This is a genomic window from Photobacterium sp. 270122K, from assembly GCF_059941365.1.
Genome location: NZ_JBPOEN010000004.1, coordinates 1 through 57,671 on the forward strand (window position 1 = coordinate 1; position 57,671 = coordinate 57,671).

Consider the following 57,671-nt stretch of genomic DNA (forward strand, 5'->3'; position numbering starts at 1 on the left):
GAGCTAACAAGTAAACAGCCTGGCGCATACAAATATAAAACGGCACCTCATGAACGATCGGATATTCCAAACTATCTAAACCGAGAGTTCGATGTAAGTGGCCCCAATCAAGTGTGGTGTGGCGACATCACTTACATTTGGGCAGACTCTAAATGGTGCTATCTCGCTGTTATTATTGATTTGCATACTCGCTGTGTTATGGGATGGGCGATGTCAGTCCATCCGGATGCCGCATTGGTTGTTAAAGCTCTAGATCTGGCTTACGAGCTTAGGGGCAAGCCTAAAAATCTTCTGTTCCACTCAGATCAGGGTTCACAGTATGCGAGTCGATTATTTCGCCAACGGTTGTGGCGGTATCAAATCAAGCAACTATGAGCCGTCGTGGTAATTGCTGGGACAATGCACCAATGGAGGGCTTATTCAGAAGCCTGAGAACGGAAACATGACAATGACAGAAGCATCAAAGGATATCAGCTATTACTTGATGGACTATTACAATTGGCAACGATCACACAGTCACAATGATGGGTTGCCGCCAGCGAAAGCTGAAAAACAATCAAATTTACGGTTCGGAGATGGTTGACCACAACAAAACTGCTCCAATGCCAGAGCAATTCTATAAATTGGTTGAGGTTCAATAGTAACCAGGTATAACTATGTATCATTGAATTAAGTTGACTGATACTTGACTTTCTTGAAGTAACCGCCCGACTTCACCGTGATTGTTGTACTGGTGACATCTTTAACACCTCTACTTTTTACACAATAATGTGCAGCTTCCAGTTTTACATAAATATCGTCAACACCAAGTATCGCTTGCAAGGCTGCAAATATTTGCGCTGTAAGTCTTTCTTGCACTTGAGGTCTTTGCGCAAAAAAGTGTACCAGGCGGTTTATCTTAGATAAACCAAGCACCTTATCACCCGGCACATAACCAACCGTTGCCATACCATCGATGACAACCAAGTGATGCTCACAAGTACTGGTAAATGAAATCCCTTTAACCACAATTTCCTCATCAATGCACATCTTGTTCTCGATGGTTGATATTTTAGGAAAGTTCACATAGTTCAAGCCTGAAAACAATTCATCTATGTACATTTTTGCAATTCGATTTGGCGTATCGGCCAGACTGTCATCATCCAAATCCAATGAGAGAGCATTCAGTATTTCTCTGGTTGCATTTGATATAATCTCTAACTGCTCGCAGCGCGACAGTTTTTCAGCCTTCATTGGCGTCTCAAGGCCCTTGTCTTGTAGAGCCACCATAACAATGTGGGCTTCATCAGTGAGTGTTATCATAAAGTGTAGTGGCCTATTGTGATATCGAGTAATGTTCTATCATATTTAGATATTGTGCCCATTTAAAGTGTATTTCTCTTTTCCATATAGACGCCTCTTTCAATCTTATCATATACACCTATCAAGTACCGTGTAACTAAGTTTATATCTGTAGTTATATTCTGAATTTGATTCCATTTTTTCTCAATTTCCTCTCCATCTTCATCTTTACCTAACTTCCAAACTCCTTTACTCCAACAACAATAAGGCTTTATTTTATGAAGTTGATCTATAGCATATTCACCAAATGACATCTTAATTTTTCTTACACTATGCGAATAATATATTTCATCAAATAACTGGCCTAGAGAGATTATACCTACGCCGTGAAACAAGCGAGAATCTTTGGGTTTCTTACCCCATTCATCATTGAAAACATTTCTTACCGCCTTAAAGTAATCACAAAGCAAAAAAACAGAACTTTGGCAATCCTCTTGCCGACATGTTCGGATAGACTCACCTCTAAAATGGTACAACGCCCCCTCTCTCAAACTATTATCTACCATTTTTATCAATGAATTATCTGCGATAATACCTTCTGGGTTCGTAGTGAGTTTTACTAACCCTCTTAAAGGGGAGGATTCCTCATAATTAAGCAATTGAACAATTAGAGAGGGTAATTTTTTTCGAATCAAGTCTGCATTAAACAATCCATTTGCGTGAGGTAACAATTCATATATCAAACTTCTCGATAATGGTTTAGCAGAGTTAATTAATAGGAACTGTTGTCGTTCAAAGTCAACGTCATCATGAATAAACACACAAACTGAAAAGTAAAAATCTTCTCTACCAGATTGTTTTAACGCTGCAACGCGCTGCTGCCCATCAACTAGGACTGCGGCGTTTATATCGTTTGGAATATCTAACTCATAAATTTCCTCATCGATCTGCTTAACCTGAACGTTGGTACTTAAACACATTATAATTGAATTTGGGATGATTGACTCATCTGACTTAATATAGTTTGCGATATTATCAACATGATTACGTATTTCAGTCCGTTGATAACCTTGAAGCAAACAATTTGCATCCCTAAATATTGTTGAAATAGTGCAGATCGAATCTATTTCAAGAATATTCATTGTGAGCACGAATAAGTTAACATTTTTATCTTGATTAACCTTAATGGCTTTTTTTTTCATACTCTTTATTCCTTAAAAATTCCGCATAAAAATCATGTAAATTATGAAATCCTCGTCGTTTATTACGTTCAGAACCTCTGAATATGATTATTTCCACCCCAACTTTTTTACATATAGCACACCTGCACTTTCTCCATGGCCGGTCAGTTAGCGTTTTACGATAATGTGGCAATAACATCCCCCTTCGCTCTGAGAACAAATCTTCGTACTCAAATATATACTCCAGTGTTTCATCAATGGATAACTGATCATGGTCAAATAGCCGCATAGCTGCCAGAGCGCGAGTTTCTTTTTCCATGACCAATTTTTGAGACAACCTGCCAGAAGATATCATCCTTTTTACACTTGCATTACTTGAGGACTGTGGAATACGAATTGCACAGTATTTCTGATCTTTAAAATGATAATTATTTTTATCATCCATGAATGCTTGTTTCAACGGCGTAGTACTATCAATGCTTAATACATTTAACGAATGCAGTGTCGATAAATTGTCTAATCGCCCAATCCCTAGTAAATGAAAACCCAGTTTTTTATCGGTTTTTTGAACGATCTCTGTGACTACCCGAACGATTTGGCTTGAATCCATCGTCACTATGCCGCCAAGCGTGACACGCTGATAACCCATTTTCTGCAGTGCTATTGCTGATTGAACATAACTGTCAATATCCCATCCCTGTGCAACGCCATACGGCGTAAACGCATAGGCTTTTTTTCTGAGAATGAGTTTTTCTGCGTTATCCAGCGTTATCGCAACCCGTTCTTCTTTATCAATTGGAAGCCCCTTTTTTTTACGGCTATACTCGTCTCTAAATCCAAAGACGATATGATCTAAAGAGACCCCCTGATTAACATTGGCCTTACAATAGAAATCAATAAGGTCATCGGTACTGTATGGCGGCTTTAGCTCATTTACATATGAAAATGCACCACTATCACCCATCACCTCAAAACGCTTACTTAGCCGAAAATATTTATGTGCGCCCTCTCTATACAACCGGTACTTTTGCCCCTCCGCGTATCGTGTCTTCCCAGTTCTACCCGGAACACCGTCTACCATCGCCTTGGAAATCAAAAGGCCATCATATGGGCGAGTATTCAACAATTGATGTGCATAAGCATCATCACGCTGTCGCACACGCAATACATCTCGCTCTTCAGTGATAAAATCAAATTCAGGGTCAACGAAATCCTGACTATCCGGAAAGTAGTATTTCATTATCAATCCTCCGCACGTTAAGCATATACGAAGATTTACAAGCCAGCTAGGCACAGAAGTAGTTTGATTCCGCTAATCACGTTAGAATCGGCCCCTTGAAGGAGTAGCACATGAAAGACTTACATCTATTGGTACCTTGCACAGCCAAAAAATCTAGCGCAGTGCCTAATTCAATGAATCTAAATCCACTGAGAAGCGATACTCTAGAAAAGACGCTGAGCCACTGGGTAACCGCCTTTGCGTCCAGCAATGAAAAGGTAACAGCAAAATCACTTTACACCGGACATGCTTTTAAGAGTCTATCAACCTTAAGTGAACAGTTAGATGCACATTTACACATTCTTTCTGCAGGCTTTGGCCTTGTTTCTGGTGAAACATTACTGCCAGGTTATAACGCCACATTTTCGGTTAATACGCACCGCGTGCCCACGCCATTCACCCAATGGTGGCAAGCCTTAGCAAGGAACTCTCTCCTGCCAGGTGGTTCAATCGCAGAATTGCTTAATCGCACCCCCAATAGCAAGTTTGTCTTTTGCATCAGTAACGAATACCTAAATGCGGTAGAACATGATCTAAAAGTCGCCTTAGATACCATGGGCACACCTAAGGATCGTGTCGTATTGATCACGTCAAAGGTACCAAAGTCATTAAAAAATTATGACTTTCTATTTATTCAATGCTCACCCAAAACCCTCAAACACAAAGAAGTCAAAAAAACCACCAAAAACAATGGATTAGCCATCGCAAATCGAAACATAACAACAATAGCAACACACTTATTTCTGCATCGATTAAGAGATACAAAAGCTTCATTCAGTGATATTATCAGCGCCCTAAATGAAGAGTTTGAGAAGATCCCTGTACCGATAAAGGTTATTCGAGAGAAGCGTGATGATGCATTTATCATCGACTTTATCCAAAAAGATATTGAGAAGCATGGTGTTAGCGCTATTGCAAAATCGCTTGAACGATATAAAGCAGCTGGTTTTGCCTGCCTTGATACCCGGTTCAGTGGTCTTTACAAAGAAACAAAAAACAAAGGTTCAATGTGACTAAGTTTCGCTTTTACTTCCCAGATAACAAAGATTTCGTCGATCCGAACTTCGATGGTCGAAAAACCTATCGTCCCAAACACCATCGTCCCTACGATGATGACTGTTACCCACACGAAATTCTTAAAGAGCAACCATACGATGGCATGCTTGTATCTCTTGCGGGTGTAGGCACCATGCAAAAGCGTGGCAAGTACTATGAGCCTGAACTAACAGAAGATTTCTATTTCCTCGGCGCTCGTGAGTTCCTTCGCTTAGATGAAGCTGAAGGCGAATTCAAACTCATGGGGGACTGTGGTGCATTTGACTATCATGCCGAGTATGAACCCCCATTCACCGTCGATGAACTGATCGAATTTTATGACCGTGGCGGTTTTGATTACGGTATTTCTCTCGACCACATTGTTTTCCCTTATGCCAAAGACGACGTGGCAAAGGCAAAACTGGGCTCAAAAGTTATCGATGAAAGTGAACGCCGTATCGCAATCACATTAAAAAATGCCAAAGAGTTTTTCGAAAAATCAGAGCACTATGATTTCGAGCCTTATGGTGTTGCGCACGGTTATGACAAAGCGTCATTCATCTCTTCAGTAAAAGCATTGCAAGAGATCGGTTACCGCAAAATCACCATCGGGGGTATGATCAAGTCAAAAACTGATGAACTCCTCGAGTTGTTGGACGTTTTGGGTGAAGAGCGTCACCCAGACACCGAATTCCATCTACTGGGTATCTGCCGTTTTGACAACATTCCTGCCTACGTAAAAGCAGGGGTGACCAGTGCCGATAGCACATCACCACTGATGCAGGGTCTGAAAGGCGGTAAGTACTACACCCTGGATGATGATGAAATAAAATTTCAAGAGTCATTGATGATTCGTGTGAGACAATGCGATCACGACAATGTGCAAAAACACATCGAGGTATACCGTGATGAGTTACGCCAGTTGATTGAGAACATGCAAAAGCAGTATGAGTTTGATATTGATCTCTCTAATACAGCGCTTTCTATCAATGAGTGCATCAAACGCCTAGAAGTGGACTGCCTGAAAAAGCTAGAAAATTACGATAAGACAGGGTTGGATTTACCTTCAACACTTAAAGCGCTAATGGCGTATGAGAAAGTCACGAACGATGTTTGTATTCCAACAACCATCAAGAGTGAAATTGATTTACTCGTTAAAACGAATGATGACATCAATGTAGAGTATTACTATCAAGCGAAAAAAATCTTTGCGGGTAAAGATTACACAGGCGATGATTTGGCGTCCTCCACTGTGCAAGAAATCATCACTATCGTTGACAACTGCCTGAAAGAACTTGAACAAGTTGATCCAACGATTTTCGATGCTGAAAATGAGCTAAAAGCGATTGTTGCCTGTAAAGCCTACGATTTACTTGTTGAACACGTTGATGATACTGAAGATCAAAATAAATCCAGTTATGATATCAAAAATGAACTGATTGCTTTCTTCGATCGGAAACTATCAGCCAGCGAAAACCATTCAACCATACTCCTTGAATCAAATTTCATGGAAATCATGAATAACCTTCTAAAGAGAATGGACAAAAAGAATACCGACAAGGCGAATAAGTTAGCCGTTATTCAGAAGAAATATAACGAATTTCTTTCACAACGCGCATGGCGACTGTGTGCCTGTGGTATTTGTAATAATGAGGGAGGGCTCATGAATATCGTCTTCCGCTCTAATCAGTCTAACCGACGCCGTGGTATCCATAATCTTGCGATTGTTACCGAACACAAACAACGCGTAATTGAAACAATCCAGTCGCAGTCTGAGTCGTAATTATGTCAGAAATATTAAAAATCAAAGTAATCCAAGAAGTGGTGAACGGCGTGACCGTTTATACTGGTTGGGTCGAAGGTAAAAAAGTCCGTGATGTGGCTAAGATTGTACATATTACACGTGAAGGTGAGTACATTCATGGTTACCAGCGCAGTGAATTACCCAAACACATCGAATCGATCACAGATTATGTCGAGTCTAAGAACTCAACCATTTTAGCAAACTTAGTGATTGGCTTTGATAACACCGTCATCTTTAAACCCATTACTGAAGGCTCAGAGTTTGGTTACTTACACGTGCCTTACGATCCTGAAAAGCCCTCTAGCGAGTTACCCGGTGCGATTGTCGATGGCCAGCAGCGTTCAGGCGGCGTAAAAAACAGCCACCATGAAAGTTACCCTTTGCCTGTCTCCATTTTCATTTCAGAAAATGAGAATGACTATATTCAGCAATTCCTTATCCTAAACCTAGGTAAGCCACTGACATCAGTGCAACTTAACGCACTGGCGTTATACGACGATATCTATAAACCACCAGCACTTGCTGAAAAGGCATTCCCACTATCCATGTGTGAAGAATTAGGTTTCCGTAATCACGGTTCACCGCTGTTTGGTTTGATCAAGTCTAATGGTAATAGGGATGGTATCATCGCCGAATCTTCAATTACTGAATTTGTCACTAATGTTCAACGTCAAATATTGCAAACCATTGGGGTACGCGTATATCAGGAACTTGATGAACAATCACGCCTGAAATTTATTGAAATCATCATGAATTTTTGGACTGCGGTTGCTAACGTTTTTGAAGATGAGTGGTCATTAAAGTCTCGTGACATGAAACGTACCTATATTACTCACGGTACATCAATCATTGGTTTTTCATACCTTTGTCGCCACATGCTACGCGTTTTCAATGAACCAAGTAAATGTGCCAATATTGCGCTGTCATCCGTGAAGTATGAGACCCCTTCGGTCCGGTTTTTCGAGACAGAGTTACACCTATTCAAAGACAGCTGCCATTTTAGCAGCGGTTATTGGTTACTTGGTTTGGCACCAAACCCAGAAAATCCTGAAGATAAAACATCAACCGTTCCCTATACAAGACGATGGAACGATTTTCAAAACACAAGTTCTGAAAAACAGTTATTTTCAACCAATATATTACGTCTCTACGAGATAAGTAAGGGGTTACGCAAAAACTACCCTATATTTATTAAGTAATATCGCCTTAAACACAAAGAGAAGGCTAAGCCTTCTCTTTTTATAACGAAACAAGTAAATAATCTTTACTTTAACTCATCCATTAATGCGTAAATATCTTCTAGTGGCTCATATTTGCAAATATCAACCAATTGCCTAATATCGGCCTCAGAGGCAGCATTACACTGAACCTTTTTCTTCAGTTCACGCCATTCCACGTCAGGATATATCGGCGTGATCAGTCCACTTGACACACCTATAATAAAAGTATCAATTTCATACTTAAATAATCGAGAAGCAATTTTTTCTACTTTAACTGAATCCATAAGTTATTCTCCCCTATAAAAGCAACCCGCAGTGCATGTCTCTTTAATTTCAACTTTTGATAGCAAAGGTAACAGAGGTTTGGTGTGATCCCAAACCCATTTAGCCAATACTTCACTGGTAGGGTTTTCCAATCCTTCGATATCATTTAAGTAATGATGATCGAGTTGCTCATAAATAGGCTTAAAAATGCTCTTTACATCACCAAAATCGATAAGCCATCCACTCGTTGGATCAACTTCACCTGATAGGTATAGACGAACTAAAAACGAATGTCCATGAAGTCGTCCACATTTATGCCCATCAGGTACATTTGGTAATCGGTGAGCTGCTTCAAAAATAAAATCTTTGTAAATTTCAGTCTTCATAAATATTTGATTCCATTGTGCTGGGCACCCATTATTTTAATATACCACCAAAATTAGTTATATGTATTAATTTATCTGGTAAATTTGAAGTAATCAAAATAAGCCAATGATGTTCTCAGCAGAGCTATCAGGAGAGAAATTTGGAATCCAGAAAATAGCCTAAGAATAGACCATTTCTGTTTTTGGCTTAAACGCTTGAAGAACTTAAAGCCTAACCAACTGAGACCAGGGGTTACTTGGTTTCGGGCTTGGATGCGAACTTATACGGGAGTAAAATAACAAGAAAGGCCCACAAGTTACCTTGTGAGCCTTTAATGAGATGGTGCCCCGGGCCGGACTTGAACCGGCACAACGCGAACGTCGAGGGATTTTAAATCCCTTGTGTCTACCAATTTCACCACCAGGGCACGCAATTCTTATTGCGATGCGCTAACTGAAAAGTTAAACACCATCTTTGATACTGTTGCTAAACAATATCTAAAATTTGGAGCGACACACGAGGTTCGAACTCGTGACCTCAACCTTGGCAAGGTTGCGCTCTACCAACTGAGCTAGTGTCGCAAATGGAGGCGCGTCCCGGAGTCGAACCGAGGTACACGGATTTGCAATCCGCTGCATAGCCACTCTGCCAACGCGCCTTTGTACCAGTCAGCGTTCTTCGCTGCGGTATGCGTTGCATTCTACGGAAAGCGCAGTATGAGTCAACAATAAATTTTAATAAAAATAATCAACTGACTGATATTTGTACACATTGTCGTTAATTGTGTGCCATTTGGTGGTTTTGCGCACATTTATCATTGCAACAATGCTTTCATCGCTTGAAGGGGAATGATCGCCCCGGGGTGTTGCAGCACAATCGCCGCTAACTGATGGCCTAATTCTGCCGCCGCCGTTGCACTCCCCCCACTTAACCGACTCGCTAGGTACCCAGCCGCAAAGGCATCCCCAGCGGCACTGGTATCCACCACATTCTCCACATAGTTAACCGCTACATGATTCACCTGCGGTTGCACCGATTGTAATTGGCTGGTGACAATACACGGTGCCGCCCCACGTTTAATCACCACCTCCTCGCACCCCGCGAATTGGTAACGCGCAACCATCGCGTCTTGAGCGGCTTCTCCCCAAATACGTTGCTCGTCTTTTTCTGAGATCAACGCGATATCGACAAACGGCATCACTTGGCTATACCAATACTGTGCTTGTTTCGTCGTCCATAATTGTGGGCGAAAATTATTATCAAAAATCACCTTACCGCCATGTTGCCGGTGTTTCTCTAACAGGGTGACGAGTATGGCTTTGGCCTCTTCTGCCAAAATCGCCAAACTCACCCCGCTAATATATAAAGCATCCAACGTCTGTTGCTCTATCGCCACCTCAAGAGGCGAAGAAAACTCAGCGAAATAAAACTTCGCCGCACTGTCATTTCGCCAATAATGGAAGTGACGCGCACCACTAGGTTCGGTTTCCACTAAATAGAGTCCGGGCAATTTATGCGGTAATTGGCGCACCATACGGGTATCAATATCTTCTTTCTTCCATGCCGCCAACATATCTTGACTGATCGTATCCAGCCCTAACGCCGTCGCATAACTCACATGTATATTGCGCTGATGACCAAGGCGGGCCAAATACAGCGCGGTATTTAACGTATCACCGCCAAACGTACGTTGCAGCGGCTGGCCACTGAGTTCGACCATGCATTCACCAAAACATGCAATCTTCACGCTGCCCCCTTTTTTATCGATGCGATAATAAAAGCGTAATGGAAGATAGCCGGCTTACCTCACCACAAAGACCTGCATTTTGACGAGTTTTAGACAATTATATTGTCTCTCTTCAATGTCTTATTTTTAGCGTGTTTTTCACCCCATCACAACGGGTCATTTCCGACTCATTCCGTTCAGCTTCACGATGGAAACATAGGCAATAAAGCGGCTATGTGTGCCTATTAATTCATACAGGTCGCATAAGTAGCAAAGAGGGGCTTTTCCCTGATTCTGTTAACAAATTTTCATTGCCAATAACGACCAAAAGTGTATCATCCGTGCCACTCGTTTTCCCGTGCCACAAAGGATATAAGCATGGATGTGACTTATCTTATCGAAGGTATACTATTTGGCTTAATCATCCTGTTGATTGGCTTGGCAGGTGGGGCTTTTTTTACGATGGCCACCCTGAAAAGCACGGATGAAAACAGCGCAACAGAGTCACGTATTGAATTTGGATTCTATGGGGTAGCGAGCTTGATTTTTGCAGGACTGTTGACCGGCATTATCAGCTAATCGCATTAATATACTTGGGGTCACTTGAGTATAAAAAAATGGAGCATCTCGCTCCATTTTTTATGTCTGCCATTCTGTCTTCACCGCCACCGTTACCCTCTCCTTGCTCACGGCACTTACTTCGTTGTCCACACTTAAACAATGCCGTTTCACCACTGGCATCGTTCCCACGTCAGACGTCACGATAGATTCTCTCTGCCTGTCTGATATTTCTTTGCTTATTCCATAAAAGCCTATTTACAGAATGGTTAATTACTTATATGTTGTGATGATTGTCCGCAAACAGACTGAATACGCATGGTTAAGCCAGACTTACTTCATTACCACTCTTTAACTCACTCGCCTCTGGCGTTTGGTGAGAGTGCACTGTTGCGCACAACTTCTCTTACTATTGCTGTCGTCGTCCTAGTCATCGTTATCTAGGCTGGCGGCTATTTCCGTCAGCCATGCTGACGGAAACCGCACCTTTTCCCCCAGCATCCTGACGGTCCAAACGAAAAATACCCCAAAGACATAATGGGTATGTAATAAGGACTGGTCCAATGAAAATAAGCGACATACTGGCTCTCGGGCTAATGACATTTGCCATGTTTCTCGGGGCTGGCAATATCATCTTCCCCCCTTTTCTGGGTTTAGAAGCGGGCCAACACTTGTTGCCTGCAATGGGCGGTTTTTTGATCACAGCCGTGGGCTTGCCTGCGCTTACCTTAGTGGTATTTGGTCGATTAAATGACAGTCAATTACTGACGCACCCTTTGCCAACTTGGCTTGCGACTGTCATGTGGGTTGCCTTACTGACCGCCGTTGGCCCCGCTTTCAGTATGCCTCGCGCCGTGACGGTGGCATATGAAATGGGCATCGCTCCGTTTGTCACTGGTGATTACCTTCCCCTCTTTTCTGTACTGTTCTGTTTGGTGACATTAGTGTTGGCTTTTCATCCGGGCCAACTGATGAATTACATCGGTAAAGTCATGACGCCAATGCTCATTGTACTGCTGGCAATCTTGGCCGTGTACGCCATGGTGTCACCGTTAGCGCTACCGCCACTGCCAAAGCCCCATTTTGAAAACGGTGCCGTTACACAAGGGCTGGTACAGGGTTACATGACAATGGATGCCATTGCCGCCGTGGGATTTGGCTGGGTAGTCATCAAAAATATCCACGATAAAGGCGTGACACAAACCCGTGCCGTGCGTCGTATTACGTTTAAAGTCGCGATGATTTATGCGGTGTTGATGGCGGCATGTTATCTGGCATTGGGATATGTGGGTGCCACCTCATCACCGATTGCAGAAGGCGTGACAAACGGGGGCGAACTGCTGACGCGTTATGTGGCGTATACCTTCGGTGACTACGGTCAGCTGTTACTGGCAGCGATCATTATCATGGCCTGTTTAACCACCACAGTAGGTCTGACCAATGCCTGTACCGAGTACTACGAACAAACCTTTGCTGTGCCATTTCGTCGCAGTGCCACACTGGTGATTCTGGCAACAGGCCTGATTGCCAATATCGGGCTAAACCAAATTCTGGCAATCAGTTTGCCGGTGATCCTGATTTTGTGCCCCGTCGCCATTGCCTTGGTACTTGCCGCCTTGTTTTACCCGGGTGATAAACGCTACAGCGCCATGTATGTCATGACCCTCTTTACGGCGTTCCTGTTTGGTACGTTAGACGCCATCAGTATCTTAGGTTTTATGCCGACACCGCTTCAGTACGCCTTTTCGCTGTGGTTACCGCTATATAGTGCACACGCCAGTTGGTTATTGCCTTGTCTTGCCATCTTGATGGCGAATGCGATTCCGGCGTGGCGTCAACAGCGTAACCGCAACGTTATTGCGTCATAAGTCGCGTATCGTGACCGATGCCAGCAACGATCCCGCTGGCATCTTCTTTTCTTTATCACTCATTTCTCTCTGTGCGACGCCAGCTAATAACCTCCCCTCTCACTGTCAACATTCAGCATTCAGCATTCGTTGCATAGCGGCCTGTGATCTGACTCGGTTAGATCCTTGTGCCTCCCAGAAAAGAAAACACTGCAACAGCACATGCAAATTATCCATGCTAGGGTGGCAAAGCTACCGTCTGAACCGCTATTTTCACGCCAAAAATACGTGATTCTGTCCCCCATCATTGCGCTGGAGCATTCATGAAAATCGCCCTCTCATTCCTTTGCAGTCTTTTTGTTTTAACCGGTTGTAGCAGCGCTCACGTCTCAACAACCTACCTGACCTCTCCCCCTATTGCGATTGAGGCTTCAGATTTAAATAAATATTGGATCAGTCATGAAAACAAAGGCAGCTTCAATATTTATAAGCTAGAAGTGCCGAAACACAACGGCATGGTGAAAATACAATATTTGATCGATTCCAATGGCGGCATTTTCAATCCATCCGTACTTAAAGCCACACCCAATGATGCGTGGAATGAGATTGCCATGCATAGTCTGAATGCGATGGAATACACTCCTGCTGAAGAAAATACAGACAAAACGCCCGTGATTGTCGCCAAAGCATTTATTTTCACACAACCATGATTATCCAGTCTTAACGCATACAGTGAGTTCACGATGAAGATGTGTATGCCTACCTCTCTGCCTCTCTCTATGCCTATCTCTCTGGATTGCGTGCTAGTTTATTTGTACTTTTTTGTCATATATACAAGACTTAGTGTTAATGGAAAAGTCAACATTAACGATACAATGCGCTTGATGGGAAGGTACCTATGGATAGATTGGCCTTACACTCCTTTTACTCGGCACTGATAAAAAAAGGGCTTGGTGTCGCTCTATTACTGTCTGCAACGTTATTCTCTGCCTTTTCACAGGCAAACTTAATCCAGCACGGCAGTTTTGAAGCACCTGATGTCGGGAATAAAAAATGGCGATATTTTGATCCCGCGACCACGCCGGGGTTAAGTGGGTGGCAAGGGGACAATATCGAAATTTGGGATTCGCTGTTCGGCTTTGAGTCCAGCCACGGGGATCAGCATGCTGAATTAAATGCCCATCCCAACCAAGGCAGTTACTTTTCGATCTACCAAACCTTTGCGACCAACCCCAATCAGCACTATACCCTGTCGTTTGACTATGCAGCACGCCGTAACAGCGGTGAGTCATTCTTTGTCAAAGTCATGGGGGACACCCCGCTCTTACTGACGACCCTCGCGGATCACGAACGTTTTACCTGGCGACATTACAGTGAGACCTTCTATGCTGACAGTGACTTCTCGACCCTACGGTTTGTGTCACAAAACAAAGGGACGCGGGGTAACTTCCTCGACAATATTCATGTCACGATTGTACCGGAACCCGACTTGCTCTTCCCTGTGCTTTTGCTGATCGTATTTTTGCTGACCCAACGGCGTTTACGTAAGTTTCACTAAATAAAAAAGGGCGTACCTCTCGGTACGCCCTTCTTGTTTATTTCACTGTCTCGTTCTGAGATGTGTTCTGTATTACGCCGTTTCTACCTTCACGCGGAAGAACATCGCATAGAACAGTGGGATCACCACTAACGTCAAGATGGTGGCAAACAACAGACCAAACATGATGGTCACAGCCATACTCTTGAAGAACGGGTCAATCAACAGCGGGGCCACACCCAAAATCGTCGTGAATGCGCCCAGCAATACCGGACGTGCACGCCCCAATGCGGCCGCAATGATCGCTTGGTACGGTGATAACCCGTCTTTGATCTCAATGTCCGCCTGATCCACCAAGACGATGGCATTTTTCACCATCATGCCGATCAAACTCAAGAAGCCAAGAATCGCCATGAATTCAAACGGTGTTTGGAAGATCACCAAACCGATGGTCACGCCCACCAATGCAAATGGCGTTGTAAGCCAAATAACAAGCGGCTGACGCAAGGCGTTGAACATGAAGATCACCGACAAAATCATCGCAGCAAAACCATACGGTGCTGAAATCACCAAGCCTTCATTCGCATCTTTCGACGCTTTGTATTCGCCGTACCAAATCAGCTCGTAGCCCGGTGGTAAGTCAATCGCTTCAATCTGTGGACGTAAACGGTTAAAGGCATCGGCCGTTAACACACCCGGTGCTGGGTCAGCCTGCACCAAAATCGTTGGCATACGGTCAATACGACGCAGGATCGCGTCTTGCCATACCACATCCACGGAATCCACCAGTTGACTCACAGAGATAAAGCCACCCACGTTCTGGCTGTACACTTCCGTGTTTTCAATCGCACGCTGATGATCACGTTCGTTTTCAGGCGCACGCACCACAATCGGGATCAAATTGTCACCTTCACGGTACACGCCCACTCGACGGCCAGACAGTGTCTGTGCAATCGCTTGGTTGATCTCTTGCGTGGTCAAGCCAAAGCGTTGAGCTTCTTCGGCTGAATACACCGGACGCAAGACAGGCACTTGCTGACGCCAGTCATCTTGCACCGCGATCAAGCTATCATCATTGTTCATGATGGCTTTTGCCTGTTCGGCCAATTGACGCAGCACGCGGCTATCTGGGCCTTTAAAGCCCGCTTCAATCTTCTTACCGCCCCCGCGACCTAGCATGAATTTCCACACTTTGATCGACGCGTCTGGGTATTTCGCATCCAACTCACTTTGTAATTCAACCAGCAGCGGTGCGATCTTGGTGTAGTCATCAATGTCGATCAGCAACTGGCCATAACTTGGGTTACGCGCCTCAGGCGCATAGGTCAGCATAAAGCGCAGACCACCGCCACCAATAAAGCTGGAGATATTGGTGATACCGTCTTTTGCTTTCACATCGTGCTCGATGCTCGCGACCACTTGCTCAGTCCGTTTAATGTCTGAACCCTGTGGCAAATACACATCGACCACAAACTGGGCACGCTGTGATTCCGGCATGAAGCCCGGTGGCACAAAGCGCACCCCGTACACCGCCCCAGCCAGCATCGCCACTAACAGTAATGAACTCACCACACGGTGTGTCAGTACCCACGTCAGCAAGGCTTTGTACATGGTGACCATGCGGCCCGGCTTTTGATCCGCCGAGCGTGCTTTTACTTTCAGGAAGTCAAAGCACAACATTGGGGTCACAGTAACGGCAAACACCCAACTCAACAGCATGGAGTACAGGATCACCCAGAACAACGAACCGGCGTATTCCCCCATGTCTGACGGTGACAGACCAATCGCACTGAACGCACAGATCCCCACCACGGTACCGCCCAATAGCGGCCACTTGGTGGCATTCACCACGTCCGACACAATCACATTGCGGTCTTCATCCGGGTTATTCTGCAAGCGCACCAAAATCCCGTCTGTCACCACAATGGCGTTATCCACCAGCATACCCAAGGCGATAATCAAGGCACCCAAGGAGATCCGCTGCATCGCAATGTCTTCGATCAGCATGATGCACAGCGTACCGGCGACGGTCAGCAGCAACACGAAACCGATGATCACGCCAGAACGCAAGCCCATGAACAGCAACAGCACGATAAACACGATCACAACTGCGGCGATCAGGTTGTCGATAAAGTTTGTGACCGAGTCACGCACGGAATCCGACTGCATGGAGATGACATTCAATTCCATCCCCAGCGGACGTTGGCCTTCCAATTCAGCAATGCGCACTTTCACCGCATCACCCATATCGACCACGTTACCGCCCGTCACATTCGAGATACCAAAACCAATCGCACGCTCGCCGTTGTAGCGCATCAACATGGATGACGGCTCTTGATAACCGCGAGTCACGTTGGCAATGTCGCCCAAACGCAACACGGTGTTATTTTCCCCAACGCCCACTTGCAGGTTCTTCAAATCCGTAAAGGAATGAATGCTTGCACTTGGGATCACCGGAATACGCATCGCATCGGTTTCAATACTGCCCGCCACGGTCACCATATTTTGCTTCTGCAATACTTGGAACACGTTTTCAGCCGATAAACCAAACTTCGCTAAACGTTCACTGGAAATTTCAACAAAAATGGTTTCTTGCTGTTCAGCGAGAGTGGCCGTTTTCGCCACGCCAGGCACTAACACCAACTCACGGCGCAAACTGTCGACATAGTCTTGCAGTTGTTTATCCGTAAAGCCTTCACCGGTCACGGCAAAGAACAGCGCGTACACATCCGAGAAATCATCATTGACGATAGACGGCCCTGCGCCCGGGGGTAGCATACGCTGCGCATCCGTGATTTTACGGCGCAGTTTGTCCCACACTTGCTGAAGATCCGCCGATGACGAGGCAAACTCGAGCTTAATTTCGACCGTGACTTCCGACATGCCTTGTTTTGACACCGACTTCACTTCTTTCAGCTCTTGCAGCGACTGCACCGCCCCTTCAATCACATCCGTGACTTCGTCAGACACCTCTTGCGCCGTGGCGCCAGAGTACGGGGTATTGATCACCGCTTGGCGGATCACAAACTCCGGATCTTCAAAGCGACCCAGTTTGAGGTAGCTGATGTAGCCCCCCAACAAGATCAAAGCGATCAGCACCCACACACTGGTGCGTTTCGCAATGGTATAACGTGCAATATCCATCGATTACACCCCGTTGCTATCGTCAGTGTAAGGACGCACTTCCATCCCTTCCTTCACGCTCGATACGCCCGCGATAATCACGCGCTCACCCACGTTCAGGTGCTCTGTCACTACCACGCGGTTTTTGCTTAATGCGCCGACTGTGATATAGCGTTTTTCGGCCTTGTTATCGGCATTGATCACCCACACAAACTGGCGACCTTGGTTATCCGGTACCACGGCGGTTAGCGGCACGGTGATCATCGATACCACGTCGCTGCCTTGTTCGCTTTGCTCACCCTCGTACGGCAACACTTTTACCGCCATACCCGGTAACACGCGGTAGCCTTTGCTGTCTTCAAAGCCCAGTACCACGGCATACGTTTGCGTTATCGGATCCGCTTGGGTCGCGTAGGTACGCAACGCCAACGGGAATACCACACCCGGAATCGCTGACAATTCCGCCTGCGCTTTGGTGCCCGCCATTCCCGACAACATCACGTTATCCGGAATATTGATCACCACTTCCAGATCCTGCAGGTTATGCAAGGTCACAATCGGGGCGTTGGCCTGAATTTGTACGTGGTTATCCACCAGCTTACGCCCAATAATGCCGTCAAACGGTGCTTTAATTTGGGTGTACTCCAACTGGCGTTGTGCTTCCGCTAAACGGTTCTTCGCCAAGTTGTAGCGCGTCGTTAAGGTATCTAAATCACTCTTGGCAATCGCCTGACTTTTCTCGTAAATGGCTTTACCACGCTGATACTCGGCTTTTGAGTTATCCAACTCCAATTTGGCCGATGCCAACGCGGTTTGTGCATCTCGGGAATCCAACGTGGCCAGTACCTGACCCTGTTTGACCTCATCCCCTTCTTTCACGGCGATGTCAGTAATACGACCACCGATTCGAAACGCCAGATCCGCACGCTCTGCAGCGCGCACCACCCCGTTAAAGCTCAAATCGTCGTTGGCGCGGGTGCTGATCACCTCCGTCAATGCAGGTTTGATGACCGGTGCAACCACCGCTTGAGGTTCTTCCGCGCCACAGCCTGTCAGTAGCAATGTTGACATGGCAATGCTGGCAGCAAGGGCGTTGAACTTAAAAGATGCCAGTACTGACTTCTTAAAATACGTATTCACCTATTTCTCCCCTAAAAGGTTGGTCCGGCGCGACCGTGAGGTATGAGGACGCTGGATGCGATCCCAAGATTGCCACGCGCCTCATGGCGGCATGACAAAAAAGTAAACTATTGAGTTTATTTTATAGTGACTCACGAGAAAGTAAACTACCAAGTGTACTTTTTGACACAATCTTGATAAACTGATCGCATTGAGTAAAGGGAAGAATGGAAACACAATGACACGCTCTGAACTAAAACGCCTCGCCATCATTGATGCGGCGAAAGCTGAATTTATTCATCACGGTTTTTTAGGCGCGAATATGGATAGGATCAGTGCAGCGGCGGAAGTCTCAAAGCGCACGTTATACCGTCACTTTGAAAGCAAAGAAAATCTCTTTGAAGCAGTACTGACCATCTTGCACGAATCGACCAATGAGACGGTACAATACGCGTTTGATCCTCAACGTAGCTTGCGGCAGCAACTGATTGAGATCACGTATAAAGAAGTCGATATTCTTTATCATACCTACGGCATTCCCCTGTCACGCACAATTGTGATGGAATTTCTTCGTCAGCCGGATATGGCCAGCAATCTGATCAATACGCTGTACAGCTCCAAAGCCATTATGCAGTGGTTCCGAGATGCGATGGCGGCCAATCAGCTGAAACAAACGGAATTAAAAACCATCACCAACGTGTACATCAGCTTGTTTCAAGGCTCGCTATTTTGGCCACAGGTGATGTCGATCAGCCCGCAAGCTGATGGCGACGCACTGACAGAGAAAGTCGAATTGGTCGTTTCAATCTTTTTGGCATCGTATGCCGTTGAATCAGAGAGATAAAAAAACAGCCAAGGGCATCACGCCATTGGCTGTTTTTTTAATTACGCGAACGTTGTGGTGATGATTTACAGCTCAAAATCACCAAAGGCATCGCCGTCTACTTGGCGCTCAAGAAACGCTACCAAGTCATCATGACCACCGATATATTCACCCTCAAGGATGATCTGTGGCACTGTGCGCACAACGTTACCCGTCGCTTGTTCGATAAAATCGACCATCAGGGTTTTCGGTAGATCCGCACCCAGTACAAGTGTGGTGTATTCCGTACCGCGTGCATCCAGCAAGGCTTTTGCTTTTACACAGAATGGGCAGTTTGGCTGCGTGATCACCAAGTTTTGGTAGCCCGCTAGCTGTTCCATGGTCATATCAGACATTGTTATTCACTTTATTCAGGTTAACTTCTGGGCGTTAAGATAATAGAAGGCAAAAACAGTGACAAGGTTCGGTGACACGTTACCGTGGCTTTTCATCGCATCTGTTGTGTTTCTAATCAATTTCACCTTACCGTGCCCCCTTATTTGATCACGATCGGAATGCGCTGGCGGCCAAAGGGTTTTGCCATGCTGTCACTTTCCTTACCGGAGAAACGCCCAGCGACAGGCGCACCACAAAAGGCACAGACACTCGCTTGCGTGAGATGCACCGCCCCCAATTTGAACCAGTTACGCGTGATCACCCGCTCTGTGCATGCCGGACAATAGGTGCTGTCCCCTTCTTCATGGAAAATATTCCCGACATACACATAATGCAGGCCATTGGCTTGGCCGATATGACGCGCTTGAAGTAAGGTCGCTGGCGGCGTGCGGGGCGTATCCAGCATTTTAAAGTCCGGATGGAACGCCGAAAAATGGACAGGCACATCTGGCCCCAAATTGTCGACCACCCAGCGGGTCAGGGCGTCCACCTCTTTCGGGCTGTCGTTTTCCCCCGGGATCAATAAGGTGGTAATTTCAAACCACACCGATGTTTCATGCTTCAAATACAGCAAGGTATCCAGCACCGGCGCTAAATGGCCATGGCAGATTTTATGATAAAAACGTTCGGAGAAGGCTTTCAGATCAATATTGGCCGCATCCATCACCGAATAGAAATCTCGCCGAGGTTGATCACACATATAGCCCGCGCTAACTGCAACACTGTGCACCCCAACGTCTCGACACGCCAGCGCCGTATCCATCGCATATTCCATGAAGATCACCGGATCGTTATAAGTAAACGCGATGCTTTCGCAGCCATAACGCAATGCCGCCTGTGCAATGTGTTCCGGCATGGCGTTGGCTCCTAAGGTGTCGATGTGGCGGGATTTGCTGATCTGCCAATTTTGGCAAAACTGGCAGCTTAAATTGCACCCCGCCGTCCCGAACGACAACACGGCACTGCCGGGGTAGAAATGGTTAAGGGGTTTCTTTTCAATCGGATCAACACAAAACCCGCTAGAGCGCCCATAGCTGGTCAGTACAATTTCACCGTGATGGGCTTGGCGGACAAAACACGCCCCGCGTTTGCCTTCTCGCAAACGGCAGTGACGTGGGCACACATCGCACACCACTCGTCCATCGGCTAACGCATGCCAGTGCGTTGTTGGCCAATAGGTACTGGGTTTAGTGTGCTCGGCTTGGGGCAGTCGCGGTTTGTTCATGATCCTGACTCAAGTGACGACCTATACTCAGTATATACCTTGCGTTGCTTACTCATTCATTTTGTACTACGGGGGATCTGCATGCACACTCGCCCACCCGCCGTCGCCGGTCACTTTTACCCCCACACGGCCCCTGCACTGCAACAACAAATTGACCGCTGGCTCGATGTAAAAAACGACACACAAATAACAGACAATACATGCCAAATCCGTGCATTAATCGTACCCCATGCCGGCTATTGTTACTCCGGCGAGGTGGCGGCACAGGCCTATCGCGCCATGCTGCCACAGGCTGATCGCATTCGAAAAGTGATCCTTGTTGGGCCCAGTCACCGCTTTGCTTTTCATGGCTGCGCCCTGCCCGCCTGTCACTATTTTGAAACACCTCTCGGAAAAGTCCCTATTGACATACAAAGTGTTGAAAAGTTGCGGGAAATAGATGATATTGAGGTATCAGATAAAGTACACGCCCAAGAACACAGCCTTGAAGTGCAATTGCCTTTTCTGCAATCATGTTTGCATGATTTTACCCTGTTACCGCTCTTAACCAGCAATGCCTCTTCGGCCATTGTCGCCCAAGCCATCGACCCCCTTTGGCAAGGTGATGATTGTCTACTCGTGGTAAGTAGTGACCTTAGCCATTTCCATCCCTACTCAGACGCAACACGTATCGACCACCATACCTGTTCCCTGATAGACGGCTACGTACCCACCCTCACCCCTGAGCAAGCCTGTGGTGCCACAGGCATTAATGCATTGCTATTGCTAGCCAAACAAAGGGGATACCCACTTATACGTAACACATTGATCAACTCTGGCGACACCGCCGCCGGAGATAAGGAGAGAGTCGTTGGATATGTTAGCTACATCATCGTTGCAGAACCTCAATAAAGGGGAATTAACCCAACTGCTGGATATTGCCCGAGATGCCATTCGTGGCCATTTTTCGGATGAAACTATCCTCGCCCCGCGGCTTGATCTTTATGGCAAAAAATTACTGCGACCCGGCGCCTGCTTTGTCACGCTAAAAGTGAATGGGCAACTGCAAGGTTGCTTGGGAACGACGCAAGCACACAGCCCACTCGTGTTGGATGTGTTCAATAAAGCGCGTGCCAGTGCCTATCAAGATCGCCGTTTTATGCCGCTGTGCGAAGAGCAGCTGGATAAACTCACCATCGAAGTGTCAGTGTTATCCCAACCGCAAGTCCTTGAGGTTGAATCAGAACAAGCGTTAATCGATTACCTTGCGACGCATAAAACCGGCGTGATTTTATCGGATAATTACGCGCAAGCACTGTTTCTGCCGCAGGTGTGGGAGCAAATCACCCAGCCGGCAGAATTTGTCCGTCAGCTGAAAGTGAAAGCCGGTTGGCACGGCCGTTATTGGTCTCCGACCATGACCGTTAAAACGTTCACAGTGAACAGCATTACCGGTAAATATTATTACTGATACGTACATCATCCCGTAACACCACACGCATTCAAAGCGGCGGAGCAGTGCACACTGACCGCCGCTTTTCGCTTCTGTCCCTTGCCCGCCCTCATCGTATCCAACAGAGAAAAACCCTCAGCTTCCACACGCCTTGTCTATATTGATAGCTAACTCAATGGATAGCTAATGCGATCAATCGCACTGGCGTCATCGAATAAGTGCAACGGACAAAATAAACGGAGTGATGTATGAGCAACGATCACGGCAAAGGGGCTGGAAAATGCCCTTTTATGCATGGCAGTAATACCCATGTTGGCGGTGAAGGCACCCAAAATAAAGACTGGTGGCCCAATCAGCTTAATCTAAAAATCCTGCATCAAAACGACACCAAAACCAACCCGCTCGGTGACGACTTCAATTATCGTGACGCCTTTAAACAGCTCGATCTCAACGCCGTAAAAAAAGACATTGAACACATTTTGACCGCATCACAACCGTGGTGGCCAGCGGACTACGGGCATTACGGCCCCATGATGATCCGTATGGCGTGGCATGCCGCGGGGACGTACCGCACAGGCGATGGTCGCGGCGGGGCGGGACGCGGAAACCAACGTTTTGCGCCACTGAACAGTTGGCCGGATAACGGCAACCTGGACAAAGCCCGTCGCCTGCTGTGGCCAGTGAAACAAAAATACGGCAACCATTTATCCTGGGCCGATCTGATCGTGCTGACGGGGAATGTCGCGTTAGAATCCATGGGATTCAAAACCTTTGGCTTTGGTGGTGGCCGCGAAGACATCTGGGAACCGGAAGAAGACGTCTATTGGGGCGTAGAAAGTGAATGGCTCGGCAACAACCGTTACAGTGGTGAACGCGATTTAGACAACCCCTTAGCCGCGGTACAAATGGGGCTCATTTACGTCAACCCCGAAGGACCCGACGGCAATCCGGATCCGCTCGCATCCGCCAAAGATGTGCGTGATACCTTCGCCCGCATGGCAATGAACGATTATGAAACCGTGGCGTTAACCGCCGGGGGACACACCTTTGGTAAGTGTCATGGCGCCGGTGATGCCGCGCTCGTTGGGCCGGAACCCGAAGCCGCACCGATTGAACAAATGGGGCTGGGTTGGAAAAACGCCCACGGCAGCGGCTTAGGGCGTGATGCCATCACCAGTGGCTTAGAAGGCCCATGGACCCCCACCCCAACACAATGGGATAACAGCTATTTCAACATGCTACTCGGCTACGGCTGGGAACTCACCAAAAGCCCGGCTGGCGCTCACCAATGGGCGCCGAAAAATCTTGGCGAACGCAACCATGCCCCCGATCCCGAAGACGCGAGCCTGACCGTCAGTATCATGATGACCACCGCCGACATGGCGCTGCGTGAAGATCCGGATTACCGCAAAATCTCTGAACATTTCCGTGATAACCCCGATGAATTTGCCGATGCCTTTGCCCGTGCGTGGTTCAAATTAACCCATCGCGATATGGGGCCAAAGTCTCGCTATCTTGGGCCGGAAATTCCCGCTGAAGATCTGATCTGGCAAGATCCGGTACCCGCCGCCACCCGCGGCGTGATTGATGACAGCGATATCACCACCCTGAAACAGAGCCTGTTAACGTCTGGCCTGAGTATCTCTGAGTTGGTATACACCGCATGGTCAGCAGCATCGACCTATCGAGGATCGGATCACCGTGGTGGGGCGAATGGCGCGCGGATACGCTTGGCACCGCAGAAAGATTGGGCGGTCAATCAACCGGGGCAGCTAAGCAAAGTGCTCAGCCAACTGGAAAGCATTCAAACCGGCTTTAACAGTGCCCAAAGCAACAAAGCCGTCTCGCTGGCGGATCTCATCGTGCTCGGTGGCTGTGCCGCTATCGAAAAAGCAGCGCAAGATGCAGGCCTGGCCCTGAGCGTGCCTTTCTCACCCGGACGCACCGATGCCACCGATGCACAAACGGATGTTCACTCGTTTGAAGTGTTAGAGCCGTTCGCCGATGGTTTCCGCAATTATGAAAAGCAAGCTTACACTGTGTCCGCCGAAGAACTGTTGCTTGATAAAGCGCAGTTATTGACACTCAGCGCACCGGAAATGACCGTATTGGTTGGGGGGTTGCGAGTATTGAACGCCAACTTTGAACAAACGGCGCACGGGGTATTCACGGCCACGCCTGGCGCGCTGACCAACGACTTCTTTATCAACCTGCTCGACATGAATACCGCATGGACGCCAACTTCTGACGAGGCACGTACCTTTGAAGGGCACGATCGCCAAACCGGCAACCTCAAGTGGACCGCGACACGGGCGGATTTAATCTTCGGGGCCAATGCACAACTACGGGCGATTGCCGAAGTGTACGGTGCAAGTGATGCGAAAGAAAAGTTTGTCCACGACTTTGCCAAGGCATGGGCGAAAGTGATGAACGCCGACCGATTCGACTTAACTTGATTGGGTTTGACTTGGTTTAGCTTAGTTTGCTTTGATCTGACAGCCGAATCAAACCAGCCAAGAGAAAGAAACACACCGACGCGCGAGGATACTGTCACCGCGCGTCGGTTTTTACGGTACCTGTTTACTGAGTCCGTCTACTGGGCAATCAACCCATAAGGCATACCGTCAAATACGTGCGGCTGATCCTCAATGGTCGGTGCAGTGTGTACCTTTTGCCAATCTAACAGCATGATCGCCAACACGTTACGGTGCTCGCCATACACTAACCCCGTACTGCCGTCGACGGCGGGTACCATCCCCGCTTGACGATTCATCGCCTGTTGAATGGACTGGCGGGTTTTCGCCACCACGGGATCGTCATCTAATCCCGCCAACAAGAAGTTGATCCCGATTTCAGCAATCACGTCTTCTTTCGCACGCTGTAGAATCGTGTCGATGTTGGCGCGGTAATAATCGAAGATCCACTGAAAGTTTTCTTCATCAATCTCATACTGGTAATACTCCGACGCCGCCAAAATAATGTGCGTCATCCCGTAGAGTTTGTTCATGTATTGCTGATCAGACAGTGCGGCATCATTACGGTCAGGATAGGTACGCTGGAAGGCTGCAATAAAGTCATTCACCACATCCTGCTCACCCAATTGACGCAACCAGTACACCTGATTCGCCAATTGGGCCGACCATGCAATGATCATATTGGGATCGGTCGCATACTGACGAAAGTCATAACGGCGGATCACCTGACGTAACAACGCATCATCACGGTGCTTCAAACCATATTCATTGGCACGAGCCATCGCGCCGAGCAAATCCACCCCAAGGTACACGTAATTTGGCGAATGGGCGGTGGCACTGAAACGTAGCTGGCTGCGGGCATCGGTCTTTCGCCCGTACTCTATCAAGCGGTTCTTCGCATAAGCCGCAATCTGCTCTGGCGTATGCACGTCGGCAGCAAAGCGATTCAAACGGCTGGCCACCCGTGCCATATCCACCCAAATGGCCGAGGTATATTTCGGATCTAAGGTTTGACGATACATGCGTAAACCATAATGCCCCATCTTAAACGCCGGTAGCGTATAGAGTTGAGTCTCATAGGTATGGCGGATTTGCGCCGCATCAGCGTGATAACTGGCCTCCAGCGGTAATTGACTCACCGTCTTTGGCGTCGACGCAACCACTTGTGCTGGGTGTTGCGTGGCAAAAACGGACGGTACGGCCAGCATGCCTACCATCCCCAACACCCACAATGGTGACACAGCTGCCCACCGCACTCGGCGCCAACGGTGTTCCCGTCGGTTCAACACCGTATGATGACTGATCGCTAATGGCATTTTCTTGTTCACTGGGCTCATGATTCCCTCCCCCCGTTTCTCTCCCTCAACGTTACCTCAATATGTCAGTTTCAGCGAGTTCTATCACGGCAGCACAACGACGCGAATAAGGGGTAATGTACACCGAAAATCTCATTATGTTCACACAACGAACGCATTCAAATACTCCTTATAAGATATTTAAATGGCAACAACGAAAGACTCAACACATGAGAAAAGCAAAGAATCGCCACTAAAATGCTCATAGAATAAGCAATACTTTATTATATTGAGCAATTCCCTTAATGTCCGAAAATTGTCAATTTTTCATTTCGTGACTCTGAGCCAAAAATACATACGAATTTTCAAATAAAAATACCGTAAGAATATTCCTACAAAATAGAATGCAGCGCGTCAGATGTGTTTACCGATTGTCTTTTTCATTATTTTCCGAAAAACAGTAGTTGTAAGCAAATATTACAGAAAAAGAAAAAACAATTGTAACACGATGAATTTAATCGAAAATAACACAATAACAAAAACTAATGATGACGATTTGAAAATTTTATTTTGATAATAATCAATTTTTAAATATAAATATTACGTCAGAAAAATAATGTCAAATACCCATTTCTTGTTAGATAACGTTTTGCACTTTTTATTGCGTAACTTATTCATCAAAGAACATATAAAACAAGCATGATAAACATGACTGGCATTATTCCAACATAAAGAGAAGTTAACCATGTCACCAATGAATAAGCTAAGCATTGCTGTCCTTGCAGCAGTGGCAAACCTTGCGACTATCCAAACAGCAAGCGCACACGGTTGGGCTGAATTCCCAAGCGCACGTCAAAACACGTGTTACAACGATGGCGGTTACTGGAGCAATTCGATTCCAAACGCGGCGTGTCAGAAAGCCTACGACAAGTCTGGTAACTACGCATTCCTTCAGCGTAATGAAGTAGCCGCCCTCACCGCTGACTACAACAACATTGAAGCGGTGAAGCAACAAGTACCAAGCGGTGAGCTCTGTGCCGCAGGTGACGCACAAAAATCTGGCCTAGACGTTACCTCTCCAGATTGGCAGCAAACCACCATCACACTGGATAAGAACGGCGAGTTTGAATTCGTGTGGACAGCAACAGCACCGCACAACCCTTCTTTCTGGGAGTTCTACCTGACGAAACCAGGCCACGACTTCACCCAGCCACTGACGTGGGAAGATCTGGAGCTGGTTGATACTGCAGGTAACGTTGCGCCTGAAGCGACATCACCATACAAAACATACCGCTTCAACGTACAGCTACCGACCGATCGTGCTGGCGATGCCATTCTTTACACCCGTTGGCAGCGTGTCGATCCAGCCGGTGAAGGTTTCTACAACTGCAGTGACATCGTGATCAAACAGTCTGATGGCGGTATCACGCCACCGCCACCGGTTGAAGACGGCAAACTGAATGCAATCGAAGGCTACTTCGTACCAGCCGGTTACCCTGTACCAGCTATTGGCGACACCATGCGTCTACGTACCATGGACGGCAACGGTAACGAGCAAATCGATGAGCGTCTGCTAATCACAGCGGGCAACCAAGCGACTTGGGCACAAGACCTAGCAAACCAAGTGAACACACAACACGCCGGTAAATGGGCTGTCGGTGTGTGGGATCAGGCTGCTGCTGAATACCGTTTCGACGAGAAAAACATTCACGCTAACCGCGTATGGTCTGCAGAAAAAGACAGTGCATTTGCACTATCTACTCTGAAGCCAATCGATCCGCCACCACCGGTTGTTGACCCAGAGCTACCAGAAGGCGCATGGGACAAAACCGCGACTTACGTTGAAAACGACGTGGTAACACACAACGGTAAAACGTGGAAAGCAGGCTGGTGGAACCAGAACGAAGAACCAGGCGTGAGCAACGTGTGGAAACGCGTATTAACTGACGGCGAAGTGCCTGAAGTGGGCGCTTGGTCTGCAAGCTCTGAATACAACACCAACGACGTGGTAACACACGACAACGCAGAGTGGAAAGCGGCTTGGTGGACAAAAGGTGAAGAACCTGGCACCACTGGCGAATGGGGTGTATGGCGTAAGCTGTAATCCACACACGTCAATGACCCAACGTCGGAAAAAGGATCTGCTCAGCAGATCCTTTTTTATGCTCAGCAAACCGTATGATCATGTTGACGTTAATGACAAATAGCCTAAATGACTAAGGTACTAAGGCATCAAGTACCGAACAACATCCGCTTCGATCTGCTTGAGCTATGACGCCCCCGCATCAGATTCTATATTAATAGAACTTAAAAATACCCACCGACGTATTGATTCGGCGGATTGCAAATTTCATGTACTCCTCCGTCATTCCTGAACGCGTTAGCGGCTTTTACCATTGGTGATATATTAGGTGCTGAATCAGTATCCTGTGTGAGGCAATCAGGGCAAGCCATCATACCTAAAATACATCGAAAGCAGAGGTGGCTGAGGTTGCAGGTGTAAAAAAACGCCACTTGGATAAGTGGCGTTTGGGTGTTTTAAGCACCGACTGTAGAAGCCGAAGCCATGAAGATAACGAGACTTATCCGTTCACTACCGTCGTAGGAAGCACGCGTTTTAAAATGTCGGCAAGTGTTACAACACCAACCATTTTTCCGTCTTTACTCACTACGGCTAACTGCACGCTGGCTTTACGCATACGCGCCAGGGCTTCATAAACCGGGGTTTTTGAATCCAGCACATAGGCATTACGGGCTACGTCGCGCGCGGGTTTGTCCGCCGGTTCGAGTAGCGTATCACGCACGTGAACTACTAACGGTTTAAGACCCGACTTGCCGCACACAAGAATACGTAAATGGCCGGATTCCATTGCAGCAGCACGCACGTCAGCCACTGTTGCGTTCTTATCAACGTGCGCCATCACCTGACCTTCAGTCACCAAGGTTTCAACCGGAATTGAACTCAAGTCAATCAGACCAGACAGTTGCTTTTGAATGTTAGGTTTCAGTGTACCCACTTTACCCGAGTGCTCTACCAGCTGACGGATAGTATCAACATCTTGCCCACCTACCGCGGCGCTTTCTACCGGTTCAACACCCGAGGCTTTCACCAAGCGGTTCGCAATACTGTTGATCCAATTAAGCAGCGGACGCAACGGCCAAACGTAGGCGCGTGCAATGATACCAATCGCTAATGCTGACTTTTCTGGGTGCGCAATCGACCACGATTTTGGCGCCATCTCACCCACCACTAAGTGCAGGAAGGTCACGAAAAATAACGCGAAACCGAAGGCCGCGCCATCTGCAGCCCAATCAGGCAACCCCATTGCAAGGAACACGGGCCCCAAGAATTGGTCAACAGCCGGCTTGGTCACCGCACCTAGCGCAAACGTACAGAAGGTGATACCCAACTGAGCACCCGCCAACATCAGCGTTAAGTCATTCATGCCACGTAATGCCGCACGTGCTGACGCACTTTCGACAGCGATTTCTTCAAGGCGGTGGCGACGCGCACCCATCAAAGCAAATTCGATGATGACGAAAAAGCCACTCAAGACAATAAGGGCCGTTGTCACGAGGGTGACAATCAATGGATCGGTCATGCTTCACCCTCCACGCTTGGTTTCTCTACCAGTTTTACGCGCACCTCTGTCGGTACATGTCGTTCAATACGTAACACATCCACCTCAAGGTATCGCAATACTGGCTCACCAGACGCCAATTCTGACGGGTCGATAGGCAATGCAATCGTCACCGTGTCCCCCTCAGCAGGCAGTGCACCACGTTCAGCAATCAATATGCCGGCAATGGTTTCCACATCGCCACGCGGCAGGTCATAACCAATCGCGCGTTCCACTTCATCGACGTGCACATCACCTTCCATCAACCAAACATTACCGCTTTCAGACACAACCGCATCGCCGTTATCTTCGTCATGCTCATCGGTGATTTCACCGACAATTTCCATCGCCAAATCTTCAATCGTCAACACACCGGCAAAGCCGCCGTATTCATCGATCACACAGGCAAGTTGATTGGTTGACGTCACCAGCTGATCCAGTGCGTCAGGCAATAGCATCAGTGTTGGCAGAACCGTCGCTGGACGCATCACAGACGCAACGGTATCGTCGGCATTGCCGGCGTCAATGTGTGCCAGTACATCAGATAGGTGAACGACGCCAACAGGCGCGTCATCATCATTGATAACCGGATAGCGCGTGTGCGCTTGCGCCATCAGTGACAAGAGTTCTGTTAATGTGGTTTCAGGTTCTACCCAATCCACTTGCGAACGCGGCACCATGGCGTGCTCGACATCGCGCTCAGGGAAATCAAGGATACGATCCATCATCAGTGACAGCTCAACAGGCAAATCACCGCTTTCGCGTGAATTGGCGATGATGTGGTGTAAGTCTTCTTCCGACGCACTCACATCAAGATCATGTACCGGCTCGATGCGCACAGCACGGAGCAGCAAGTTCGCTGATTTATCAAAGAAGCTGATGATCCAACCAAACATCGACATGTAAATCAGCGTTGAGCGAGACATCATACGTGACATCGGCTCAGCGTTGGCAATCGCCAGGTTCTTTGGATACAGCTCACCCATGATCATTTGCACAACCATTGCAACAGCAAGGGTGATGACCGTACCGATCGCGATACCAGACTCAAGGGATAAGCCGAAACTTTGCAGCAACACACCTGCCGATTTACCGACAAGCGGTTCAGCAACAAAACCGAGTACAAGGCCTGTTACGGTGATACCTAGCTGTGCGCCAGACAACATGAAGCTGGTTCGTTTGGTCACGGAAAGCGCGCGCTTTGCGGCTTCATCGCCAGTGGCAGCTAAAGTAGCGAGTTTTGCACGGTCGACGGCCATATAAGCAAACTCTTGGGCAACGAAATAGCCGTTTGCCGCAATAATTGCCAAGATAAAGAAAATGCCGAACAGAAGGGTAAGGATAGGCTCAATCATTGCTGTGTCCTCCCTTGGTCACATAATGCCAGTGAGGAGATACACAATCGACGAGAGTTGGGGTCCACTTTATTGTCCTAACGTAAATACAGGAAGCGCAGTATATTCCCGTGAGGACAAATCCGTCTAGTGAATCGTTACGGCATGCCTGATTAAAAACGGGGAGCTACCAACCCGATAACCGCCTATTCTCCTAGGAAATGCGCTAAATCGGCGGCTCTAGCACCAAATTTTCGCATTTTGTAACGTTACCGCCTGTTACAAATAACCGTGTTTTTTCGCTCTCTGGTTGGAGAATTGAGACGTACAAAAGGCACGAATAAAGAAGCCGATGCCGTTATCCGGGGGATGTTCAGTGCGAAAAAGTAGCGCCACATCATACGGAAACGCCCAAGGTTATTGGCCTTGGGCGTTTCTTCTAGCAAACGAGTTAACGACAAACCGAGCCTTAACGTGTCATATGTAGAATCGGAAAGGGTTTCCCCATATCATCAAGCGGTGAACGTGAAACAACGTTGAACCCCATGTGCTCATAAAAACCGGTGGCTAGGGGATTTTGTTCATTCACGTCAACCTGAGTCGCACCTAACTGCTCAATGGCATATTGCAGTAGCACTTTACCCACACCTCTCCCTCTAGCTACATTTGAAACGAACAGCATTTCAATTTTTGCATCATGGACACCCACGAAACCAAGAATTGAACCACTCTCATTTTTCACGCATCTTAATGTTACAGCGGGGAAAGCCTGTTCAATGATAATGGGTTTAAAAAACGCAATATCGTCTTCTGTTATAAAGTCATGCGTGGCTCGGACTGAATTTTCCCAAACTTCAAGCATTTCGGCGTAATGTTCAGGATGCACATTTTCTACAACCATTCTATCTTCTCTAAAATTGACTGAAATTCATGTGCAGCCGCGAACCCGCATTTTAACTCTCGTTGATGGAATGTCTATAACGTGTAGTGAAGCCATTATCCATTCACTTCGCCTTCCCCCCTTTTTTCTTCCTCGATACGCACTCTCACAGATGACAACGCACGCACAAAAAGACTTGACCAATTAAGTTAACGGTATTAACTTAATGGTATTAACTTAATACTAAGAGTTGCTCATGAACAGCAAAGGTCGCCCCGCTCAAATTTCAAAGACAGACATTGTGGCGTGCGCGCTTGAGATAGGCTTAGACCGCGTGAGTATGCATTTACTGGGTAAGCAACTCGGCGTCAGCGCGACGGCGCTCTATCGCCATGTTAGTTCAAAAGACGACCTCATCATTCAGTGTTGTGATGTCGTCATGGGGAACGTCGATATACCTAATGACACAGACTGGGAATCCTATCTCTACCGTTTTGCCCGAAATTTTAGAAAGACACTACTGTCGATGCCCCGATCAGTTGAGTTTATTCGTTACAACCAGCAATTCACGCCCAATTCCAGCCTATTAGTGAACGATATGCTGGGCGTATTTCGTGATACACACTTTGACGCACAAACGGCATTTATGGCTTTCGCCACCGTTTTTACGCGTGTGACAGATATTGTGCAACACCAAGAACTGGCTGAGCAATTTCAAGCTGATTCCCAGCAAGACAGCATCAAATATGCCCATGATAATCAGCTCACTCACCTGTTATGGCTATTAGAGCAAAGCAAGCCTGTTGATTATGAGTTGTATTTTGAAGATGGCATCAAAATAGCCATTGAAGGTTTAAAAGTGGTTTTTGGTCACCCCAATCAAAACTGAATGTATGAGGACGGTATGTGATGTCGATATTTATAGATAATGCGATTGCAGGTTGGATTCGTCAGGCTGAAAAAAATGGCGAGCTCACAAACAACCAATTCAAAGGAAAACCGCTTGATTTGGACGAGTATTTTAGAACGCCAGCGGAACATCGACTTGGGATGAAAATCCTGAAAGATGCAAACTGCCTTCCACCCGCAGTGGAGCTCATGAAACAAATCAGCAACAAAAAAGAAGATCTTGAGAAGATGACAGATCCGACAGAAAGAGAGGCGCTGCGTAAAGAGATCATTGCACTTGAATTGAAGAAAAACATGCTCCTTGAAGAACACCGCTAATCGCGTTGTGTAAAACAATGGCAGATCAGAGCAAGTCCTCTCACTGCCATTTCCTTTTACTCAGTGACTCACTCCACCTTCACCGCTTCTTTCACTATCCGCACAGCCACTTTCTGATTTGGCTTACCATGAATGCGCAATACATAACTGCCCCATTCGTGGGTGTTAATGTGATAAATATCACCGTTCAAATCTGGGCATTGTAGGTTAGTGATTTTAGTGCCGGTAATGTCCGCCCCGTCCATTGCAATAGTCACATCGCGGTTGGTCATCAGCAGCATTTTCTCGTTCCACTCTTTGATCGCCAACTGCAAATACGCTTCACCGTTAGCATTCAGGGTAAATTGATACCCTAACGTATCGGTAAAAATGGCTTCCAGTTGTGGGGCTTCGGCCAAAGACCCAGCCACTTGAACCGCCTGTAGCGGCACATCACAGGTGGCCTTATAACGAGCGGCATAAAACTGGTTACGCCCCTGAATTTCCCCGGCAAAGGCAGGCTTGGCCACAGCAGCGGCTGATACCGTGGCACTGAATATCGACAGTGCCCCTGCGGCAATACACAGAGCAACGGCGAATGAGCGGGTTGTACGCATAATATTATTCATTGAAATCTGACTTCTTCTTATTCTGGATGTAGCTGCTTTGGATATGGCAGTTATGGATTATCGAACGCAGGAATACACGGATTCGGATCCTGCTTATTTTTGAGTGGGATCAGTTGGCAAAACGGTGTGGCATGTTCGGGAAAGGTATCCATTTCTGGCACGCTTAGCGCCTGTAAAAAGGCCAGCAGTTCGGTTTTCTCTTGCAAGCTTAACGTAAAACCCTGAATACGGGCATCTTTGGCTGGATGAGCACGGCCATCACCCTGTTTCGGACCGACGGTGATCACGCGTCCCCCTGCGGCATAATTGTCTATCACGTGACGAAGTTGGGTCACGCTCCCATCGTGTCCCCACGGCCCCGTGTTGTCTACGTTAATCAATGAAGGGATCCGAAACTTGCCGTTATCGGCAGACTCCCCCGTCACCCTTTGTAAACCTAATGCTTGTGGAAAAACTGTCCCTGACTGCAATATCGCCGCTTCACTGTACAACCCGGTATTCACGTAGCGGTGACTACGCGATCTTGAAGACACCGTGGGCATATTCAACAACGGGCCATTGTGGCATTGACTACAAGCGAGACGTTCTGATTCGAACAACGCCAGCCCTCGTTGTTGCGCGGGGGTTAGCGCGTGCTTATCCCCCGCCATATAACGGTGATAAGCGGTATCAGTGGAGCGAATGGTCGAGACATACGCCACCAGCGCATCAATCACGTTATCAACGGAAAAGCGCGAGGCCACTTGTGCCATCTTTTCTGATGCTATCGGAAACGCGGCAGCAAATAACGGTGCGTATAAGGATTGGCTGTCTGTCAGGCGTACCTGTAATAAATCAGCCGTCATACCCATTTCTTCCGGTGCATGAGAAAACAGCGGCAGTGCAATGGTAGCAGCCAGCGAGGTTAATCCCGGCGTAGCTTGCATAAACAGATCGTAATTGGCCACGTTCAACAAGGCGGGCGTATTTAGCGCCGTGGCTTGGCCATGAATATCCGGCGTGCGGGCAAAGCGGTTGGTCCAGCCTAAATCCGGCGCATGGCACAACGCACAACTGCGGTTGCCGAAACGCGACAAACGCACATCATGGAATAAGTAACGACCGAGTTCCGCTTTGGGCGGCAACCCACTGCTTGGTAATGGCGCAGCAGATACCGTGGTTGCCGAACTCATGACTGCACTAAACAGAAAGACAGAAGCAAAAACAAACAGGATAAGAAAACGATTCAAGGCAGAAGAAAAATCAATCGAAAAGATGTCGGTATTTTACGTAAAAGACAGGCATTGGCTATCGAAATAAATGCAATCAGCGGATCAGACGGAAGGTCAAATTGATCCGAGGCGCTTTCGGTAAACGGGTTTTCGGCACACTGTGTTGCCAATGGGATTGTAACGCCCCCGCCATCACCAGCAAACTCCCATGACTGAGGGTGTATTCACGCTTTGCTTTCGTTACCGTATGGCGCAATACAAAGCGGCGCGGCGCCCCCAAACTCAATGAGGCGATCACGGGCTCTGCCCCCAATTCCGGTTCGTTGTCTTGGTGCCACCCCATGTAATCACTGCCGTCGCGATATAAATTCGCCAGTACGGAATTAAAACGGACACCCGGTATGTCCACCAGCGCCTGTTCAATGTGCTGACGAATCGTTAACAGCGTCGGTGACCACGGATCCGGCGTCATCGTCAATCCGGAATAACGGTAGGCCGCGTCTCCGCACCACGCTTGTAAACGCGGTTGCAAGATTTGACGACCGAACATCGTTATCGGCCGTTGTTGCCAATCCAATTCATCAAGCAATTGTTGATACAGCTGATCAGCCTGCGCGGGCGAATAAAACGCTGGCTGCCAATACAGTTGACCGTGATCGACCGTCTGCCAAACAGAATCTGAGCGATCAGACGCGATCATCGATTGCCACCCACGGCTGTGACTCGGGTCCCGTATAGTCGGCACTCGGACGGATGATACGATTATTATCGCGCTGTTCAAACACATGCGCCGCCCATCCGGTGACTCGGCTCATCACGAAAATCGGCGTAAACAATTTGGTCGGGATCCCCATGAAATGGTAGGCCGAAGCATGGAAAAAATCCGCGTTACAGAACAGGTTCTTCTCACGCTTCATCACCGCCTCTACTCGCTCAGACACGGTATACAACTCGGGGTGTTCAGCATCTTTCGACAGCTCTGCCGCCCAGTGTTTTATCAAGGCGTTACGCGGGTCAGACTCGCGGTAAATGGCATGACCAAAACCCATGATTTTATCTTTATTGGCAAGCATCGTCATGATGCCAGCTTCAGCATCTTCCGGCGTGGCCCATTGTTCAATCATCGCCATCGCCGCTTCATTCGCCCCACCATGCAATGGGCCGCGCAACGTGCCAATCGCACTGCACACGCAGGAATAAATATCCGACAAGGTGGAGGCACACACACGGGCGGCAAAGGTGGAGGCATTGAATTCATGCTCGGCATACAGAATGAGCGAACAGTGCATGACATTTTTATGGAGTTCAGAAGGCGATTCATCCGTCAGCATTTTCAGGAAATACCCGCCAATGCTCTCTTCATCACAATAGGTTTCAATACGCACGCCGTGGTGGCTATAGCGGTACCAATAACAAATAATGGCGGGCAGCAGTGCCAACAGACGATCGGACTTGTCGTATTCTTCGTGGAAATCCTGCTCTTGTTCCAGATTCCCCAACATCGAACAACCGGTACGCATCACATCCATCGGGTGTGCATTGGCCGGAATTTGCTCTAGGACGGCTTTGAGCGCGAGCGGCAAACCGCGATAACCAATCAAGGTGGTTTTATATCCTGCCAGTTCGGTGCGGGTCGGCAGTTTCCCCTTTAGCAGCAGATAAGCGACTTCTTCAAATTCCGCATGGTGCGCCAAATCGGTAATGTCGTAGCCCCTGTAGGTCAGGCCCGTCCCGCTTTTACCAACGGTACACAAGGCGGTGCGCCCTGCGCTTTGTCCGCGTAACCCTTCACCGCCCAGTGCCGCTGAATGCCCGTCTCGATCCATCGCCGCTCTCCTTGCTGTGTGCTCTGTCAGTACATGTTATCAACCTGTATCCGGATACAGAAAGCGTAGGTCAGAACCGCACAATTGACCACTTAATCAGTCTGTTGCTCTGTCGCGGTGAGCGTGTAGAGAACATCTCAATAAATGCTTAGACAGATACCGTCGGCAAGGTCACATCGACCCATACCAAACGATGATCAGAACCTGCTTGTGCCCGCTCACGACCGCGATCATCGGTGATCAGACCACGTAACGGATCTTTCTTATCCGGCCAGAACACACCACTGTTGTGTGCCGTCATATCCGCAGAAGGCAACACGTAATCCAACCGCAAACCGGCCAAATGCGTCCACTCACTGGCACGCCCACTCCGGGGTTGCCACGGCCGTAAAAAACGCCCGCCAACACTTTTCGGTGTCAACTTGCCCGACGCGACGGTACGGTTCACACGAGGGTGAAATAACAGATCACTAATGCCTGCTTTCATGCCATCGCCATCAATGCGATCGGCATTCAAATCCCCCAGCACTACAAACGACGCATCAGAAGCAAGACCGCCAGACTTGCCGTTATCATCCACTAAGTACGGTGCATCATCGATAATGGCCTTAACCAACGCCAACTCATCATGATTGCGTTTGGCATTACGCTTTTCTTCACCATCAAACACCGGGGGTGTGGGGTGACAGCAAATCACATGCAGTGTTTGCTCGCCGACCGTAACAGGGACCACCACATGGTTTTTTGACGACAACCGCAACTGGGCGCTCGCCGCCTCCCCGTAATAATGCTGGGGCATGTGATTATTCGGCAAATCACGCCATAACAGGGTTTGCCAGCAACGAATAGCACCCGCTTGGATCGGGTAACGGGATAACAAGACAAAGCTGTAGTGACCGTGATGTTCACCAAACCCTTGTGCGTCATTAGGCAAAGTGATCACCCCATCACCATCACTATCGGCGCTCAAGGGTAAACCGGTATTGGACGGCGGGCAGTAACGGTGCGGATAATGGATAGGCGATTGGCCGTGCTGAGGCTGTGCTAAATAATGATCGCAAAAACGCGCTACGGTGCCATCGTCTCCGCCGTCACCGAGATGATCACATTCACACAGCAATAAAATGTCCGGCTGCGTGTGCTGAATGATCGCCGCTAACTTGGCAAAGCGGGCATCTTCCGCAGGCGTTGCATGATGCAGTTGCTGACAGATCGCCCCCGCCGTTGAGGCAGACAATGAAATATTGAACATAGCCACACGAAGCGGCGAGGAAGCAGAACAAGAAGAGAGGGGCTGTGCGTGCAAGGAAGGTTCATCCACGATAAAACATGGCCGCAGTATACGCGACAGCACACATTAATGGCACTGATGGGACAGCAAGATTCACGTGCGCAGTCAACGGCCCCGTTTTATTCGCTACATCGCTAGCCCATTAGCTGATTGATGGCTTGGCGGATCTGCTTGGCATCCCATTCAGCCCGATGTTTCGACGGCCCCAGATTGGCTAAGGTTTGCTGAAAATGTGCGCGTTCAATGCCATTTTCTTGCAGCAACCATAAACCCACTTCGGTGAGCATAAATGACGGTCGCATGTGCGCAGCACGATAGAGGCGCCCCAACCAAAACAAATCCCACTGGCTGTCACAAAAGACCTGCTCATATTGCCCGAGCACCGCATTCAGGTGCTGACACACTTCCACCACTTGCTGACCGTCTTGCAGCAAGGTTTGGCGGGAAATTTGATGTATTTCTTGCTCGGCATACTCATCCCAGTATTGCCAGACATCACTTGCAGTGAGAGGGTTAATCAATAGACTGTGCCCAGACCCATCGGGTAATGAGTAGCCTACTTCGATCGGATAGGATTGTTCGGAAAGACCGGATGCTTCAAAATCCAACGTTGCCCACATTGCACTCTCCCTGATGCGATTCGTTATTACCTGCTCATCAATACCACGACGTCCTGTCTATACCTTGATGGCAAGCTTCGAGTAAATACACCGTTTTCATGTCACTTCTGTGATAACGGTGTACACAATACATGTAGCTTAGAACATGATGCTAATTTGGTGAAGGCGGATCAAACTCAATATTGATACTCGTCACTCACAATTATTCCTCTTACGCATGGTTATTTACCCCACACCGGTCCCTACCTTGGCCTCCTTGATCACATCGATTACACTGCTTATCTCTCACACTACACACGATGTATCTATGACGACTCCCCTTCTTGGCTTTGCCGGTTTTAGCGGTTCAGGAAAAACCACGCTGCTTGAACGCGTTATCGCACAATTGAAGCAACACGGTTTACGTATTGCGCTGATCAAACACAGCCACCATGACATAGAACCGGATAAGCCGGGCAAAGACAGTTATCGACTGCGCCATGCGGGGGCATGCCAAACGCTACTGGCGACACAGGGGCGTCACATGCTGTATTTTGAATACCCAGAACCACGTGAAGAGCCGTCGCTGGCGCAATGTGTCACGCAGCTTGATCACTCACAGCTTGATGTGATTTTGGTGGAAGGATTTCGCGATGAAACCATCGCGAAAATTGAAGTGCATCGCCCAAGCTATGGCAAACCTCGTCTGCACCTTACTGATGCGCACATTATTGCCGTCGCAAGCGACGTGGATCTTACCGACTGTGCGTTGCCGCAGCTGGATCTGAATCAACCCGACACAGTGACCGCATTCATCGTGTCATGGTTAGCCGCAGAGACCAATGCCTCTTCTCTGCCCCACTGCGTTTCAATACGTAAATAAACCCCGCAGTGGATAAACTTGCTCAATTGCAAGTTAGAGAACGCCACCCCAACGGCATATTGCTCTGACGCGCACAACGCAAAGCTCAGAGCAATTTCTGCTGATAAGCCCATATCTATGAAATTGGCACCCCGTCTGTCACACAAGCTCAAATAGTCAAATACGCCTTGGAGCACTTCATCGGGATCACTGCTTTCCGCCAGCGTCATGCTGAAATCAAAACGGGAATAGTGGTGTTGGTCTAACGAACACGGGGTGTCTTTCCACGTGATCTCATTGGCAAAAGCCAAGGTATTCATTAATGCACGAATGTCCTTTTCGTCACCATTAATGTTCAGTGTTGCTATATGCATCTTCACTCCATTGCGATGTCATATAATGGATAAACGGTATCTTGAGTCGATAACCGTTCCCTTTATTGGTCTGTATAGCCTGCAACCTGCCCGTTAGCACTCATGGGCACGGGTTCAAAATGCGTCAACGCTTTATTCGTCACATCCAGCACAGCGGTATAATGCGTCTCGCCTTTTTTCAGCAAGACGAATCGGTTGCCCTCAGGGGTCACCGTGCGATCAATCTCCTGTGTCACCCCGTCTAAAACGACCGTCAAGTCCGTACCATCCGGGTTTGACAGCGCCAATGACCATCCAGCACCGTCCTCGGTAGGCTGCGAGACCAGTGAATAAAGAATCGCGATGGCACGATCATTCGAGTGCAGTACGTCATATTGACGAATGACATACTGAGTATCGTCAAACAACCACGTCGCCTTATTTAACTCAGTATTGAAAAATAAAATATTACGAACAAATCCACCGACCTTCGCACCGTAAGCGCGGCTATCATTCGTGTCATGGGCCAGCATGAATTGAATCGGATGACCCGACACGGGTGTTATCCCCGATAACGCCCATGGTTTTGGCACGGTTTCAGCCTCCGTACCACTGGTAAGCATGTCAGGAAACGAATCAAAATCGGCCGACATTTCCGGTCGCGGATCTTGGTCAGGGAGCACCTCACCCAACAAAATAAACGTTGAAAACAGTGCTACTAATATTGCCAATACCCCAGCGCCGGCAATTAACACACCGTTTACCCGCCAGACCATTTTAAAAAACGGATTATCATCCATCATGATATTAACGCTCCGCCGAATACGGGTCTTCCGCCAGCAAATACGCCCGTAAATCCGCTTTACAAGGCTGCGCGTCAATCCACGCTCGCATGGCTTTCACATGGTTGTAGGTCTCTTCACCAAATTTTTCCTGATAGAAGGTCGTAAAACTTTCTTTGGCTAAATCGCGGCGAATATTTTTCTGCCATTGCACCGTCAAAATAGCATTCAGTGAACTCATCAAGCCATCTTGCTTCAGCAGGTCCCACTCGCCTTTATCCAGCCATACACCACCAACACCGGCGCTGTAATCCAATCGGTGTGTATGTTTCGCCGTAATGCGGAACTTACGCATGATCTTGCCCGATACCGGACACAATAAGGCCTTTTCGGTATCAACTGGCTCACATTGCGTGGCTTCAGGTGCGGTGATCTCGGGGTGCGCATCTTTCCAGGCAACATAATCTTCAATTAAGATCCAATTACCGCCACAATGAATACAAGTGTGTGCTTTAAATAAGTTATCAATCAATCCGGGTAATAATAAGCCAACCTGGCAACTCGTGCAGTGCATGTTTTAATTATCCTTTTTAGCGTTATTTTTTATTTGTTTAACATATATAACGTGGATTAAAGGGAGCGGTCATCGTATGTAAGGCTTTTAGCTGTCCAATCATCGCCGCCAAATATCACGGTTACGTCATAATTTGATAAAAAATAGCCCACGCATGTTTATCCATAAATTCAAACGCTATTATATCCAGCCCATAAAATGAAACGTATAGGTTGCATATCATTCATCCATAACTGTTAAATCTTTCGCACAACCGTTCTGCTTCCGCTTTTATTGACGGCTTGCTGATTAGCTTCCGGTGTTTTTATTTTACTGGCGAATTCAATCTGTCGGGCGAGATCACAATGGGCACAGCGTGAATAACATCAAGAACGTCATCGGATCGCCGCAAATGTGACACTGACTTGTCATAGAGCCTCCCTACACTGCGTGGCACATATTGAGATATCGAGACGATGACAGGTTATTTTTCCAATGAAAGCACACAACCCCGCATTAGCCTTTGCCATTACGAGCATTTATTCCCGCTTCCCAAACCTGAGTTACCGTCCACGTCCTGATGACGTTAAATTACTGGCGGCGTTTATCAAGAGTCAGCATGACACCTATCCGCCACAATTGGATTTACTGTTAGCAGAAGAAAATCACCATATTGAGGGTGAGTTGAATCGCTTCTTTCAGCGTCAGCGCAAGTGAGACGGGCACTCTCTGCACCGCAGCGAGTGAAGAATGAAAGGAAAACGTATCAGCGAAAATCAACAACTGAGATCTTCAGATCCAAGTAATACCGTGCCGCTTTGGGCACATCAAACACCAGCGCACGCCCTTTACGTTCGGTGTCAGGGCGAAAGTAACTTTCTGGCATCCGTTTGATCGAACGCCAGACATTTTGCGTCTGCTTCGCCATCACTTTACCGTGTTCATCAAGCAAACGTACAGTTACATCGACCCGAATAACCGCATTGGCGCTGTGATTGACCAACGACGTCGGAATCGTCAGCGTCTGGTTGTGATACGTAGCAGGCAACACGCTCAACGCCACATCACTGCGGGAGAATACCCCCTGCGAAACAGGCTGCCCCGGCACAATGGCTACCCCCACCGGCAAGTTCGGTGAGGTGATGGATGACAAGGCGATCTCGCTGTTGGCTATCTGGCTCGCGGCCTGACTTGGAACCTGATTAGCAGTATGGGGCGCCGTAGCATTGACTGCCGTGTGGGATGACGCCCCCAGCGCAGCCGCATTAGCGGGTATTGCAGAGGACGTTGACGGTACAGCACGCGATGTGGACGGCACAACCTGCGGCGTGTCGTATTGCCAGGTGTGATCATCAAACAAGATCACCTGCCGACCATCCGGTAAGGTCGCCCGTAGCGGTGCAGATTGCACCGACGGGCTCAATCCAAACAACAGAATGACACCCGTGGTGAATAACCCGGTCATGGCCAACCGGTGTTTTTTACGAGGATGGCGCAGTCTCGACCCATCTCGCCCCCGGCATCGAGCCCAGCCTACTGCATTACCTGACATTGCATTACCTCATCAAATACGCTGATCGTCACGTTGCCTTGATGCTCTTCATACATCACATTTTGCCCAACGTAGCGAATACCGCTGCCAGTGCGCGTGCCAAGCAACAACCATTGACTGTCAACGCTGGTCAGTACCAAGCTGGCAGGATCCGTCTGGTTATAAAACACCGCCGTCATTGGCTGCGAGGTATCTGATGCGTTCGCCGCATCCGTTTTTACGCAACGTAGTGTGACCGGAGCCGGTACGTCGAGCTGGCCACTCATCACCTGCAACTCAACGATGCGCGTCTTGTAGGCGCTTTGGGTGCACGCCTTCACATCATTGGCTTTCCAACAATCGTTTCGCCCTTTGATCCAACCGCGCTGCATGGCCCTTTGTATCTTGAGTTCGTCTTGTGGCAGGCGTTTCATTGTCTCGGCATACACGGTAGCCATTTTCTGATCTAATGCCGCTAAATCAACCTGTTGGCAGATCAAACTTTCCACTTCTCCTGACGCTTTCTGGCAATCAAACGTCGGCGTAACGGTGGCTGTTTGCGCCTGTACTGGCGCAATCCACACACAGGACAGGCCTATGCCGACGACGCCCATCACACCCAAAACCGCGCGCCATACAGGCATGCGCGTCACGTTTGTCTTCATCAATCTTATCTTCACAGAGGGAACCTATCTCTAACCCATTGTTGTCAATAATAGTGGCTCCTGACAAAGTATTAAATATCAAGTTTGAGGCGGACGCATTCAGCGCGGTGCACAATCATCGCTTTCCGTACACACGAAGCACCCGATAAACCGGTCTGTAGACATAAAAAAAGGCCCCCGGCGAAGGGAGCCTATAACCGGTTAAGGTAAAGAGAAAAATAACAAAAGGGTGATATGTTAACGATAAGCCTCACGCATGCTTTAGCGTATGCTGAATCAACTTAGCGGCCAATTTCGCCGTGTGGTGTTGATAATCAAATTCGGTATTTAACCCAGCCACATCCAATATCCGCACTTTGCCGCTGGCCATAATGTGTTTCAGTGCCATCTCTACCACGGCCAAATTCACACCGTACACCCGTGACATATTCACGCCCTCGGCAATGGCGGAAGAAAAAACGGCTAAATCCAAGCTGAGGTGAATATGATCCACGCTGTCGATGTAACGGCTGATCGTCGCTTGAATTTGCTTGCGGTTTTTCATCTTCATTTGGCTATCGAGCAACCACTCAGCCCCCAACTCTTTGGCATACGCAAAGGCGGATTGGCTATTGGTGTGATCGCAAATACCTAAGCCCAAATAATGAAAATCTCGGCGTTCAGCCTGACAGTAACTGGCGATGGTATGAAAGGCAGAACCATTGCGCACCGCCAATGTACGACGTAACTGAAAATTCGCATCGATATTGATGATCCCGACTTTCGGCTGACACGCATGAGGAATGTGTGCCGGGCCTTCGCCTTCCCAGTCATTGGCCGCCTGATACACCGTATCTGACAGAGCCAGATAACTGCCGATAGCCACTTCATGGCCACCGCCCAGCATCACGGGGAAATGCCCCAACTTGAGCATGTCACGTAAGCGCTGATACTGGTAAGCCTGCATCGCTTCAAAACCGGTTTCAGGAAAGACCGCGACTTGCTGTTCATCAATCACACCCGCATCGTACAAAGGCAATGCCATGGTGACAGGCGAGGCGGCCAGTGCGCGACGAATGCTATCAGGCCCTTCTTTGGTACCCGCGTGTGTATCAAAATACTGCTGACTGAGATCACTGGCTAACCCCAGTAAAACCGCGCCCGTTTTTCGTTGTTCAGAATAAGGTTCAATCATCATTGTGGGTTTCACTGCAGACGCGACCTGCGCTGAACGAGCAAACGAAAACCAACGTTTAAAATCCAGCATGATGACTCCTTATCCTTTTGACTCTGACCAAATTAACACTGACCAAACGGCGCAGCAGTGGGTGATAATTCTAGGCTATAAAACCGGGTTTATAGCTTGGGTTTTATATCTTTGATTTTATAGATCAAGATTTTATAGATCAGGCGGAAGTACCCTCGCCGCCTGTAAAACAGAAAAAATGATCTTATTCTTGCGCTTTAACACGCGATCTTCCGGCGCCATGACACTCACGGCACCAACAATTTTGTTGCCAGAGAACACCGGTGCACTGACCCCAGATACCCCTGGATCGTATTCCGAGGTACTGATGGCATAGCCATCATGCTTAATTTGGGCCAGTTCACTTTGCCAGCGATCCAAGGCTTCCGGCTCAGTAATGCCAAAATGGTGCAAGGTCGACATCACACGCTGTTCCGGCATGTGAGCCAATATCACCTTGGAAGACGCCCCTCGGATCAACGGCTGGCTTTGCCCTTCTTCATACGCACAACGCAGCGCATGCGGACTGTCGACACGCGCGGTACACAAGGCGCGGAACCCAACCGGTACCAAGTACGCGGCCATTTCGCCGGTTTGTTGCTGTACGCGCTTCAACACTTGATGCACTCCGCTCGACAGCGGCGAAAACATCTGGAAATTACGCAGTAACTGAAGCGCTGCCGGACCAATGCTGTAACAACTTTGACGCGGGCTTTCTTCAATCAAGTTCCAATTTTTCAAAATCACCAAGTAGCGATACACACTACTGGGTGGCATGCCTGTCTGTTCGCTTAACGTCTGTGCCGTAACCGGTTCATTGGCCGACGCAATATGCATCAGCACCTGAAGCATTTTCTCATTGGCATTCAGTTTGTATTTATTTGTCATTCAGGTCTGTTCACTATGATGTTGTTATTGCAGGTCAACCGACCTGGGCCATTACCGTTGACCTAACCATTAACGCTTATCGCGTTTTATCTCTCAATGCGTATTATCACAATGTAAGAAACGATACACAATCACACAGATAAATTCTTACATTGCAAGAAACAATGGTCTTCACGCCTGACATCTCGGGCACGTCACTTTATTCACGTCCATAAACAACGACACGATATATACCCACAAAAACAAAAAAAGGCCGTGATAATCACTATCACGGCCTTGCTTTAACGAAATTTTCAGACAATCACAGCTTAGAAGCTGATTGGCTTGCGCCCTGTATTTTGGTCTGCTTTTTGGGAGGCTTTCGGTGCTGCTTTCGCGCCGCCTTTCTGGCCCGCTTTACCTTTCGGTGCTGCCGTCGCTTTCGCTCCTTTGCGTGGCTTGCTCTGGCCTGCTTTCGGCTGTGCCGATGCACTTAGACCCGCGCCCTGGTTCGATGCTTTTGATTTCGCTCGCGCTGGCTTACTTGGTGCCGCTGGCTTTTTCGGTTTCGGTTCGTCAGACGGTTCCGTTACGGGTTTATCACACAGTACCAAGAAGAATTCATTGTTAAATTCAATCACGTCACCGTCGTACACTTTGCGGCGCTTACGCTGTTCAAGCTCGCCATTCACCGCCACATAACCTTCGGAGATCGCAAATTTGGCTTCACCGCCACCACTTACCGCATTGGCAATTTTCAACACTTTGTAAAGCTCAATCGGCTGGGCATCCACCTCTACGCCAAGGGCTTCTACTTCATATTCTTCAGACATTTTCACACACCAGTGGTGACATTATTGGCCGCCATTCTACCTGATACCCGGATCACCGCAACTGGCGTGATCACTGGCACGCATTGCCATGCCGACTTATACGCCACAGAGTGAATACTGAGTTTGACATTTTAGGGTTTCATCACCACTGGCTATCCCCTTGTGGCTACGTTATTATTTTCGCCCTCTATTGCTCAGGTCACCGATTATGCATTGCCCATCTTGTGGACAACCCGCCCTGTCTGCGCAAGGCCAGAAAGCCTATGCCTGCACACAGTGTCAGTTTACCTATTTCCACAATACTGCATCGGCCGTGCTGGCGGTGATTTGTCACCACGATGATATTTTAGTCGCGGTACGCGGGCGTGAACCGGGCAAAGGCATGCTGGATTTACCTGGCGGGTTTGTGGATTACGACGAATCCCTTGAGCAGGCCCTGTGCCGAGAACTGCATGAAGAGCTGCACGTAACGTTTACGCCACAGCAATTACGTTATGCGGGGTCAGCGCCCAATACCTACCGCTACCGAAACATTGAATACAAAACCTGTGATGTGTTTTTCCATATCACGCTTGATCAGCGCCCGCACGTTCAAGCCGGTGACGATGTGGCCGCCCTTCAATGGATTCCTGCGGCGTCGCTCAAGCTTGATGATTTTGCGTTTTCATCGGCCAAAACTGCGCTGCAACAGCTTGGTATCACCACTACCCATCACGGGCATCACAGAAACGAATAACGCAGCGTCAGGGAATCGCGTTCTACGCCCTGCCGCTCCTCCTGTAAATTCATCACCAAGGATGATGCTTTTTTAACCACCTCAAGACAGGATGTCTCCATCGTTCATTCAGGCCGCGATTTGTCACCTGAATGGATAATACTCAGTCGCACACTGGAGAATCCCATGCTGACATTCAACCATGACTTTGCATTACGCCCAGAACACACAGTAACAAGTGAAGAACCCCAGCACTTACACGTACCAGCGGCATCAGAAAAAGAAGTTCAACGTCAAGCGCTGCTTCGTTCGGCACAAATCGCGGGTGGACTGGAAGGCTAAACGACGGTGGGCCTTGTACTTTCTATATATAACTTGTGCTTTCTGTTTATAAATAGATAACGCGATTTTCCATCGCTTCGCGTTATCTATTCTGGACGTCTTCTGCTATTTCTTAAGGGCGCCCCACTTTTATTGTTCGACAACACAATAACGTCACATCGAACAGTACACTGCGGGCGGTCCCTTGGTTTTGATGAGGAACGTCACTATGCCCTATCGGATGTTACTGCTTTTTTCCCTCTCCGTGTTTTCCTTCAGCGCCTCCGTTGTGTACGCAACACCCGATGTCTCCTCCTCGGATCCCGCTCCCGCACCGGAATCCCCGTCCGTCTCTCCATCCACAAAAGCGCCCACCGCCGCCGAAACATTACAGCGTTACGCCACCGACAGCATTTACGACAAACCATTGATGGAGCGCTATGTACTGGATGAACTCAAACTACTGCGTACCCAGCAGCAAGATTTAGAACGACGGGTGATGCTTGAAATCACCGATCGCGAATTGTCCGTCGCCGATAAATCCATGAACTATGCCAATGTCACCGTCACCTATTTCTTCTACCTGATTGCCGGTGCCGCCTCGCTCTTTGCCTTGATCGGTTGGCAATCGCTGCGTGAATTGCGCGATAACACCAAAAAAGTGGCCGATCAGCAGCTCTCCGACATCGCCAAGCAATACGAAAAGAAATTCCAGTTGCTGGAGCAAGATTTGAAACGTAAAACGCGGATCATTGCCCAGAACAATAAAGAGATCGAAACCATCAATGAAATTCATAACCTCTGGCTACGTTCACAAAACCTGCAAACCCCAGAGCAGCGCATTGATGTGTATGATGAAATCCTCAAAATTCGCCCAGGTGATCTTGAGGCACTCACATATAAAGCCGATGCGGCGATGGAAACCCGCGAATATAACTGGGCCCTGAGTTTGTGTAACCGCGTATTGGAATTTGACCCCAGCAATGCCCACGCTTTGTATCAACGCGCGTGCGCCTTTGCTTGTCTGGGATCGGAAGAGCAAGCTATCGATGACTTAGAGCGTGCGTTGCAATACACCGCCTCACTGCGCGAACTCGCCGCGGAAGAGAAAGATTTTGAATCCTTGTGGGGGAACGAGCGATTTGAAAGCCTCGTTGCGCCGTTAGATTAACCTCTCGCATACCGCCAAATCCTCGCTCATCCCTTGAAGTAACAGGGTTTAACGGGGGAAATAGTCGAAAGATTAGGACTTTTCCCCATCCTGCTGTAAGCTAGCCCGCTTGCTGCCCATTGTGAGGCAGATCAAACTTTTCATCTAACTGAGAATCTTCTATGAGTTTTGCCTCTCTTGGGCTATGTACCCCAATCCTTGAAGCGATTGCCAATCAAGGCTATGAAACACCTTCCCCGATCCAAGCGCAAGCGATCCCAGCCGTGCTGGAAGGACGAGATGTCATGGCGGCAGCACAGACAGGTACAGGCAAAACTGCAGGCTTTACCCTTCCTATTCTAGAGCTTTTGTCGAAAGGCCCGAAAGTACGTTCTAACCAAGTACGTGCATTGGTGTTGACCCCGACCCGTGAGCTTGCCGCTCAGGTAGGCGAAAACGTCGCGACCTATTCGAAGCGTCTGCCGCTTAGCTCTGCGGTTGTGTTCGGTGGTGTAAAGATCAACCCGCAAATGATGCGTATGCGTCAAGGTGCCGACGTATTGGTGGCAACACCGGGCCGTTTGATGGATCTTGTCAACCAAAAAGCCATTAAGTTTGATCAACTTGAAGTACTGGTATTGGATGAAGCTGACCGCATGCTAGACATGGGCTTTATCCGCGATATCAAAAAAATTCTTAAGATTTTGCCAGCAAAACGTCAGAACCTGCTTTTCTCTGCGACCTTCTCTGAAGAGATCCGCGAACTAGCACGTGAATTGACGAACAACCCGGTTGAAATCTCAGTAACACCAAACAACAGCACAGCGACCACGGTAAAACAGTGGATCCACCCTGTTGATAAATCAAAAAAATCAGCGCTATTGACCAAACTAATCCAAGAGAAAAAGTGGAAGCAAGCGTTGGTGTTCACCCGTACTAAGCACGGCGCAAACCGTTTAGCGGCTTTCCTTGAAGCACGCAACATCACTGCGGCGGCGATTCACGGTAACAAGAGCCAAGGCGCACGTACCAAAGCATTGGCTAACTTCAAGAGCGGCGAAGTACGCATTCTTGTTGCCACCGACATTGCTGCACGTGGTATCGATATCGACCAACTGCCACAAGTGGTTAACTTCGATCTGCCAAACGTGGCAGAAGATTATGTTCACCGTATTGGCCGTACTGGCCGTGCCGGTGCAGATGGTCAAGCGGTTTCCCTGATCTGTGCAGAAGAAATCAAAGAACTGAACGCGATTGAGCAGCTTATTCAGAAGCACCTTGAGCGTGAAGAAGTCTTCGGTTTTGTACCAAGTGCCAAGCTGCCAGCCTCTTTGCCTATCAAGCCGATTAAAGCGAAGAAGCCTAAGAAACAAAAAACAGACGAGCAGACTGGCGAGCGTAGCCAGAAGTCGAACCAAGCGAAATCACAAGGCCAACGTCGTACGCGTTCTGCACAGTCGCACGAAGGCCAATCGCGTGATGCGAAGCCACGTCAGTCTCGCGACGGTCAAGCACGCAATGGCCAGTCTCGTGACGGTCAAGCGCGCAATGGCCAGTCTCGTGACGGTCAAGCACGCAACGGCCAGTCTCGCGACGGTCAAGCTCGCAATGGCCAGTCTCGTGACGGTCAAGCACGCAATGGCAACACAAGCAACGGTAACCGTCGCTTTAAGAAACCACAAGGCAACCGCGCGAACAATGGCTCTACGCAGTCAGCGTAATTAAGCCAAGATAGAAGCGCACTAAACCCGCTTCTATATCAAGAAAATTCAAAGCCAGCAGACTATAATGCTGGCTTTGTCGTTTCTGTTTCTTCCTTTTTCTTTTCTCCTTCTCATGGGCCTTTTTATGCGGATAACCCAATACGGGCTAGTGCCTTTACTTGCCTTGTTCAGTGCCTCTCTGTGGGCGACGACGTTTGATCAACTCGCCAAGCATCCCTCTTCAGAGATTCAAATTATCGACTGCCGCAACAGCAATGCTTTCAACGGCTGGCCGGAAACCGGACAAACCCGCGGCGGCCATTTCCCGGGGGCAATCAACTTTGATGCGGACTGGCTCAGCACCTTACGTCCGCCCGAACTCGGCAGCTTATTGGAATCCCGTGGGATTGTGCTTGATCACCCCACGTTCCTTTATTGCGCCCCACAAAAAGCACAGATGCTGAAAGATCAGCTGACCCGCTTAGGCAACAAGCGCGTCACGGTCATGCCAGAAAGCCTGTCCGCCTATTCGGGTACGTTAGTGTCATTGCCCCGTTTTCAGCACTTGGTACCCGCAGACTGGCTGGATCAATTGATCCGTGGCGAAAGCGTCCCTTATGCACCGAAGAAAGGCTTCAAAGTGGTGGAAGTCGCGTGGGGGCCGCCAACCAAATACTTGGTGGCACACATTCCGTCTTCGCTATACATAAACACCAATGATATTGAAGCCGAGCCGTGGTGGAACTACGTGGATGCCAAGCAACTCACTGACTTAGTCCGTGACTTGGGGATCCGTCACGACACCACGGTGATTTTATATGGCCGCGACAACACGGCAGCAGCTCGCGCAGCACATATTCTGATGTACGCAGGCGTCGACGATGTGCGTTTGCTCAACGGCGGATGGACGGCATGGACGAACGCCGGCTTCGAGACAGAGGCGCTGCTGAATCAGGCTGAACCGGTCGATTTTGGCCGCACGATACCGGCCAACCCGCAATACATGACCGATTTGTCGCAGGCGCGTACCATGCTCAAGCACCCTGACAGTCAATCGCTGGTCAGCATTCGCAGTTGGGCGGAATACACCGGTGAAACCAGCGGCTACCGTTACATTAAACCCAAAGGACGCATTGCAGGGTCGAAATGGGGTCACGCGGGTTCAGACGCATACCATTTGGAGCACTTCCGTAACCCGGATAACACCATGCTCAGCGCTGATGTCATCACGCAATTCTGGGATGACTGGAACATTAACGCCGATCAAAATGTGGCGTTTTACTGCGGCACCGGCTGGCGTGCCTCTGAAGTGTTTTTCTATGCCTATGTGATGGGCTGGCAGCACATCAGCGTGTTTGACGGCGGCTGGTTTGAGTGGAGTGGCGATGCCAACAACCCCACCGAAACCGGTGATATCCCTAATGCCCCGAAAGCAACGCATTACTGATTGATTCTTCACCCATAAAAAAACGGCGATGATTCGCCGTTTTTTATTGCCCGCTTTCTATTGCCTGTTTTTATCATCGGCTCACAGCGAACTTACGCTTCTGGCGTTTTAAACGAAGCCAGTAACGCTTGCTCTGCCGCAGCAAACGCCTGTGTCAGTGCTGTCGGATCAAGGTGATCAATCGCCCCTTCTTTAGCCGACTTTTCATACGCCATACACACTTGGAACAACTGCGTCAGCCCCATCGTGCCCGCCGCCCCCTTCAGGGTATGGGCAAAGTTAGCCACGTCCGCTAACTGCTCTTGCTCAATCGCTGACAACAACTTCGTCATAGTCTCGCCAGAAGAAGAGATAAACAGGGTGATCATTTTGTTGACCATGGCTTCACCCAATACGCTTAAATCGCTACCCAGTACTTTCTCATCCAAAACGGGCCATGTCTCGTTTTCAGCGGCGTCGTTTTGTACGGCTTCATGTTGCATGGTATGGCTACCTTCTTCTGTGGTCTGAGGCGCTGTGCTATGAAGCGCTACGCCGTCACTCTCTGATTGTTCATGAGCAAGACGTTCATCCTGCATAATAGCATTGGCCGTTTCATGGGCTTCTGACGTGTGTACTTCGGCGGCATGAGCCAGTTGAATCGGGTGCACCCGATCTTCCCCTGCCAGCAAACGGCTGATGGTGTCGATTAATTGATGCTCTACCAGCGGTTTCGGCAAGAAACCCGCAAAGCCCGCATTCAAATACTGCTCCACTTCTTCGGTAAAGACATGAGCAGAGAACGCCACCATTGGCGTCATGCCTTCGCGGGCGTTCGCCGCGTCATAAGCCTGCAGTTTACCCAGTAGCGTCACGCCATCGGTATCCGGCAAATTAATATCCAATAAGGCCAAATCAAACACGTCTTGCTGGAAGATTTGCTCCGCTTGCTGACCATCTTCGGCCGTCACCACGCTGTGCCCCAAACGGCGTAAAAAGCCTTCGGCAACCAAACTGTTCACTGGGTTATCTTCCACCAACAGAATGTGCGCCGCGACATGGCTTTCTTTCAGCACATCCGCCGTTGGCGTCGTGATCGTTGTGGCACCACAAGGTGCCGCTGGGGTCGCGTCGCCCGGCTCAAGGGTTAAACTGAACCAGAAACAACTGCCTTCTTCAGGAATCGACGTTAGCCCAATCTCGCCGCCCATGGCTTCGACAATGCGTTTACTGATCGCCAAGCCCAATCCGGTGCCCCCAGCGGTTTGGCGACCTTCTTGTGACTGCTGGAACGCATCAAACATGCTTTGTTGCTCGTCAGCAGGAATGCCGATACCGGTGTCTTCCACCTCAAACAACAACTTGCCCGGCGTATGGGCTGAAGTCCCGATGTACACCGACACTTGGCCTTCCTCGGTAAACTTAATGGCATTGCCGACCAAATTCACTAACACCTGTCGAATGCGCGTCGCATCCCCGTACCAGCACTCCGCCACGTTCTCATCAATGTCGGTGACCAGCGCCAAGTGCTTCGCCTGTGCGCGACTGGCCAGCATACTGGTGACATCCTGCACTAGGGTCGGCAACGAGAAGTTGCTCGGACGCACATCAAGATGCCCTGCTTCGATTTTCGAGTAATCCAGCACGTCATTCAAAATATCCAGCAAGGATTCGCCACTGCGGTTAATCACTTCCAAATAACGGGCTTGCTTGGCGTTCAAACCGGTATCCGCCAACAGCGACGCGGTACCTAATACCCCATTCATCGGCGTACGGATTTCATGACTCATGGTCGCCAAAAAGGCCGATTTTGCGCGGTTAGCCTGTTCCGCTTCTTGGCGCGCTTCAGCGTGTTTTTTCACTTCCAGATTCAGCTGATCATTGGTCTGCTCTAACTGACAAGTCCGCTCTGCCACCAAGCGTTCCAGGCTGGCTTTGTGTTGCTGTAACTCATGGCGAATTTTCAGCTCGACTTGTGCCAAGCGATGACGCTCATACGCCGTATCGCGGGCAACCATGATGGCCCGTCCCATTTGTGCCAATTCGTCTTCGCCGCGAGAATTCACGCGAATTTCCAAATCGCCGCGAGCCAATGACATCAGGGCCTTACTGTATTCATTAATGCGGCTGATCACCCGTGCATAGACGAAGCGCCACATAATCAATACCAAGGCCAACATGCCAAGGGCTGAGATCGCAATCAAACTGTTACGGGCGACCGTCAGGGTTTCATCCACTTCAGTGATCGCTTGTTTCGCGCCGTCGTTTGCAGCACGAATAATGTCGTCCACCGTTTGGTTCAATTGCTGGAACAGCACCAAGTTTTGCTGTTCCATGCGCTCCACATCTTGTCTTGCATGCAGTAACGCTTCTAGATCGTTAAAAAACTGGCCACCGTTATTCAAAATATCGGCCAAGGCCACCAGTTGCTTCGAGCGACTCGGATCTTCCACCGATTTCACGCGCTGTTGGATCACACTTACCGCCGCGTTGTAGCGTTTCTTCAACTGCTGCAACGGTTCTACAGCCATGATCTGATCGCTGTCGTCCAGCATGTTGATCACCTGAAGCGAGAGAAAGCGCAATTCAAACAAGCGCTCACTCAAATCCATGTCCACTTCGACCAAACTATCAAGGGCACTGAATACCGCCTGGTTATCACCATTTTCGACCAAGTCGTAAATCCGTGATACGTTGGCTACCGCAATAGTGTTCGCGTTAGAGACCTGCGATTGCGACAACGAATCAATCTGCAAGGTGGCAGAGCTCATTTTTTCATTCATATTGGCGACAGTATCTGTGAGCGTAAGTTTTCGCCCCACCAGCACCCCTAACATCGCCAAGTTATTGATGATATTTTCCACGTCAGCTTCAAGCTGCCCCATCAATTTCGGATCGAAATTGTAGCGGTCTAACGCCATCAAACTTTGGTTTAGCGCCTGAATGTGAATGGTGAGGGATTTGCCCTGACGGTCACGTTCCATTTCATCTTTCGATTTCGCCAAGACTTGCGCATTAAAAATAATCCGCGTACTTAAATCGGATAACTGACGCGCTTCGGCCAAAGCGGGCACGGCAGAGTTGATCACGTTCCGTTCGGTTTTAGCAACCAAAGAGAAACCGGCAACGCCAATCACAACCGCAATAATCATCAGTCCCGCCATCATAGAGAAGGCGATCAACAATTTTTGGCCAATACCACTGGGGGTCAATGTCATATCAAACAACCACGACAAACATGCAGAACACATACCATCAGTACGCGGCACCATCTTGTGCGCCCCGCCTGACACTCACCCTAACTGCCTCAAGCTGCATCTTGAGATAACCGGATTCACGAAAAATGCTATTATACCCAAGTTATGGCCAAATGGCGGTATTGAGTGTCTGCTCATCGGCTATTTGTCCTGTGTTATTTATTCTACGGCACCGTATTGGCGGCCGTGTCGTTCTCCCGTATTGTTCTCCGATTGGTTCCATCATGATGAAAAAATGGCTTTTGCCTGCACTACTGCTATTAAGTGCCAGCCAATGTGCTCAGGCGGCTGAAATTCTGGCCTATTCCCCCCCGTTCACGGCAGACAAAAAAGCCACGGCGATCCAGTATCAACCGTTAAAAACAGCGTCAAAGCCGTGGAAGTTGTGTGCGGTGTACCCGCACCTGAAAGACTCCTACTGGCTGTCTATCAATTACGGCATGGTCAAACATGCTCAAGCGCTCGGCGTACAATTGAAAGTGCTGGAGTCAGGCGGTTACCCTAACCTTGCCAAGCAAGAACGTCAGTTATCCGATTGCCGAGACTGGGGCGCAGATGCGATTATTCTCGGCACCGTCGACAGCCAAGCCTATAAAGGTAACCTCAGCCAGTTCACCGGTGATATTCCGGTATTTGCGACCATTAACTCGCTTGATATGGGCGATGCCGACAGTGCCAAAAACATTGCCGCACACGTGGGGGTAGATTGGTACGAAATGGGCTGCAAAGCGGGGCAGTTTATGGCGGAACGCCACCCGCGGGGCAGCGGCATTGTGAACGTGGCTTTATTGCCCGGCCCACTGCAACGTGGCGGCACAAAACCGGTGGTCAAAGGCTTCTTGGATGCAGTGGCAAACAGTGACATCAATATTGTGACCACCCTGTGGGCCGATAACAGTAAAGAGCTGCAACGCAATTTGATCCAGCAACTGTTTGCGACGGGCCATGATATTGATTATATCATCGGCGGGGCCGTAGCGACTGAAGTGGCAATCAGTGAATTGCGCACCAACCACATGGCCGATCAAATCAAGCTGGTGTCCACCTACCTCAGTCATGGGGTATACCGTGGATTATTGCGTGACAAAATATTGTTCTCTCCGACCGATAAAATGGCACAACAAGCCATGTTGTCGGTAGATCAAGCGGTGCGGTATTTAGAGCACAAACCACTACAACGCGATCTCGCGCCGATAGTGGAAGGCCTGACACCCGATCATTTACCCAAAGCGGTGATTGCAGAATCCCTGTCGCCAGCAGAGTTTCGTCCGGTGTTCAGTGTGGGCGCGCCCTAGTCGCCCTGCATACTCACTTGTTCTCTTTATGGCCTGACAACCGCCGTTATCAGGCCATGCACCTCCGCGAACGGGCATTTGCCTAGCGACAATTCTGTTAGCTACCTTTGATTTCCCAATAATTCTTTGTACTTCCCGCAAGAGCTTTGGTATCAATACCCCCCATGCTTTTCTCTGTCATTTCGCTTTCACACGTATCCCGCCATAATGGGAATACTCAACACGCGAAATGCGTTTTTGTCTGTCAGTGGAGCTTCACATGCACGTTACCACCCGAACCATGGAAAAAAACAAGCACATCGCACTTGTTGCGCATGACAACTGCAAATCTCACCTGCTGCGCTGGGTGAACGAGCATAAAGACAAGCTAGCCTCCCACACCCTGTACGCCACAGGTACAACGGGCCATATGATTGCCCGCGAATCCGGCATGGACGTGAATTGCCTGCTCAGCGGCCCAATGGGTGGCGATCAGCAGCTTGGTGCGCTGATTTCAGAAGGCAAAATTGACATGATGATCTTCTTCTGGGATCCCCTTAATGCCGTGCCGCACGACCCTGACGTCAAAGCCCTGCTGCGTATCTCTGCCGTTTGGAACATTCCCGTGGCCACAAACCGCGCCAGCGCCAACTTTATGATTTCCTCCGCGATGCTGGATGAAGAAATCGAAATCGAAATCCCGGATTACGACGGTTACCTCACGGAGCGTTTGGGCAAATAACGCCTATGCACCTTTGCCGTCTTTTTTAAGACGGAAAGTGAAACACCACATTTCCAGCCCTGCCACCGTGCAGGGCTGTTGCTTTTCTTGCTCACATCACAAATACGTCCGCCTCAAATACCTGCGTCACAAATAAATGACAAGCCGGACGGCCGCGCCCCATTTCGTCACTATTTTGGTTTATGGTTAATAGACCCGCCAACCGATCAGCGCAAAGTGAGTGATAGCCAATGAAAGCATGGAAACTGAACCAACCCGAAGGCATCGACAGCCTGTCACTTTCACGGGCGGCAAAACCCACCCCTGCCGCCGATGAAATCTGTATTCATGTACACGCCGTAGGGCTCAATCCCATTGACTTCAAACTCGCTCATTGGGGCTACGCTACTTGGCAATACCCGCACATTGTCGGGCTAGACATCGCGGGCACGGTGTCGTTTGTCGGCAAAGATGTGCACCACTTTCAGCCGGGGGATCGGGTCATGGGGTTTCTCGACCCACGCCATGCGGGCGGTTTTGCCGATTATGCCATTGCTAAAGCCTATGCGGTCAGTCGCTTGCCCGATACGCTCGCGTTTACCGATGCCGCCGCTCTGCCTTGCGCGGGCTATTCGGCGTGGATCGCGCTGCATGACAAATTGCGCATCGAGGCAGGACAAAGCATTGCTATCACGGGTGCTGGCGGTGGCGTGGGTGGGTTTGCCGCGCAGTTGGCCAAACAGGCAGGAGCAACCGTGTATGCCATTGCTGAACAACGCCACCATGCGCGTTTGCTGTCATACGGGGTGGATG

The 57,671-nt window shown here is 48.7% G+C and carries 53 protein-coding genes, 3 tRNA genes and 1 pseudogene (1 of these 57 running past the window's edge); 25 read left to right on the forward strand and 32 right to left on the reverse strand.

Going from position 1 to position 57,671, the window contains the following annotated elements; translation table 11 throughout:
* Positions 1–583: pseudogene (locus ACSF8W_RS08495) on the forward strand (IS3 family transposase); the annotation flags it as partial.
* An 86-nt stretch (positions 584–669) separates the two neighbouring features.
* Here the strand turns inward: ACSF8W_RS08495 and folE are convergent.
* The 3 genes from folE to dpdA (ACSF8W_RS08510) all read right to left on the reverse strand — a co-directional run bounded on the left by folE (position 670) and on the right by dpdA (ACSF8W_RS08510) (position 3,702).
* On the reverse strand, positions 670–1,302 hold the full coding sequence (gene folE / locus ACSF8W_RS08500) for a GTP cyclohydrolase I FolE (RefSeq protein WP_500846733.1): 633 nt from the start codon (positions 1,300–1,302) through the stop codon (positions 670–672).
* A 62-nt stretch (positions 1,303–1,364) separates the two neighbouring features.
* The gene (gene dbpB / locus ACSF8W_RS08505; RefSeq protein WP_500846735.1) at positions 1,365–2,483 is read right to left on the reverse strand and encodes a DGQHR domain-containing protein DpdB; all 1,119 of its coding nucleotides are present in this window, start codon (positions 2,481–2,483) and stop codon (positions 1,365–1,367) included.
* Positions 2,464–3,702: a tRNA-guanine transglycosylase DpdA gene (gene dpdA, locus ACSF8W_RS08510; RefSeq protein ID WP_500846737.1), complete on the reverse strand. Its 1,239-nt coding sequence runs from the start codon at positions 3,700–3,702 to the stop codon at positions 2,464–2,466. The genes dbpB and dpdA (ACSF8W_RS08510) overlap by 20 nt, the downstream gene beginning before the upstream one ends.
* 110 nt (positions 3,703–3,812) lie before the next feature.
* Here dpdA (ACSF8W_RS08510) and ACSF8W_RS08515 point away from each other — a divergent pair, with 110 nt between their 5' ends.
* The 3 genes from ACSF8W_RS08515 to ACSF8W_RS08525 are packed head-to-tail and all read left to right on the forward strand — an operon-like array spanning position 3,813 to position 7,779.
* Complete coding sequence (locus ACSF8W_RS08515; protein ID WP_500846739.1) at positions 3,813–4,754, forward strand: hypothetical protein; 942 nt, start codon at positions 3,813–3,815, stop codon at positions 4,752–4,754.
* Entirely contained in the window at positions 4,751–6,559 is a 1,809-nt protein-coding gene (dpdA, locus tag ACSF8W_RS08520) for a tRNA-guanine transglycosylase DpdA (RefSeq protein ID WP_500846741.1), read from the forward strand. The genes ACSF8W_RS08515 and dpdA (ACSF8W_RS08520) overlap by 4 nt, the downstream gene beginning before the upstream one ends.
* Positions 6,560–6,561: 2 nt before the next feature.
* Positions 6,562–7,779 carry a DGQHR domain-containing protein gene (locus tag ACSF8W_RS08525; RefSeq protein WP_500846743.1) on the forward strand — a complete coding sequence of 406 codons (1,218 nt, stop codon included), beginning with the start codon at positions 6,562–6,564 and terminating at the stop codon, positions 7,777–7,779.
* 65 nt (positions 7,780–7,844) lie between these two features.
* On the opposite strand, the gene ACSF8W_RS08530 is transcribed toward ACSF8W_RS08525, so the two are convergent.
* The 6 genes from ACSF8W_RS08530 to ACSF8W_RS08555 all read right to left on the reverse strand — a co-directional run bounded on the left by ACSF8W_RS08530 (position 7,845) and on the right by ACSF8W_RS08555 (position 10,177).
* Entirely contained in the window at positions 7,845–8,084 is a 240-nt protein-coding gene (locus tag ACSF8W_RS08530) for a hypothetical protein (protein WP_500846745.1), read from the reverse strand.
* Between the two features lie 3 nt (positions 8,085–8,087).
* Positions 8,088–8,450: a 6-carboxytetrahydropterin synthase QueD gene (queD, locus tag ACSF8W_RS08535; protein ID WP_500846746.1), complete on the reverse strand. Its 363-nt coding sequence runs from the start codon at positions 8,448–8,450 to the stop codon at positions 8,088–8,090.
* A 320-nt stretch (positions 8,451–8,770) separates the two neighbouring features.
* Positions 8,771–8,857 (reverse strand) — tRNA-Leu (locus ACSF8W_RS08540).
* A 78-nt stretch (positions 8,858–8,935) separates the two neighbouring features.
* Positions 8,936–9,011, reverse strand: a tRNA-Gly gene (locus ACSF8W_RS08545).
* Between the two features lie 3 nt (positions 9,012–9,014).
* Positions 9,015–9,088, reverse strand: a tRNA-Cys gene (locus ACSF8W_RS08550).
* Positions 9,089–9,244: 156 nt separating this feature from the next.
* Entirely contained in the window at positions 9,245–10,177 is a 933-nt protein-coding gene (locus ACSF8W_RS08555) for a sugar kinase (protein ID WP_500846748.1), read from the reverse strand.
* A gap of 357 nt (positions 10,178–10,534) precedes the next feature.
* Between ACSF8W_RS08555 and ACSF8W_RS08560 the strand changes: the two genes are divergently transcribed.
* The 4 genes from ACSF8W_RS08560 (at position 10,535) to ACSF8W_RS08575 (ending at position 14,119) form a co-directional block, all read left to right on the forward strand.
* Positions 10,535–10,735, forward strand: coding sequence for a hypothetical protein (locus ACSF8W_RS08560; RefSeq protein ID WP_428476159.1), 201 nt, complete (start codon positions 10,535–10,537; stop codon positions 10,733–10,735).
* Between the two features lie 542 nt (positions 10,736–11,277).
* Positions 11,278–12,582 carry a branched-chain amino acid transport system II carrier protein gene (gene brnQ, locus ACSF8W_RS08565; RefSeq protein ID WP_500846750.1) on the forward strand — a complete coding sequence of 435 codons (1,305 nt, stop codon included), beginning with the start codon at positions 11,278–11,280 and terminating at the stop codon, positions 12,580–12,582.
* Between the two features lie 302 nt (positions 12,583–12,884).
* Entirely contained in the window at positions 12,885–13,271 is a 387-nt protein-coding gene (locus tag ACSF8W_RS08570) for an energy transducer TonB (RefSeq protein WP_500846751.1), read from the forward strand.
* Between the two features lie 188 nt (positions 13,272–13,459).
* Positions 13,460–14,119 (forward strand): DUF642 domain-containing protein, encoded by a 660-nt coding sequence (locus tag ACSF8W_RS08575; RefSeq protein WP_500846753.1) that lies wholly within the window; start codon positions 13,460–13,462, stop codon positions 14,117–14,119.
* Between the two features lie 72 nt (positions 14,120–14,191).
* On the opposite strand, the gene ACSF8W_RS08580 is transcribed toward ACSF8W_RS08575, so the two are convergent.
* On the reverse strand, positions 14,192–17,242 hold the full coding sequence (locus ACSF8W_RS08580) for an efflux RND transporter permease subunit (protein ID WP_500846755.1): 3,051 nt from the start codon (positions 17,240–17,242) through the stop codon (positions 14,192–14,194).
* 3 nt (positions 17,243–17,245) lie between these two features.
* Positions 17,246–18,361, reverse strand: coding sequence for an efflux RND transporter periplasmic adaptor subunit (locus ACSF8W_RS08585; RefSeq protein ID WP_500846756.1), 1,116 nt, complete (start codon positions 18,359–18,361; stop codon positions 17,246–17,248).
* 217 nt (positions 18,362–18,578) lie between these two features.
* Between ACSF8W_RS08585 and ACSF8W_RS08590 the strand changes: the two genes are divergently transcribed.
* Positions 18,579–19,184 (forward strand): TetR/AcrR family transcriptional regulator, encoded by a 606-nt coding sequence (locus ACSF8W_RS08590; protein WP_500846758.1) that lies wholly within the window; start codon positions 18,579–18,581, stop codon positions 19,182–19,184.
* A gap of 65 nt (positions 19,185–19,249) precedes the next feature.
* On the opposite strand, the gene ACSF8W_RS08595 is transcribed toward ACSF8W_RS08590, so the two are convergent.
* Both ACSF8W_RS08595 and amrS read right to left on the reverse strand, forming a co-directional pair.
* Positions 19,250–19,558, reverse strand: a complete 309-nt coding sequence (locus ACSF8W_RS08595; RefSeq protein WP_500846760.1) for a glutaredoxin domain-containing protein — start codon at positions 19,556–19,558, stop codon at positions 19,250–19,252.
* Positions 19,559–19,698: 140 nt separating this feature from the next.
* Positions 19,699–20,823 carry an AmmeMemoRadiSam system radical SAM enzyme gene (gene amrS / locus ACSF8W_RS08600; RefSeq protein ID WP_500846762.1) on the reverse strand — a complete coding sequence of 375 codons (1,125 nt, stop codon included), beginning with the start codon at positions 20,821–20,823 and terminating at the stop codon, positions 19,699–19,701.
* An 81-nt stretch (positions 20,824–20,904) separates the two neighbouring features.
* On the opposite strand from amrS, the gene amrB reads away from it, so the two are divergent.
* From amrB to katG, 3 genes are all read left to right on the forward strand, one after another.
* Positions 20,905–21,714 carry an AmmeMemoRadiSam system protein B gene (gene amrB, locus ACSF8W_RS08605; RefSeq protein ID WP_500846764.1) on the forward strand — a complete coding sequence of 270 codons (810 nt, stop codon included), beginning with the start codon at positions 20,905–20,907 and terminating at the stop codon, positions 21,712–21,714.
* Positions 21,680–22,273 carry an AmmeMemoRadiSam system protein A gene (gene amrA, locus ACSF8W_RS08610; protein WP_428476175.1) on the forward strand — a complete coding sequence of 198 codons (594 nt, stop codon included), beginning with the start codon at positions 21,680–21,682 and terminating at the stop codon, positions 22,271–22,273. Before amrB ends, amrA begins: the two co-directional genes overlap by 35 nt.
* A 230-nt stretch (positions 22,274–22,503) precedes the next feature.
* Positions 22,504–24,711: a catalase/peroxidase HPI gene (gene katG, locus ACSF8W_RS08615; RefSeq protein WP_500846766.1), complete on the forward strand. Its 2,208-nt coding sequence runs from the start codon at positions 22,504–22,506 to the stop codon at positions 24,709–24,711.
* 137 nt (positions 24,712–24,848) lie between these two features.
* Here katG and ACSF8W_RS08620 read toward each other — a convergent pair whose 3' ends face one another.
* Positions 24,849–25,946, reverse strand: a complete 1,098-nt coding sequence (locus tag ACSF8W_RS08620) for a DUF3541 domain-containing protein (protein WP_500847290.1) — start codon at positions 25,944–25,946, stop codon at positions 24,849–24,851.
* A gap of 823 nt (positions 25,947–26,769) precedes the next feature.
* Between ACSF8W_RS08620 and ACSF8W_RS08625 the strand changes: the two genes are divergently transcribed.
* Positions 26,770–28,128, forward strand: coding sequence for a lytic polysaccharide monooxygenase (locus tag ACSF8W_RS08625; RefSeq protein WP_500846768.1), 1,359 nt, complete (start codon positions 26,770–26,772; stop codon positions 28,126–28,128).
* Positions 28,129–28,606: 478 nt separating this feature from the next.
* Here ACSF8W_RS08625 and ACSF8W_RS08630 read toward each other — a convergent pair whose 3' ends face one another.
* The 3 genes from ACSF8W_RS08630 to ACSF8W_RS08640 form a co-directional block, all read right to left on the reverse strand.
* Positions 28,607–29,626, reverse strand: coding sequence for a CNNM domain-containing protein (locus ACSF8W_RS08630; protein ID WP_500846770.1), 1,020 nt, complete (start codon positions 29,624–29,626; stop codon positions 28,607–28,609).
* Entirely contained in the window at positions 29,623–30,999 is a 1,377-nt protein-coding gene (locus tag ACSF8W_RS08635; protein WP_500846772.1) for a hemolysin family protein, read from the reverse strand. The genes ACSF8W_RS08630 and ACSF8W_RS08635 overlap by 4 nt, the downstream gene beginning before the upstream one ends.
* Before the next feature lie 448 nt (positions 31,000–31,447).
* Entirely contained in the window at positions 31,448–31,879 is a 432-nt protein-coding gene (locus tag ACSF8W_RS08640) for a GNAT family N-acetyltransferase (RefSeq protein WP_500846774.1), read from the reverse strand.
* Positions 31,880–32,114: 235 nt separating this feature from the next.
* On the opposite strand from ACSF8W_RS08640, the gene ACSF8W_RS08645 reads away from it, so the two are divergent.
* Both ACSF8W_RS08645 and ACSF8W_RS08650 read left to right on the forward strand, forming a co-directional pair.
* Complete coding sequence (locus ACSF8W_RS08645; RefSeq protein ID WP_428475749.1) at positions 32,115–32,747, forward strand: TetR/AcrR family transcriptional regulator; 633 nt, start codon at positions 32,115–32,117, stop codon at positions 32,745–32,747.
* 20 nt (positions 32,748–32,767) lie between these two features.
* Entirely contained in the window at positions 32,768–33,085 is a 318-nt protein-coding gene (locus tag ACSF8W_RS08650) for a DnaJ family domain-containing protein (protein ID WP_500847291.1), read from the forward strand.
* A gap of 68 nt (positions 33,086–33,153) precedes the next feature.
* On the opposite strand, the gene ACSF8W_RS08655 is transcribed toward ACSF8W_RS08650, so the two are convergent.
* The 6 genes from ACSF8W_RS08655 to ACSF8W_RS08680 all read right to left on the reverse strand — a co-directional run bounded on the left by ACSF8W_RS08655 (position 33,154) and on the right by ACSF8W_RS08680 (position 38,641).
* On the reverse strand, positions 33,154–33,681 hold the full coding sequence (locus ACSF8W_RS08655) for a hypothetical protein (protein WP_500846776.1): 528 nt from the start codon (positions 33,679–33,681) through the stop codon (positions 33,154–33,156).
* Positions 33,682–33,743: 62 nt separating this feature from the next.
* A complete protein-coding gene (locus ACSF8W_RS08660; protein ID WP_500846777.1) occupies positions 33,744–34,865 on the reverse strand; it encodes a cytochrome-c peroxidase in 1,122 nt (373 codons plus the stop codon).
* A gap of 133 nt (positions 34,866–34,998) precedes the next feature.
* Positions 34,999–35,604, reverse strand: coding sequence for an alpha-ketoglutarate-dependent dioxygenase AlkB family protein (locus ACSF8W_RS08665; RefSeq protein WP_500846779.1), 606 nt, complete (start codon positions 35,602–35,604; stop codon positions 34,999–35,001).
* The gene (prpC, locus tag ACSF8W_RS08670; protein ID WP_500846781.1) at positions 35,591–36,730 is read right to left on the reverse strand and encodes a bifunctional 2-methylcitrate synthase/citrate synthase; all 1,140 of its coding nucleotides are present in this window, start codon (positions 36,728–36,730) and stop codon (positions 35,591–35,593) included. The genes ACSF8W_RS08665 and prpC overlap by 14 nt, the downstream gene beginning before the upstream one ends.
* Positions 36,731–36,878: 148 nt before the next feature.
* Positions 36,879–37,982 carry an endonuclease/exonuclease/phosphatase family protein gene (locus ACSF8W_RS08675; RefSeq protein WP_500846782.1) on the reverse strand — a complete coding sequence of 368 codons (1,104 nt, stop codon included), beginning with the start codon at positions 37,980–37,982 and terminating at the stop codon, positions 36,879–36,881.
* Positions 37,983–38,155: 173 nt separating this feature from the next.
* Complete coding sequence (locus ACSF8W_RS08680) at positions 38,156–38,641, reverse strand: hypothetical protein (protein WP_500846784.1); 486 nt, start codon at positions 38,639–38,641, stop codon at positions 38,156–38,158.
* A 307-nt stretch (positions 38,642–38,948) separates the two neighbouring features.
* Here ACSF8W_RS08680 and mobB point away from each other — a divergent pair, with 307 nt between their 5' ends.
* A complete protein-coding gene (gene mobB / locus ACSF8W_RS08685; RefSeq protein WP_500846786.1) occupies positions 38,949–39,503 on the forward strand; it encodes a molybdopterin-guanine dinucleotide biosynthesis protein B in 555 nt (184 codons plus the stop codon).
* Here the strand turns inward: mobB and ACSF8W_RS08690 are convergent.
* The 3 genes from ACSF8W_RS08690 to ACSF8W_RS08700 all read right to left on the reverse strand — a co-directional run bounded on the left by ACSF8W_RS08690 (position 39,410) and on the right by ACSF8W_RS08700 (position 41,191).
* The gene (locus ACSF8W_RS08690) at positions 39,410–39,856 is read right to left on the reverse strand and encodes a hypothetical protein (RefSeq protein ID WP_500846787.1); all 447 of its coding nucleotides are present in this window, start codon (positions 39,854–39,856) and stop codon (positions 39,410–39,412) included. The two genes, mobB and ACSF8W_RS08690, sit on opposite strands and share 94 nt — an antisense overlap.
* A 62-nt stretch (positions 39,857–39,918) precedes the next feature.
* Positions 39,919–40,638, reverse strand: a complete 720-nt coding sequence (locus ACSF8W_RS08695) for a hypothetical protein (protein ID WP_500846789.1) — start codon at positions 40,636–40,638, stop codon at positions 39,919–39,921.
* Positions 40,639–40,642: 4 nt separating this feature from the next.
* The gene (locus ACSF8W_RS08700) at positions 40,643–41,191 is read right to left on the reverse strand and encodes a TFIIB-type zinc ribbon-containing protein (protein ID WP_500846790.1); all 549 of its coding nucleotides are present in this window, start codon (positions 41,189–41,191) and stop codon (positions 40,643–40,645) included.
* A 474-nt stretch (positions 41,192–41,665) separates the two neighbouring features.
* Between ACSF8W_RS08700 and ACSF8W_RS08705 the strand changes: the two genes are divergently transcribed.
* Positions 41,666–41,887, forward strand: coding sequence for a hypothetical protein (locus ACSF8W_RS08705; RefSeq protein WP_500846792.1), 222 nt, complete (start codon positions 41,666–41,668; stop codon positions 41,885–41,887).
* Positions 41,888–41,936: 49 nt separating this feature from the next.
* Here the strand turns inward: ACSF8W_RS08705 and ACSF8W_RS08710 are convergent, their stop codons facing one another.
* The 5 genes from ACSF8W_RS08710 to ACSF8W_RS08730 form a co-directional block, all read right to left on the reverse strand.
* Positions 41,937–42,722 carry a DUF3157 family protein gene (locus ACSF8W_RS08710; protein WP_500846794.1) on the reverse strand — a complete coding sequence of 262 codons (786 nt, stop codon included), beginning with the start codon at positions 42,720–42,722 and terminating at the stop codon, positions 41,937–41,939.
* Positions 42,704–43,366, reverse strand: coding sequence for a lysozyme inhibitor LprI family protein (locus tag ACSF8W_RS08715; RefSeq protein WP_500846796.1), 663 nt, complete (start codon positions 43,364–43,366; stop codon positions 42,704–42,706). The genes ACSF8W_RS08710 and ACSF8W_RS08715 overlap by 19 nt, the downstream gene beginning before the upstream one ends.
* A 250-nt stretch (positions 43,367–43,616) precedes the next feature.
* Positions 43,617–44,612 carry an arginase family protein gene (locus ACSF8W_RS08720; protein WP_500846798.1) on the reverse strand — a complete coding sequence of 332 codons (996 nt, stop codon included), beginning with the start codon at positions 44,610–44,612 and terminating at the stop codon, positions 43,617–43,619.
* A gap of 132 nt (positions 44,613–44,744) precedes the next feature.
* Positions 44,745–45,479: an IclR family transcriptional regulator gene (locus ACSF8W_RS08725; protein WP_500846800.1), complete on the reverse strand. Its 735-nt coding sequence runs from the start codon at positions 45,477–45,479 to the stop codon at positions 44,745–44,747.
* A gap of 308 nt (positions 45,480–45,787) precedes the next feature.
* Positions 45,788–46,291 (reverse strand): RNA-binding S4 domain-containing protein, encoded by a 504-nt coding sequence (locus tag ACSF8W_RS08730; protein ID WP_500846801.1) that lies wholly within the window; start codon positions 46,289–46,291, stop codon positions 45,788–45,790.
* A gap of 208 nt (positions 46,292–46,499) precedes the next feature.
* On the opposite strand from ACSF8W_RS08730, the gene ACSF8W_RS08735 reads away from it, so the two are divergent.
* The 5 genes from ACSF8W_RS08735 (at position 46,500) to ACSF8W_RS08755 (ending at position 51,627) form a co-directional block, all read left to right on the forward strand.
* Positions 46,500–47,027, forward strand: coding sequence for an NUDIX hydrolase (locus tag ACSF8W_RS08735; RefSeq protein ID WP_500846803.1), 528 nt, complete (start codon positions 46,500–46,502; stop codon positions 47,025–47,027).
* A gap of 165 nt (positions 47,028–47,192) precedes the next feature.
* Positions 47,193–47,348 (forward strand): hypothetical protein, encoded by a 156-nt coding sequence (locus ACSF8W_RS08740; protein ID WP_500846805.1) that lies wholly within the window; start codon positions 47,193–47,195, stop codon positions 47,346–47,348.
* A gap of 208 nt (positions 47,349–47,556) precedes the next feature.
* Entirely contained in the window at positions 47,557–48,498 is a 942-nt protein-coding gene (locus ACSF8W_RS08745; protein WP_500846807.1) for a TPR end-of-group domain-containing protein, read from the forward strand.
* Positions 48,499–48,659: 161 nt separating this feature from the next.
* A complete protein-coding gene (locus ACSF8W_RS08750; protein ID WP_500846809.1) occupies positions 48,660–50,198 on the forward strand; it encodes a DEAD/DEAH box helicase in 1,539 nt (512 codons plus the stop codon).
* A 127-nt stretch (positions 50,199–50,325) separates the two neighbouring features.
* On the forward strand, positions 50,326–51,627 hold the full coding sequence (locus ACSF8W_RS08755) for a sulfurtransferase (protein ID WP_500846811.1): 1,302 nt from the start codon (positions 50,326–50,328) through the stop codon (positions 51,625–51,627).
* A 92-nt stretch (positions 51,628–51,719) separates the two neighbouring features.
* Here ACSF8W_RS08755 and torS read toward each other — a convergent pair whose 3' ends face one another.
* Positions 51,720–54,824 (reverse strand): TMAO reductase system sensor histidine kinase/response regulator TorS, encoded by a 3,105-nt coding sequence (gene torS / locus ACSF8W_RS08760; protein ID WP_500846813.1) that lies wholly within the window; start codon positions 54,822–54,824, stop codon positions 51,720–51,722.
* Positions 54,825–55,087: 263 nt separating this feature from the next.
* On the opposite strand from torS, the gene torT reads away from it, so the two are divergent.
* The 3 genes from torT to ACSF8W_RS08775 all read left to right on the forward strand — a co-directional run.
* Entirely contained in the window at positions 55,088–56,158 is a 1,071-nt protein-coding gene (gene torT, locus ACSF8W_RS08765; protein ID WP_500847292.1) for a TMAO reductase system periplasmic protein TorT, read from the forward strand.
* 259 nt (positions 56,159–56,417) lie between these two features.
* Positions 56,418–56,879 carry a methylglyoxal synthase gene (locus ACSF8W_RS08770; protein ID WP_500846815.1) on the forward strand — a complete coding sequence of 154 codons (462 nt, stop codon included), beginning with the start codon at positions 56,418–56,420 and terminating at the stop codon, positions 56,877–56,879.
* Positions 56,880–57,109: 230 nt separating this feature from the next.
* Positions 57,110–57,671 carry the 5' portion of a zinc-binding dehydrogenase gene (locus tag ACSF8W_RS08775; protein WP_500846816.1) on the forward strand. 425 nt of this gene lie beyond the right edge of the window, so the window shows 562 of its 987 coding nt (coding positions 1–562); its start codon is at positions 57,110–57,112; its stop codon lies beyond the right edge, outside the window.

Excerpts from the sequence above, each read along its gene's own strand:
- folE (WP_500846733.1), bottom strand. The coding sequence starts at position 1,302 with ATGATAACACTCACTGATGAAGCCCACATTGTTATGGTGGCTCTACAA.
- dbpB (WP_500846735.1), bottom strand. The coding sequence starts at position 2,483 with ATGAAAAAAAAAGCCATTAAGGTTAATCAAGATAAAAATGTTAACTTA.
- dpdA (WP_500846737.1), bottom strand. The coding sequence starts at position 3,702 with ATGAAATACTACTTTCCGGATAGTCAGGATTTCGTTGACCCTGAATTT.
- ACSF8W_RS08515 (WP_500846739.1), top strand. The coding sequence starts at position 3,813 with ATGAAAGACTTACATCTATTGGTACCTTGCACAGCCAAAAAATCTAGC.
- ACSF8W_RS08525 (WP_500846743.1), top strand. The coding sequence starts at position 6,562 with ATGTCAGAAATATTAAAAATCAAAGTAATCCAAGAAGTGGTGAACGGC.
- ACSF8W_RS08530 (WP_500846745.1), bottom strand. The coding sequence starts at position 8,084 with ATGGATTCAGTTAAAGTAGAAAAAATTGCTTCTCGATTATTTAAGTAT.
- queD (WP_500846746.1), bottom strand. The coding sequence starts at position 8,450 with ATGAAGACTGAAATTTACAAAGATTTTATTTTTGAAGCAGCTCACCGA.
- ACSF8W_RS08560 (WP_428476159.1), top strand. The coding sequence starts at position 10,535 with ATGGATGTGACTTATCTTATCGAAGGTATACTATTTGGCTTAATCATC.
- brnQ (WP_500846750.1), top strand. The coding sequence starts at position 11,278 with ATGAAAATAAGCGACATACTGGCTCTCGGGCTAATGACATTTGCCATG.
- ACSF8W_RS08570 (WP_500846751.1), top strand. The coding sequence starts at position 12,885 with ATGAAAATCGCCCTCTCATTCCTTTGCAGTCTTTTTGTTTTAACCGGT.
- ACSF8W_RS08575 (WP_500846753.1), top strand. The coding sequence starts at position 13,460 with ATGGATAGATTGGCCTTACACTCCTTTTACTCGGCACTGATAAAAAAA.
- ACSF8W_RS08580 (WP_500846755.1), bottom strand. The coding sequence starts at position 17,242 with ATGGATATTGCACGTTATACCATTGCGAAACGCACCAGTGTGTGGGTG.
- ACSF8W_RS08590 (WP_500846758.1), top strand. The coding sequence starts at position 18,579 with ATGACACGCTCTGAACTAAAACGCCTCGCCATCATTGATGCGGCGAAA.
- ACSF8W_RS08595 (WP_500846760.1), bottom strand. The coding sequence starts at position 19,558 with ATGTCTGATATGACCATGGAACAGCTAGCGGGCTACCAAAACTTGGTG.
- amrS (WP_500846762.1), bottom strand. The coding sequence starts at position 20,823 with ATGAACAAACCGCGACTGCCCCAAGCCGAGCACACTAAACCCAGTACC.
- amrB (WP_500846764.1), top strand. The coding sequence starts at position 20,905 with ATGCACACTCGCCCACCCGCCGTCGCCGGTCACTTTTACCCCCACACG.
- amrA (WP_428476175.1), top strand. The coding sequence starts at position 21,680 with ATGTTAGCTACATCATCGTTGCAGAACCTCAATAAAGGGGAATTAACC.
- katG (WP_500846766.1), top strand. The coding sequence starts at position 22,504 with ATGAGCAACGATCACGGCAAAGGGGCTGGAAAATGCCCTTTTATGCAT.
- ACSF8W_RS08620 (WP_500847290.1), bottom strand. The coding sequence starts at position 25,946 with ATGGTAGGCATGCTGGCCGTACCGTCCGTTTTTGCCACGCAACACCCA.
- ACSF8W_RS08625 (WP_500846768.1), top strand. The coding sequence starts at position 26,770 with ATGTCACCAATGAATAAGCTAAGCATTGCTGTCCTTGCAGCAGTGGCA.
- ACSF8W_RS08630 (WP_500846770.1), bottom strand. The coding sequence starts at position 29,626 with ATGACCGATCCATTGATTGTCACCCTCGTGACAACGGCCCTTATTGTC.
- ACSF8W_RS08635 (WP_500846772.1), bottom strand. The coding sequence starts at position 30,999 with ATGATTGAGCCTATCCTTACCCTTCTGTTCGGCATTTTCTTTATCTTG.
- ACSF8W_RS08640 (WP_500846774.1), bottom strand. The coding sequence starts at position 31,879 with ATGGTTGTAGAAAATGTGCATCCTGAACATTACGCCGAAATGCTTGAA.
- ACSF8W_RS08645 (WP_428475749.1), top strand. The coding sequence starts at position 32,115 with ATGAACAGCAAAGGTCGCCCCGCTCAAATTTCAAAGACAGACATTGTG.
- ACSF8W_RS08650 (WP_500847291.1), top strand. The coding sequence starts at position 32,768 with ATGTCGATATTTATAGATAATGCGATTGCAGGTTGGATTCGTCAGGCT.
- ACSF8W_RS08655 (WP_500846776.1), bottom strand. The coding sequence starts at position 33,681 with ATGCGTACAACCCGCTCATTCGCCGTTGCTCTGTGTATTGCCGCAGGG.
- ACSF8W_RS08660 (WP_500846777.1), bottom strand. The coding sequence starts at position 34,865 with ATGAGTTCGGCAACCACGGTATCTGCTGCGCCATTACCAAGCAGTGGG.
- ACSF8W_RS08665 (WP_500846779.1), bottom strand. The coding sequence starts at position 35,604 with ATGATCGCGTCTGATCGCTCAGATTCTGTTTGGCAGACGGTCGATCAC.
- prpC (WP_500846781.1), bottom strand. The coding sequence starts at position 36,730 with ATGGATCGAGACGGGCATTCAGCGGCACTGGGCGGTGAAGGGTTACGC.
- ACSF8W_RS08675 (WP_500846782.1), bottom strand. The coding sequence starts at position 37,982 with ATGTTCAATATTTCATTGTCTGCCTCAACGGCGGGGGCGATCTGTCAG.
- ACSF8W_RS08680 (WP_500846784.1), bottom strand. The coding sequence starts at position 38,641 with ATGTGGGCAACGTTGGATTTTGAAGCATCCGGTCTTTCCGAACAATCC.
- mobB (WP_500846786.1), top strand. The coding sequence starts at position 38,949 with ATGACGACTCCCCTTCTTGGCTTTGCCGGTTTTAGCGGTTCAGGAAAA.
- ACSF8W_RS08690 (WP_500846787.1), bottom strand. The coding sequence starts at position 39,856 with ATGCATATAGCAACACTGAACATTAATGGTGACGAAAAGGACATTCGT.
- ACSF8W_RS08695 (WP_500846789.1), bottom strand. The coding sequence starts at position 40,638 with ATGATGGATGATAATCCGTTTTTTAAAATGGTCTGGCGGGTAAACGGT.
- ACSF8W_RS08700 (WP_500846790.1), bottom strand. The coding sequence starts at position 41,191 with ATGCACTGCACGAGTTGCCAGGTTGGCTTATTATTACCCGGATTGATT.
- ACSF8W_RS08705 (WP_500846792.1), top strand. The coding sequence starts at position 41,666 with ATGAAAGCACACAACCCCGCATTAGCCTTTGCCATTACGAGCATTTAT.
- ACSF8W_RS08710 (WP_500846794.1), bottom strand. The coding sequence starts at position 42,722 with ATGTCAGGTAATGCAGTAGGCTGGGCTCGATGCCGGGGGCGAGATGGG.
- ACSF8W_RS08715 (WP_500846796.1), bottom strand. The coding sequence starts at position 43,366 with ATGAAGACAAACGTGACGCGCATGCCTGTATGGCGCGCGGTTTTGGGT.
- ACSF8W_RS08720 (WP_500846798.1), bottom strand. The coding sequence starts at position 44,612 with ATGCTGGATTTTAAACGTTGGTTTTCGTTTGCTCGTTCAGCGCAGGTC.
- ACSF8W_RS08725 (WP_500846800.1), bottom strand. The coding sequence starts at position 45,479 with ATGACAAATAAATACAAACTGAATGCCAATGAGAAAATGCTTCAGGTG.
- ACSF8W_RS08730 (WP_500846801.1), bottom strand. The coding sequence starts at position 46,291 with ATGTCTGAAGAATATGAAGTAGAAGCCCTTGGCGTAGAGGTGGATGCC.
- ACSF8W_RS08735 (WP_500846803.1), top strand. The coding sequence starts at position 46,500 with ATGCATTGCCCATCTTGTGGACAACCCGCCCTGTCTGCGCAAGGCCAG.
- ACSF8W_RS08740 (WP_500846805.1), top strand. The coding sequence starts at position 47,193 with ATGCTGACATTCAACCATGACTTTGCATTACGCCCAGAACACACAGTA.
- ACSF8W_RS08745 (WP_500846807.1), top strand. The coding sequence starts at position 47,557 with ATGCCCTATCGGATGTTACTGCTTTTTTCCCTCTCCGTGTTTTCCTTC.
- ACSF8W_RS08750 (WP_500846809.1), top strand. The coding sequence starts at position 48,660 with ATGAGTTTTGCCTCTCTTGGGCTATGTACCCCAATCCTTGAAGCGATT.
- ACSF8W_RS08755 (WP_500846811.1), top strand. The coding sequence starts at position 50,326 with ATGCGGATAACCCAATACGGGCTAGTGCCTTTACTTGCCTTGTTCAGT.
- torS (WP_500846813.1), bottom strand. The coding sequence starts at position 54,824 with ATGACATTGACCCCCAGTGGTATTGGCCAAAAATTGTTGATCGCCTTC.
- torT (WP_500847292.1), top strand. The coding sequence starts at position 55,088 with ATGATGAAAAAATGGCTTTTGCCTGCACTACTGCTATTAAGTGCCAGC.
- ACSF8W_RS08770 (WP_500846815.1), top strand. The coding sequence starts at position 56,418 with ATGCACGTTACCACCCGAACCATGGAAAAAAACAAGCACATCGCACTT.